Annotated in this window: 50 protein-coding genes and 2 pseudogenes (1 of these 52 running past the window's edge); 26 read left to right on the forward strand and 26 right to left on the reverse strand. The window is 68.6% G+C overall.

What is annotated here, in order from left to right; genetic code table 11:
* Positions 1-133: 133 nt before the first annotated feature.
* Together ACUTAF_RS03400 and ACUTAF_RS03405 are read left to right on the forward strand one after the other, a co-directional pair.
* A complete protein-coding gene (locus tag ACUTAF_RS03400; protein ID WP_445578649.1) occupies positions 134-505 on the forward strand; it encodes a hypothetical protein in 372 nt (123 codons plus the stop codon).
* A gap of 14 nt (positions 506-519) precedes the next feature.
* Positions 520-753: a YMGG-like glycine zipper-containing protein gene (locus tag ACUTAF_RS03405; protein WP_445578650.1), complete on the forward strand. Its 234-nt coding sequence runs from the start codon at positions 520-522 to the stop codon at positions 751-753.
* Positions 754-869: 116 nt separating this feature from the next.
* Here the strand turns inward: ACUTAF_RS03405 and ACUTAF_RS03410 are convergent.
* From ACUTAF_RS03410 to ACUTAF_RS03425, 4 genes and pseudogenes are all read right to left on the reverse strand, one after another.
* Positions 870-1,286: pseudogene (locus ACUTAF_RS03410) on the reverse strand (leucine zipper domain-containing protein); the annotation flags it as partial.
* Positions 1,287-1,434: 148 nt separating this feature from the next.
* On the reverse strand, positions 1,435-1,881 hold the full coding sequence (locus ACUTAF_RS03415) for a carboxymuconolactone decarboxylase family protein (RefSeq protein ID WP_445578651.1): 447 nt from the start codon (positions 1,879-1,881) through the stop codon (positions 1,435-1,437).
* A gap of 206 nt (positions 1,882-2,087) precedes the next feature.
* Positions 2,088-2,504, reverse strand: coding sequence for a cupin domain-containing protein (locus ACUTAF_RS03420; RefSeq protein WP_445578652.1), 417 nt, complete (start codon positions 2,502-2,504; stop codon positions 2,088-2,090).
* Between the two features lie 98 nt (positions 2,505-2,602).
* Positions 2,603-3,364 (reverse strand): SDR family oxidoreductase, encoded by a 762-nt coding sequence (locus ACUTAF_RS03425; RefSeq protein ID WP_445578653.1) that lies wholly within the window; start codon positions 3,362-3,364, stop codon positions 2,603-2,605.
* Positions 3,365-3,605: 241 nt separating this feature from the next.
* Here ACUTAF_RS03425 and ACUTAF_RS03430 point away from each other — a divergent pair, with 241 nt between their 5' ends.
* The gene (locus ACUTAF_RS03430) at positions 3,606-5,204 is read left to right on the forward strand and encodes a winged helix-turn-helix domain-containing tetratricopeptide repeat protein (RefSeq protein ID WP_445578654.1); all 1,599 of its coding nucleotides are present in this window, start codon (positions 3,606-3,608) and stop codon (positions 5,202-5,204) included.
* A gap of 80 nt (positions 5,205-5,284) precedes the next feature.
* Here ACUTAF_RS03430 and phnE read toward each other — a convergent pair whose 3' ends face one another.
* The 4 genes from phnE to ACUTAF_RS03450 are packed head-to-tail and all read right to left on the reverse strand — an operon-like array spanning position 5,285 to position 8,518.
* Positions 5,285-6,049, reverse strand: coding sequence for a phosphonate ABC transporter, permease protein PhnE (gene phnE / locus ACUTAF_RS03435; protein WP_445578655.1), 765 nt, complete (start codon positions 6,047-6,049; stop codon positions 5,285-5,287).
* Entirely contained in the window at positions 6,046-6,873 is an 828-nt protein-coding gene (locus ACUTAF_RS03440) for a PhnE/PtxC family ABC transporter permease (protein WP_445578656.1), read from the reverse strand. The genes phnE and ACUTAF_RS03440 overlap by 4 nt, the downstream gene beginning before the upstream one ends.
* A complete protein-coding gene (locus tag ACUTAF_RS03445; RefSeq protein WP_445578657.1) occupies positions 6,867-7,670 on the reverse strand; it encodes a phosphonate ABC transporter ATP-binding protein in 804 nt (267 codons plus the stop codon). Before ACUTAF_RS03445 ends, ACUTAF_RS03440 begins: the two co-directional genes overlap by 7 nt.
* On the reverse strand, positions 7,667-8,518 hold the full coding sequence (locus tag ACUTAF_RS03450; RefSeq protein ID WP_445578658.1) for a putative selenate ABC transporter substrate-binding protein: 852 nt from the start codon (positions 8,516-8,518) through the stop codon (positions 7,667-7,669). Before ACUTAF_RS03450 ends, ACUTAF_RS03445 begins: the two co-directional genes overlap by 4 nt.
* 134 nt (positions 8,519-8,652) lie before the next feature.
* Between ACUTAF_RS03450 and ACUTAF_RS03455 the strand changes: the two genes are divergently transcribed.
* Both ACUTAF_RS03455 and ACUTAF_RS03460 read left to right on the forward strand, forming a co-directional pair.
* Complete coding sequence (locus tag ACUTAF_RS03455; RefSeq protein WP_445578659.1) at positions 8,653-9,543, forward strand: NAD(P)-dependent oxidoreductase; 891 nt, start codon at positions 8,653-8,655, stop codon at positions 9,541-9,543.
* Positions 9,540-10,322, forward strand: a complete 783-nt coding sequence (locus tag ACUTAF_RS03460) for a hydroxypyruvate isomerase family protein (protein ID WP_445578660.1) — start codon at positions 9,540-9,542, stop codon at positions 10,320-10,322. The genes ACUTAF_RS03455 and ACUTAF_RS03460 overlap by 4 nt, the downstream gene beginning before the upstream one ends.
* Positions 10,323-10,427: 105 nt before the next feature.
* On the opposite strand, the gene ACUTAF_RS03465 is transcribed toward ACUTAF_RS03460, so the two are convergent.
* On the reverse strand, positions 10,428-12,608 hold the full coding sequence (locus ACUTAF_RS03465) for a putative bifunctional diguanylate cyclase/phosphodiesterase (protein ID WP_445578661.1): 2,181 nt from the start codon (positions 12,606-12,608) through the stop codon (positions 10,428-10,430).
* A 338-nt stretch (positions 12,609-12,946) separates the two neighbouring features.
* Here ACUTAF_RS03465 and ACUTAF_RS03470 point away from each other — a divergent pair, with 338 nt between their 5' ends.
* Positions 12,947-14,275: a spinster family MFS transporter gene (locus tag ACUTAF_RS03470; RefSeq protein WP_445578662.1), complete on the forward strand. Its 1,329-nt coding sequence runs from the start codon at positions 12,947-12,949 to the stop codon at positions 14,273-14,275.
* Positions 14,276-14,455: 180 nt separating this feature from the next.
* Positions 14,456-15,448, forward strand: coding sequence for an NAD-dependent epimerase/dehydratase family protein (locus ACUTAF_RS03475; protein WP_445578663.1), 993 nt, complete (start codon positions 14,456-14,458; stop codon positions 15,446-15,448).
* Positions 15,449-15,551: 103 nt separating this feature from the next.
* Here the strand turns inward: ACUTAF_RS03475 and ACUTAF_RS03480 are convergent, their stop codons facing one another.
* Complete coding sequence (locus tag ACUTAF_RS03480; protein WP_445578664.1) at positions 15,552-15,842, reverse strand: hypothetical protein; 291 nt, start codon at positions 15,840-15,842, stop codon at positions 15,552-15,554.
* 506 nt (positions 15,843-16,348) lie between these two features.
* Between ACUTAF_RS03480 and ACUTAF_RS03485 the strand changes: the two genes are divergently transcribed.
* Positions 16,349-17,218 (forward strand): ATPase, encoded by an 870-nt coding sequence (locus ACUTAF_RS03485; protein ID WP_445578665.1) that lies wholly within the window; start codon positions 16,349-16,351, stop codon positions 17,216-17,218.
* A gap of 124 nt (positions 17,219-17,342) precedes the next feature.
* Here ACUTAF_RS03485 and ACUTAF_RS03490 read toward each other — a convergent pair whose 3' ends face one another.
* Positions 17,343-18,392 carry an alkene reductase gene (locus tag ACUTAF_RS03490; protein ID WP_445578666.1) on the reverse strand — a complete coding sequence of 350 codons (1,050 nt, stop codon included), beginning with the start codon at positions 18,390-18,392 and terminating at the stop codon, positions 17,343-17,345.
* Positions 18,393-18,420: 28 nt separating this feature from the next.
* The gene (locus tag ACUTAF_RS03495; protein WP_445578667.1) at positions 18,421-18,723 is read right to left on the reverse strand and encodes an ArsR/SmtB family transcription factor; all 303 of its coding nucleotides are present in this window, start codon (positions 18,721-18,723) and stop codon (positions 18,421-18,423) included.
* Positions 18,724-18,851: 128 nt separating this feature from the next.
* On the opposite strand from ACUTAF_RS03495, the gene ACUTAF_RS03500 reads away from it, so the two are divergent.
* Positions 18,852-19,427 (forward strand): acyl carrier protein phosphodiesterase, encoded by a 576-nt coding sequence (locus ACUTAF_RS03500; RefSeq protein ID WP_445578668.1) that lies wholly within the window; start codon positions 18,852-18,854, stop codon positions 19,425-19,427.
* A gap of 33 nt (positions 19,428-19,460) precedes the next feature.
* Here the strand turns inward: ACUTAF_RS03500 and ACUTAF_RS03505 are convergent, their stop codons facing one another.
* Positions 19,461-22,175, reverse strand: a complete 2,715-nt coding sequence (locus ACUTAF_RS03505; RefSeq protein ID WP_445578669.1) for an HAD-IC family P-type ATPase — start codon at positions 22,173-22,175, stop codon at positions 19,461-19,463.
* Between the two features lie 131 nt (positions 22,176-22,306).
* On the opposite strand from ACUTAF_RS03505, the gene ACUTAF_RS03510 reads away from it, so the two are divergent.
* Positions 22,307-23,155: a universal stress protein gene (locus ACUTAF_RS03510; protein WP_445578670.1), complete on the forward strand. Its 849-nt coding sequence runs from the start codon at positions 22,307-22,309 to the stop codon at positions 23,153-23,155.
* A 62-nt stretch (positions 23,156-23,217) separates the two neighbouring features.
* Here the strand turns inward: ACUTAF_RS03510 and ACUTAF_RS03515 are convergent, their stop codons facing one another.
* Positions 23,218-23,991, reverse strand: a complete 774-nt coding sequence (locus ACUTAF_RS03515; RefSeq protein ID WP_445578671.1) for a lysophospholipid acyltransferase family protein — start codon at positions 23,989-23,991, stop codon at positions 23,218-23,220.
* A gap of 90 nt (positions 23,992-24,081) precedes the next feature.
* Positions 24,082-24,825: an L-ornithine N(alpha)-acyltransferase gene (gene olsB, locus ACUTAF_RS03520; RefSeq protein WP_445578672.1), complete on the reverse strand. Its 744-nt coding sequence runs from the start codon at positions 24,823-24,825 to the stop codon at positions 24,082-24,084.
* A 148-nt stretch (positions 24,826-24,973) separates the two neighbouring features.
* On the opposite strand from olsB, the gene ACUTAF_RS03525 reads away from it, so the two are divergent.
* The 8 genes from ACUTAF_RS03525 (at position 24,974) to ACUTAF_RS03560 (ending at position 35,914) form a co-directional block, all read left to right on the forward strand.
* Positions 24,974-25,864, forward strand: a complete 891-nt coding sequence (locus ACUTAF_RS03525; RefSeq protein WP_445578673.1) for an acyl-CoA dehydrogenase middle domain-containing protein — start codon at positions 24,974-24,976, stop codon at positions 25,862-25,864.
* A gap of 66 nt (positions 25,865-25,930) precedes the next feature.
* Positions 25,931-26,716, forward strand: a complete 786-nt coding sequence (locus tag ACUTAF_RS03530; protein ID WP_445578674.1) for an oxygen-binding di-iron domain-containing protein — start codon at positions 25,931-25,933, stop codon at positions 26,714-26,716.
* A 175-nt stretch (positions 26,717-26,891) separates the two neighbouring features.
* Positions 26,892-28,010 (forward strand): serine hydrolase domain-containing protein, encoded by a 1,119-nt coding sequence (locus ACUTAF_RS03535; RefSeq protein WP_445578675.1) that lies wholly within the window; start codon positions 26,892-26,894, stop codon positions 28,008-28,010.
* Positions 28,007-28,327, forward strand: coding sequence for an amidase (locus tag ACUTAF_RS03540; protein ID WP_445578676.1), 321 nt, complete (start codon positions 28,007-28,009; stop codon positions 28,325-28,327). The genes ACUTAF_RS03535 and ACUTAF_RS03540 overlap by 4 nt, the downstream gene beginning before the upstream one ends.
* A 256-nt stretch (positions 28,328-28,583) precedes the next feature.
* A complete protein-coding gene (locus tag ACUTAF_RS03545; RefSeq protein WP_445578677.1) occupies positions 28,584-29,741 on the forward strand; it encodes a phospholipase D-like domain-containing protein in 1,158 nt (385 codons plus the stop codon).
* 207 nt (positions 29,742-29,948) lie between these two features.
* Positions 29,949-31,742, forward strand: a complete 1,794-nt coding sequence (locus ACUTAF_RS03550) for a DUF1302 domain-containing protein (RefSeq protein ID WP_445578678.1) — start codon at positions 29,949-29,951, stop codon at positions 31,740-31,742.
* Positions 31,743-31,771: 29 nt separating this feature from the next.
* Positions 31,772-33,139 carry a DUF1329 domain-containing protein gene (locus ACUTAF_RS03555; protein WP_445578679.1) on the forward strand — a complete coding sequence of 456 codons (1,368 nt, stop codon included), beginning with the start codon at positions 31,772-31,774 and terminating at the stop codon, positions 33,137-33,139.
* Between the two features lie 165 nt (positions 33,140-33,304).
* Positions 33,305-35,914, forward strand: a complete 2,610-nt coding sequence (locus ACUTAF_RS03560; protein ID WP_445578680.1) for a LuxR C-terminal-related transcriptional regulator — start codon at positions 33,305-33,307, stop codon at positions 35,912-35,914.
* A 120-nt stretch (positions 35,915-36,034) separates the two neighbouring features.
* Here ACUTAF_RS03560 and ACUTAF_RS03565 read toward each other — a convergent pair whose 3' ends face one another.
* The 4 genes from ACUTAF_RS03565 to ACUTAF_RS03580 form a co-directional block, all read right to left on the reverse strand.
* Entirely contained in the window at positions 36,035-37,378 is a 1,344-nt protein-coding gene (locus ACUTAF_RS03565) for a short-chain fatty acid transporter (protein WP_445578681.1), read from the reverse strand.
* Between the two features lie 194 nt (positions 37,379-37,572).
* Complete coding sequence (locus ACUTAF_RS03570) at positions 37,573-38,751, reverse strand: acetyl-CoA C-acetyltransferase (protein ID WP_445578682.1); 1,179 nt, start codon at positions 38,749-38,751, stop codon at positions 37,573-37,575.
* Positions 38,752-38,890: 139 nt separating this feature from the next.
* Positions 38,891-39,547 carry a CoA transferase subunit B gene (locus tag ACUTAF_RS03575; protein WP_445578683.1) on the reverse strand — a complete coding sequence of 219 codons (657 nt, stop codon included), beginning with the start codon at positions 39,545-39,547 and terminating at the stop codon, positions 38,891-38,893.
* A gap of 11 nt (positions 39,548-39,558) precedes the next feature.
* On the reverse strand, positions 39,559-40,257 hold the full coding sequence (locus tag ACUTAF_RS03580; RefSeq protein ID WP_445578684.1) for a CoA transferase subunit A: 699 nt from the start codon (positions 40,255-40,257) through the stop codon (positions 39,559-39,561).
* A gap of 103 nt (positions 40,258-40,360) precedes the next feature.
* Between ACUTAF_RS03580 and ACUTAF_RS03585 the strand changes: the two genes are divergently transcribed.
* A complete protein-coding gene (locus ACUTAF_RS03585; protein ID WP_445578685.1) occupies positions 40,361-41,251 on the forward strand; it encodes a LysR family transcriptional regulator in 891 nt (296 codons plus the stop codon).
* Here the strand turns inward: ACUTAF_RS03585 and ACUTAF_RS03590 are convergent.
* From ACUTAF_RS03590 to ACUTAF_RS03600, 3 genes are all read right to left on the reverse strand, one after another.
* Complete coding sequence (locus ACUTAF_RS03590; protein ID WP_445578686.1) at positions 41,248-41,838, reverse strand: nucleotidyltransferase family protein; 591 nt, start codon at positions 41,836-41,838, stop codon at positions 41,248-41,250. The two genes, ACUTAF_RS03585 and ACUTAF_RS03590, sit on opposite strands and share 4 nt — an antisense overlap.
* 91 nt (positions 41,839-41,929) lie before the next feature.
* Entirely contained in the window at positions 41,930-42,163 is a 234-nt protein-coding gene (locus tag ACUTAF_RS03595) for a DUF2061 domain-containing protein (protein ID WP_445578687.1), read from the reverse strand.
* Positions 42,164-42,200: 37 nt separating this feature from the next.
* Positions 42,201-42,710, reverse strand: coding sequence for a ferritin-like domain-containing protein (locus ACUTAF_RS03600; RefSeq protein ID WP_445578688.1), 510 nt, complete (start codon positions 42,708-42,710; stop codon positions 42,201-42,203).
* Between the two features lie 288 nt (positions 42,711-42,998).
* Here ACUTAF_RS03600 and ACUTAF_RS03605 point away from each other — a divergent pair, with 288 nt between their 5' ends.
* Positions 42,999-44,360, forward strand: a complete 1,362-nt coding sequence (locus ACUTAF_RS03605; protein WP_445578689.1) for a cache domain-containing protein — start codon at positions 42,999-43,001, stop codon at positions 44,358-44,360.
* A 20-nt stretch (positions 44,361-44,380) separates the two neighbouring features.
* The gene (locus ACUTAF_RS03610) at positions 44,381-45,013 is read left to right on the forward strand and encodes a response regulator (RefSeq protein WP_445578690.1); all 633 of its coding nucleotides are present in this window, start codon (positions 44,381-44,383) and stop codon (positions 45,011-45,013) included.
* 13 nt (positions 45,014-45,026) lie between these two features.
* Here ACUTAF_RS03610 and ACUTAF_RS03615 read toward each other — a convergent pair whose 3' ends face one another.
* A complete protein-coding gene (locus tag ACUTAF_RS03615) occupies positions 45,027-45,194 on the reverse strand; it encodes a hypothetical protein (RefSeq protein ID WP_445578691.1) in 168 nt (55 codons plus the stop codon).
* On the opposite strand from ACUTAF_RS03615, the pseudogene ACUTAF_RS03620 reads away from it, so the two are divergent.
* A pseudogene (locus tag ACUTAF_RS03620) lies at positions 45,121-45,573 on the forward strand (thiolase family protein); the annotation flags it as partial. The gene ACUTAF_RS03615 and the pseudogene ACUTAF_RS03620 overlap by 74 nt on opposite strands.
* A gap of 84 nt (positions 45,574-45,657) precedes the next feature.
* On the opposite strand, the gene pobA reads toward ACUTAF_RS03620, so the two are convergent.
* The gene (gene pobA, locus ACUTAF_RS03625; protein ID WP_445578692.1) at positions 45,658-46,842 is read right to left on the reverse strand and encodes a 4-hydroxybenzoate 3-monooxygenase; all 1,185 of its coding nucleotides are present in this window, start codon (positions 46,840-46,842) and stop codon (positions 45,658-45,660) included.
* A 112-nt stretch (positions 46,843-46,954) separates the two neighbouring features.
* Here pobA and ACUTAF_RS03630 point away from each other — a divergent pair, with 112 nt between their 5' ends.
* On the forward strand, positions 46,955-47,818 hold the full coding sequence (locus ACUTAF_RS03630) for a helix-turn-helix domain-containing protein (RefSeq protein WP_445582395.1): 864 nt from the start codon (positions 46,955-46,957) through the stop codon (positions 47,816-47,818).
* Between the two features lie 174 nt (positions 47,819-47,992).
* A complete protein-coding gene (locus tag ACUTAF_RS03635; RefSeq protein WP_445578693.1) occupies positions 47,993-49,696 on the forward strand; it encodes an amidase in 1,704 nt (567 codons plus the stop codon).
* 60 nt (positions 49,697-49,756) lie between these two features.
* Here the strand turns inward: ACUTAF_RS03635 and ACUTAF_RS03640 are convergent, their stop codons facing one another.
* The gene (locus tag ACUTAF_RS03640; protein ID WP_445578694.1) at positions 49,757-50,971 is read right to left on the reverse strand and encodes a DUF3422 domain-containing protein; all 1,215 of its coding nucleotides are present in this window, start codon (positions 50,969-50,971) and stop codon (positions 49,757-49,759) included.
* A gap of 255 nt (positions 50,972-51,226) precedes the next feature.
* Positions 51,227-51,787 carry a nucleoside deaminase gene (locus ACUTAF_RS03645; protein ID WP_445578695.1) on the reverse strand — a complete coding sequence of 187 codons (561 nt, stop codon included), beginning with the start codon at positions 51,785-51,787 and terminating at the stop codon, positions 51,227-51,229.
* Between the two features lie 583 nt (positions 51,788-52,370).
* On the opposite strand from ACUTAF_RS03645, the gene acs reads away from it, so the two are divergent.
* The gene (gene acs, locus ACUTAF_RS03650) at positions 52,371-54,332 is read left to right on the forward strand and encodes an acetate--CoA ligase (RefSeq protein WP_445578696.1); all 1,962 of its coding nucleotides are present in this window, start codon (positions 52,371-52,373) and stop codon (positions 54,330-54,332) included.
* Positions 54,333-54,553: 221 nt separating this feature from the next.
* A protein-coding gene (locus tag ACUTAF_RS03655; protein WP_445578697.1) for an EAL domain-containing protein crosses the window boundary here: on the forward strand, positions 54,554-55,193 show its 5' portion. Its footprint extends 140 nt past the window's final position; the window shows 640 of its 780 coding nt (coding positions 1-640); it begins with the start codon at positions 54,554-54,556; its stop codon lies off the right edge, out of view.

Genomic DNA, 55,193 nt, shown 5'->3' on the forward strand with positions numbered 1-55,193 from the left:
AACAGGCGGCGCGAGCGTCGGTGGGTTACGGCCGCGACGCTTGGAGCGGGCGGCACATCTCGCGAGACGACAGCCGTTCATCCTCCAGGCGGTACCGCGGCCTTCAGGTTCGATCTGGCGAGGAGGGTACGCGATGAGCACACTGCGCACGGGTATGCTGGCATTGATGGTATGCATACCGCTGGCAACGCTATCGAGCATTGTTCGGGCTGACGAGGTGCCCATGGTCACCGGTGAGCAATGGATGCAGTCGTCAGAGCAGCTCAAGAAGGCCTATCTCATCGGCATCGCCAATGCCTACCAAGTCGAGGCGGCCTACCATGCAGCGCAGCCTCCGAGCGATGACCAGAGCCTGATTCCCCGTTTCAGCAAGGGGTTGAAGGGCCATACCCTCGATTCCGTGCGCGAGAGGCTCAACCAGTGGTATGCCGCCAATCCCGACCGCGTGAAACAACCCGTCATCGAAACCATCTGGTTCGAGATGGTCGTGCCCGGCCTTCAGTAGAGCAGGTAGCGCAAATGAACATGAAGCGGCTTCTATCCTCTGTCGCCATCCTCACCGTAGCGGGGGTGATCGGCTGCACCTCGATGACTTCCCAGCAGCAGGGCACCCTCAGCGGCGCGGCCATAGGTGCGGCGGCGGGTGCCGGCATTGCCGCGATATCCGGCGGTAACGGCTGGACCGGAGCGGCGATCGGCGCCGTCGCCGGCGGGGTGGTCGGCAATATCAAGGGCGGCAAGCAGCAGAAGTAGGTGGGGCGGTTCTCGCTACGGGCTTTGCCTAGATCAAGAATATGCCTGCACCCCGGTGCAGGCAGAGTCCATCCTGCATGCCGAGAGGGGAAAAGGGGACGGATTTATTTATAGCTGACATCCAAGTGCAGCAGGTCACCGGGTGTCGGGTACTCATAGCGCACCACTGGTGGTGCCGGCTCCAGCTCCGCCAGTCGATGGAAGCCCGACCGGCGCAGACGGCGGGCAACCGTACTGACAGCCAAGCCCAATGTCTCAGCGATCTGCCGATAGGTATTGCGACTGCGTCGCTGCTCAATCATGTACTCGACCAGGGTATCGGGTGTGGCATACGGGCAGTGCTGCGGGCGAGATGAGCGATCCATCAATCCAGCCTCACCCTCCTCGCGAAAGCGCCGCAGCCATTTGTAGGCAGTTCGAACTCTCACTCCAGCAGCCTGGGCAGCTTCCTCGATCCGCAGGCCATGATTAATTCGCTGAACCAAAAGGGCACGACCGCGAGGGGTAAGACGGGCATGTTTATGCAGGTTCATCCGGGGCTCCTGGAAGGCATGGTTGGTCGCACTTCCAGAATTCCGGGAATGCCCCGGATTAACAACCTACTGAGAGATCACAGCTAGGGCCGAAAAAAGCGTCGGGCGGCCGCGAAACATCATTTGCTAAGTGCGTGTTCGAGCCAGATCACGACTTGGCGGCGACAGGAAGCCGAAATGGCGCGCCCAGTCGGTTGAACGCGTTCATTGCGGCGATCGTGATCGTGAGGTCGACCAGGTCTTTGGACGTGAATTGTGCCGAGGCGGCGGTATACGCCTCATCCGAAGCATGCGTTTCGCTGACACGGGTCACCTCCTCAGCCCAGGCCAGCGCGGCGCGCTCCTGGTCAGAGAATAGGTGGTGCACCTCGTCCCACACTGGTACCAGCGTGATCTTGTCGATCGACATGGTTTTCCTGAGATCGCGGCTATGCATGTCGATGCAGTGGGCGCAGCCGTTGATTTGCGAAACGCGTAGGAACACGAGGTGCACGAGCTCCTCGGGGAGGTTCGTCTTCTTCGTGACGTAGTGGTGGATATCGAAAAGTGCCTTCGCGCCATCCGGTGCGATTTCTTGCCAGTTCAAGCGTGTCATCTCAGTCCTTTCCTGTCGTTGATGGTGAGTAGTGTCGAGGTCGGCGCGCCCCGGGGCCGTCTATCGACTTCGGCTGCGATCCATGCCATAGCGCCACGTTATTCCACCGGGTATTGGAGAAACAGGCCCAAAAACTGCCGACCCGACAGCCCCTAGCGACATAGCCTGCCGCCGGGCTGCCGAGTGTCGCTCCGCTTATTGGCCGCTCAATGCTTGGCAGGGGTGACGAGCTGTTCCTCGTTGCTACTGTCGAGCACGAACACCGCCATCAGGCGTGAAGGTTCCGTGTCGCTCGCGTTCGCACTTACGCCATGAAACGAGCCGGGTTCTTCGATGAAGTGTTCGCCGGCCTGGTAGACCTTTTCCGGCGAGCCGTTGACGCTGCTGCGTACCGCACCTTCGAGGACGGTGGCGTAGATGAAGGCCGACTGCGGATGGGTGTGGGCCGGCGATGCGCCGCCCGGTGCGTACTCGACGAGCACGACCTTCATGCTTTTGCCCGGGGCGTTCGGCAGGGGTTGATCGAATACCACCGTCACCTTGGCCGGCGCCGGTTCGCCGGCCGACGCCGTGGTGATCGAGAGCGCTGCGAAGGCAACGGCTGCGAGAAATCGGCTAAACATGGCAATTCTCCTTGGCGGATATCTGTCGTGAAGGCGCGCCCCGCTTGCGGGGCCACGCTTCGTTGAGTCGTGCACAGGATGCTGGGTCCCAGGCAACCTTAGCTTCCCGCCTGGGCCGTGGACCGGCCGAGCCAGTCCTCGAAGCGGATCGCGCCCAGGCGCGGGTTCTTGCCGGGAGTCAGCGATTGATCGTCGAGGACGTCGCCGAAGTAGCGTGCGTGCACGTCCGGCACGACCTTGCGCGCATCTTGCGTGTCGCGCAGGAGACGCCTGACCAGCTCGTCCAGCGGCATGGCCTCGGGGCCGGCGACTTCCAGCGTGCCATTGAGCGGGGTTGCCAGCGTCACGTCGGTGAGCGCGGCCACCACGTCGTCGGAGGCAATCGGCTGGATCAATGCCGGCGACAGGTGGATCTCCTCGCCGACGGTGGCCGCCTGCGCGATGCCGCCGACGAACTCGAAGAACTGCGTGGCGCGCACGATGCTGTAAGGCAAGCCGGAGGCCTTGATGAGGTTTTCCTGGGCGACCTTGGCGCGGAAGTAGCCGTTGTCGGGCAGCCGTTCGCTACCGACGATCGACAGGGCGACGTGATGGCGGACGCCGGCGGCAGCTTCGGCCGCCAGCAGGTTGCGACTCGAGGTTTCGAAGAACTCGAGCACGGCCTGGTCTTCCCAGGACGGCGCGTTCGCCACGTCGACCACCACCTGCGCGCCATCCATCGCCTGGGCCAGGCCCTCGCGGGTGATGCTGTTGACGCCCGTGCTGGGGGCGGCCGCGATGGCGTCGTGGCCGCGCTCGCGCAGGTCCTTCGCCAGTTTCGATCCGATGAGGCCGGTGCCTCCGATGACGACGATTTTCATGGGCTCTCTCCGCTTGTTTCGACGGCGCCTGATGCCGTCGAGGTAGGTGCAGAGTGCCTGTGCGGGTCAGGCAAGTCCTTGCGCTCGCCTTGAGTTGTCCTTCGGGAAAGCTTGGTTTTTCGTCCAAAGGCGCGGTTGCTCGGCCAGCGGGTCTTGAACGGTGCGGCTGGTGGCGCGCTGCCGTATGATCCAGCGGATTCCTATCGACAGGTTCCTAGGGCGCTCAGCCAGGGTACTGACCTTGCCATTCGTGTTTGAAGACTACGTGCTCGACCAGGAGCGTCGGGAACTGACCCGGCGCGGGCAAACCGTGGCCGTCGGGCCGCAGGTTTTCGACCTGTTGCTGCAGCTGGTCAGCAACCGCGAGCGCGTGGTGAGCAAGGACGACCTGCTGCAGACGGTGTGGGGCGGGCGGATCGTCTCGGAGTCGACCATTACCAGTCACATCAACGCGGCGCGCAGAGCCATAGGCGACAGCGGCGGGGAGCAGCGCCTGCTGCGCACGGTGCCGCGCAAGGGTTACCGCTTCGTCGGCGAGATCAGGCTGAGCGAGAGCGGGCCAGCACAACCGCCCGACCAGCCAAGCCGCGGCGAACGCGCGGCCGATGCGCCGGAGCAGCGGCCGCTACCCGCGCTCGTCCTGCCGGACAAGCCCTCCATCAGCGTGTTGCCGTTCCAGAACCTGAGCGGCGACCCGGAGCAGGACTACTTCGCCGACGGCATGGTCGAGGACATCATCGCCGCCCTGTCGCGCATCCGCTGGCTGTTCGTCATCGCCCGCAATTCGAGCTTCACCTACAAGGGCCGGGCGGTGGACGTCAAGGAAGTCGGCCAGGAGCTCGGCGTGCGCTACGTGCTGGAAGGTAGCGTGCGCAATTCCGGCAGCAAGGTGCGCATCACCGGGCAGCTGATCGACGCGACGACCGGGACGCATATCTGGGCGGAGCGTTTCGAAGGCAGGCTCGACGATATCTTCGAGCTGCAGGATCGGATCGCCGAAAGCGTCGTCGGCTCCATCGCCCCGCAGCTGGAACGGGCGGAAATCGAGCGCGCCAAGCGCAAACCCACGGAAAGCCTGGACGCCTACGACTATTACCTGCGCGGCACGGCGAAACTGCACAGCGGCACCCGCGAAGCCATCGAGGCGGCGCTGCCGTTGTTCGCCAAGGCCATCGAGCTCGATGCGGAGTTCGCCTCGGCCTACGGCATGGCGGCCTGGTGCTACTTCTGGCGCAAGTTGAACGGCTGGATGAGCGATCGGCCTCGGGAGGTCGCCGAGGGCGCGCGGCTCGCGCGTCTGGCGGTGGAGCTGGGTCGCGATGATGCGGTGGCGCTGACCCGTGGCGGACATGCCCTGGCCCATCTCGCCGGCGATCTCGATGCCGGCATCGCGCTGATCGACAGGGCGCGTCTGCTCAACCCCAACCTCGCCCCGGCCTGGTACCTCGGCGGTACCCTGCGCGCGCTGCGCGGCGAAACCGACGCCGCGATCGAGAACCTGACCCACGCCACGCGCTTGAGCCCGCTGGACCCGGAGATGTTCAGGATGCAGGTGGGCATGGCGCTGGCGTACTTCCTCGCCGGGCGCTTCGATACCGCCGCGCAGTGGGCGGAAAAGGCCTCGGGCAACCTGCCCAGCCTGCTGGTTTCGGCTGCGCTGCTGACGGCCTGCCATGCCTATGGCGGGCGCATGGACAAGGCCAGGCAGGCGATGCAGCGGCTGCAGGAGCTGGACCCCACCTTGTGCGTCTCGACGCTGAGGGATTGGCTGCCGATTCAACGGGCGGAGGATTTTGCGCGGCTTGCCGATGGGCTGCGGTTGGCCGGGTTACCCGAGTGATGGCGGCGCGCTTGGCCCGCAGGCGTCTCTCCATCGCCTGCAGCATGAACTGACACCGGGGCCGCCCGCAGCGGATCGGCTCAGGCGCTCACCCAGCGCTGCCGCGCCCAGCCACTCAAGCCATCGACCGCCAGCACCAGCACCAGCATGGCGAGGATCACCGTGGCCGCCTGGGCCTCCTGGAACAGGCTGAGCGACATGTAGAGCATCTGCCCCAGGCCACCGGCGCCGACGAAGCCGAGCACGCTGGCCATGCGGATGTTGTTTTCCCAGCGGTACAGCGAGTAGGCCACCAGCTGCGGCCAGATGCCCGGCAGGGTGCCGTAGCAGAACGCGGCGATGCGCCCGCCGCCGCTCAGGCGGATGGCCTCGGCCGGCCCGCGCGGGGTGTTTTCCAGCGCCTCGGCGAACAGCCGGCCGAGCACGCCGGCGGTGTGCAGGGCCAGGGCCAGGGTGCCGGCGTTGGGGCCGAGGCCGGCAGCCAGCACCATCAGCGCGGCCCACACCAGTTCCGGGATGGCGCGCAGGGCGTTGAGCACGAAGCGCGTGGCGTGCAGCGCCAGCGGGCCGAAACGCCCCGCGGCTGGCAGCGCCAGGGCCAGGCCGAGCAGCGCCGCGAGCAGGGTGCCGATGGCGGACATGGCCAGGGTCTCCAGCGCGCCGCGGCCAATGTCCTGCAGGTGCGCGGCGGAGAAATCCGGCTGGATAAAGCCGCCGGCGTACTTGGCCATCTGCGCCAGGCTGTCGCCGCCGACCAGCCCGGCCAGGTCGATGCCCAGGTAGAGGAAGGAAGCGATCACCGCGGCGATCAGGGCGGCGAGCAGCAGCAGGTTGCCGGCTCTCATAGCAGCCTCGCGCGCAGCAGGCGGCTGAGCTGGTCGGCCAGCAGCACCAGCAGCAGGAAGGTGATCAGCATGCTCGCCACCTCGCCGCCGGCGAACATGCGCAGCGACAGGTCGATCTGCTGGCCGAGGCCGCCGGCACCGACGAAGCCCATCACCACCGAGGCGCGGATCGCGCACTCCCAGCGGTACACGCTGTAGGACAGCATCTCGCCGCTGGCGCCCGGCAGCACGCCGTAGGCGAAGGCGCTCAGGCGGCCGCTGCCGGCCAGCAGCAGCGCGCGGCCGGGGCGCGGGTCGACCGATTCGAAGATTTCCGCGTAGACCTTGCCGAGCATGCCGGCGTAGGTGATGGCGATGGCCAGCACCCCGGCGGTCGGGCCGAGGCCGACGGCGCGCACGAACAGCAGCGCCCAGACGATCTCCGGCACGCTGCGCAGGAAGATCAGCACGCCGCGTACCGGCCAGCGCGCGAGATTCGCCCACCAGGCCGGACGGCCGCCGCGGTGCAGCGCCGACAGCGACAGCGCGCGGCTGGCCAGCAGCGAGGCGGGCAGGGCGATCAGCAGCGCCAGGGCCATGCCGGCGGTGGCGATGGCCAGGGTTTCCAGGGTGGCGCGGCCGAGCAGGGCGAGAAACTCGCCGTCGTGCGCCGGCGGCCAGAAGCCGGCGAGAAAGCTGCCCATGCTGCGCGCGTTGTCGCCGTCGACCAGCACGCGCAGGTCCAGCTCGCTGAGCTGCAGTCCCGGCCACAACAGCAGCAGCGCCAGCAGGGTGATCAGCAGCCGCGGCAGGGCGGCGGGGTCGCGCGGGCGCCGGCTCAGCATCGCGGGATCTGCACCACCAGCGGCTGCACCGGCAGCGAGGCCGGCAGCGGCTGCAGTTGTTCGTTGGCGTACAGCGCCTCCAGCGCCGCCGGTTCGATGGCCGCCGGCGGCAGGTCGAAGACGATGCGCCCGTCGCGCAGGCCGATCACCCGCGGGAAGTGCGCCAGGGCCAGGTCCACCGCATGCAGGCTGGCCAGCAGGGTGATGCCGCGGCTGGCCGCCTCCTGGTTGAGCACCGCCAGGGTGTGGCCGGCCAGCACCGGGTCCATGGCCGACACCGGCTCGTCGGCGAGGATCAGTTGCGGCGCCTGGTACAGCACGCGGGCGATGCCGACGCGCTGCAGCTGGCCGCCGGAGAGCTGGTCGCAGCGCTGGAACAGCTTGTCGGCGATATCCAGGCGCGCCAGGGCGGCCTGGGCGCCGGCGGCGTCGACGGGATGCAGCAGGTTGAGCAGGCCCTTGGCCAGCGGCCACTGGCCGAGCCTGCCGGCCAGCACCGCGGTGATCACGCGCTGGCGCGGCGGCAGCGGCGGGCTCTGGTGGATCAGCCCGATGCGCGCGCGCAGGCGCTGGCGGGCGCTATTGCCGAGGCGCCAGGGATCGCTGCCGAGCAGTTCGAGCTGGCCGCTGCTGGGCGCCAGGCTGCTCGCCAGCAGGCGCAGCAGGCTGGTCTTGCCGGCGCCCGACGGGCCGATGATGGCTACCCGTTCACCGCGGGCCAGGCGCAGATCGATGCCGTCGAGCGCGCGCGTGCCGTCGGCGTGGGCCAGGCCCACGCCGTGCAGGGCGATGCTCACTTGAGCAGGCCGGCGGCGCGGGCGGCTTCCTCGATGCCCTGGTAGTTCTCGGCCTTGGTCTCGATGAAGCGGCTGGCGGCCTGCAGGTCGAGGATCGCCTTGTGCTCGGGCTTGGCCGGGTCGAGGGCGAGGAAGGCGGCCTTGATCTTGCCTTGCAGCTCGGCGTCGAGGTTGCCGCGCACGGTCCAGTTGTAGTCGTAGTAGGGCGGGGTGACGGCGATCACCTTGACCTTGTCGGTGTCGACCTTGCCGGCGGCGACCAGCTTGTCCCACACGCTGGCGTTGAGCACGCCGCCGTCGGCCTTGCCGGCCTGGACCCAGGCTGCGGTGGCGTCGTGGGCGCCGGAGTAGGCCACGCGGCTGAAGAAGTCTTCCGGCTTGATGCCGTCCTGCAGCATGAAGTAGCGCGGCATCAGGCTGCCGGAGGTGGAAGACACGGAGCCGAAGGCGAAGGTCTTGCCCTCGAGGTCCTGCAGCGATTTCACGTCCGGGTCGGCGCTGATGATCTTGCTGGTGAACTCGGCATCCTGCTCGCGCTGTACCAGGGGCACGGCGTTGCCGGTCTTCAGGCGGGTCTGGACGAAGGTGAAGCCGCCCAGCCAGGCCATGTCGATGCGGTCGGCGGCCAGCGCCTCGACCACCGCGGCGTAGTCGGCTACCGGGACGAACTCGACCTTCATGTCCAGCTGCTGTTCGAGGTAGGCGCCCAGCGGCTTGAACTTGCGCAGCAGCTCGGTGGGGGCTTCGTCGGGAATGGCCGAGACCTTGAGGACGTCGGCGGCTTGGGCGATTACGGCGGAAACGGACAGGGCGATGCCGGCGGCGAGCGCCAGGGTGTGCTTGAACATGTGGATTCTCCGGTTCAATAGCGGGGAAGGCGCGCGGAGTATAGTGGCCCGGCGCCGCCGATGCAGCCCCGGCAGCACGCAACTGACTCTGGGGTTAAGATGCTCGCCTGATCTTCCCCGCCTGGAGCCGCTCGATGACCGCAACGCTGCCCGCCCTGGCCTTCGCCGGGATTGGCCTGATGGGCCTGCCGATGACCCGCCGCCTGCTCGCCGCCGGCTACCCGCTGACCCTGTGGAACCGCTCGCCGGACAAGTGCGCGGCGCTGCTGGAGCAGGGCGCGCAGCGCGTGGAAAACCCTGCCGATCTTTGCCGCGAGGCCGATGTGGTGATGCTCTGCCTGGCCAATACCGAGGTGGTGCGCGATGTGGTGTTCGGCCCCGACGGCATCGTCGAGGGCGCGCGGCCCGGCCAGCTGCTGGTGGATTTCTCCAGCCTGGAGCCGGCCGCCACTCGCGAGATGGCGGCGGAACTTGAGGCGCGCAGCGGCATGCGCTGGGTCGATGCGCCGGTCTCCGGCGGCACCCCCGGGGCCGAGGCCGGCAGCCTGGCGATCATGGCCGGCGGCCGCGAGGAGGATGTGGAGCGGGTGCGGCCGATTCTCGCCCACCTGGGCCAGCGCCTGACGCGCATGGGCGAGGTGGGCGCCGGTCAGGTGACCAAGGTGTGCAACCAGATGATCGTCGCCTGCAATGCCCTGGTGATCGCCGAGGTGGTGGCTCTGGCGGAGAAGGCCGGGGTCGATGCCAGCCTGATCGCGCCGGCGCTTGCTGGTGGCTTCGCCGACTCCAAGCCGCTGCAGATCCTAGCCCCGCAGATGGCCGCCAGTCAGTTCGAGCCGGTGAAATGGCATGTGCGCACCCTGCTCAAGGACCTCGACACCGCGGTGAAGCTCGCGCGCGAGCAGGGCAGCGCCACGCCGATGAGCGGCCTGGCCGCGCAGCTGATGCGCCTGCACGGCAGCCAGGGCAATCTGGAGCGTGACCCGGCCACGCTGGTCGAGCTGCTGCGCGAGGGCCAGGCATGAAGATCGCCGCCAACCTGTCGCTGCTGTTCACCGAACTGCCGCTGCGCGAACGTATCCAGGCCGCTGCCGCGGCCGGCTTCGACGGCGTGGAGATCCAGTTTCCCTACGAATTGCCGGCCATCGCCCTGCAGGAGGCGCTGGCGCGCGCCGGCCTGCCGCTGGTGCTGATCAATGTGCCGGCCGGCGATCTGATGAGCGGTGGCCCGGGCCTGGCCGGCGTGCCGGCGCGCCAGGCGCAGTTCGACGCGGCCCTGCAGGAGGCGCTGACCTACGCCGCCATGGCGCGCCCGGCCTGCGTCAACGTGCTGCCCGGGCGCCTGGCCGAGGGCGTGAGCCGCGCGCAGGCGCTGGACTGTCTGGTCGCCAACCTGCGCCGCAGCGCCGAGGCCTTCGCCCTGCTCGGCATCCGCGTGCTGGTGGAGGCGATCAACCCCATCGACATGCCGGGCTTTCTGATCAACACGCCGCAGCATCTCGACGAGCTGCTGTGCGCGGTGGATCACCCCAATCTGGCGGCGCAGTACGACCTCTACCATATGGCCCGCCAGGAACTGGACGTGGCGGCCGGCCTGCGCCTGCTGGCCGGGCGCATCGGCCACGTGCAATTCGCCGATTGCCCCGGCCGCGGCGCCCCGGGCAGTGGCGGGCTGGATTTTGCGGCCTTGTTCGAGGCCCTGGGCGAGACGGGCTACGGCGGCTGGCTGGGGGCCGAGTACAAGCCGGGCGAGGCGGGCACGGGCGCCAGCCTGGGCTGGTTGGCGCAGTGGCAACGCAGGTAGGGTGCGCACCAATGAGCCCGCGGATTCCCGGTGCGCACGGCGCACCCTACGCTTGGCTAGCGGTATTAGAACGATCCCGCATGTTCGAGCGATCGGTCCGCCGCGCTAGAAGCGCATCCCCACGCGCTCCAGCGGGCGATGGTGCGGCGGAAACAGGGCGACGACTTCGTCCAGCGGCAGCGGCTTGCTGAACAGATAACCCTGCACCTGGTCGCAGCCGCGTTCCTGCAGGAAGTCCAGCTGTTCGGCAGATTCCACACCCTCGGCGACCACCTGCAGATGCAGCGCATGGGCCATGGCGATGATGGCGTGGACGATCTCGCGATCCTGATCGGAGGTGGCCAGGTCGTGGATGAAGGAACGGTCGATCTTGAGGGTGTCCAGCGGCAGGCGGCGCAGGTAGGCCAGCGACGAATAGCCGGTGCCGAAGTCGTCGATCGACAGGCTCGCGCCCAAAGCGCGAATGTCCTCCAGCAGGCCGATGGCGCGGTTGACGTTGCTCAGCAGCGCGCTTTCGGTGACTTCCAGCTCCAGGCTGTGCGCCGGGCAACGGCTACTCTGCAGGGCCTGTGCGATGCGCCCGGGCAGTTGATCGTTGGCCAGGTTCAGCGCCGAGCAGTTGACCGCCACCTTGAGCCTTGCATAGCCCCTCTCGCTCAGAATGCGCAGGTCCTCGCAGGCGCGGCGCAGCACCCAGTCGTCGAGCAGGTCGATGAAGCCGTTGGCCTCGGCGATGGCGATGAAGCGCTCCGGGGTGAGCAGGCCGTGCTGCGGATGATGCCAGCGTACCAGCGCCTCCAGCTTGCTCAGGCTGCCGCTGCGCAGGTCGATGATCGGCTGGTAGAACAGGGCCAGCCCGCCGTCGTCCTGCAGCGCCTGGCGCAGGTCCTCCTCCAGTTGCAGTTCGAGCGAGGCCTTCTGCTTGAGATGCGGGTTGAAGAAATGCACCACGTTGCGCCCGCTGCCCTTGGACTGGTACAGGGCCAGGTCGGCGTGCCTGAGCAGTTCCTCGGTGTTGCCGCCATCGCGCGGGTACAGGCTGATGCCGATGCTGGTGGTCATCACGATCCTGCGGCCGTTCAGCTCGACCGGCTCTTTCAGCTGGTCCGCCAGGCGCTGGGCCAGCGTGCGGGGCTCAGCGCTGCTGTCCAGGCTGACGACCACGCAGAACTCGTCGCCACCGAAGCGGGCGATCAGGTCGCGCTCGCGCAGGGCGCCACGGATGCGCTGGGCGAGTATGCGCAGCAACTCGTCGCCGGCGGCATGGCCGAGGGTGTCGTTGATGCGCTTGAAATGGTCGAGGTCGAGGAACATCACCGCCAGGGCGCGGCCGGTGACGGCATGCTCCTCCAGGGTGGCGGCGAACACCCGGGTGAAACCGCGGCGGTTGAGCAGCTCGGTCAGCGGATCGAAATGCGCCACCTGTTCCAGCGAGGCCTTGGCCTGGTCGAGTTGCGCCAGCAGGTGGTTGACCCGCTGCAGGTCGCGTTCCTTGTCGTCCAGCTTGCGGTCGGCCCAGGCTGCCAGCAGGCTGAGGGCGACGATCAGCAGGGTGACGCCGGCCACGCCCAGGCCCAGTTGCAGGCTGTTGCCGGCTCCTTGCAGTTCGAGGATCTCGCCCGGCGCTACCACCAGGCGCAGCGCGGCCATGGCGGTGAAATGCATGGCGGTGATGGCGGCGCCCATCACCAGCGCGGCCGAGTATTTCAGCCAGTGACGCTGGCGCGCCTCGCGGTTGCGGCGCAGGTGGGCGAGCAACTGGGCGGCGAGGCTGGCGCCGATGGCGATCAGGATCGACAGGGCGAACAGCCCGCCGTGGTAGAAGCTCTGCGCCGCCGAGCGCATCGCCGCCATGCCGCTGTAATGCATGGCGGCGATGCCCAGGCCTATGATCACCGCGGCCAGCAGGCGGCGGCCGAGTCCGGCGTCGCGCTGGGCCATGCAGTACAGTGCCAGCAGGGCGGCGGCCAGGGCCACCAGCAGCGACAGCAGGGTGGGGGCCGGTTCGTAGTGGATGACCAGCGGCGCGCGGAAGGCGAGCATGCCGAGAAAGTGCATCGACCAGATGCCGCCGGCCAGGCACAGCCCGCCGATCGCGCCCCAGGCCAGACGCATGCCGCGCCGCTGCACCCGGTCCAGGTGCTCGACTATGGTCAGCGCTGCCAGGCTGCCGGCCGTGGCGACCAGGTAGGCCAGTAGCGTCAGCCAGGGATCGTGACTGCAATCGAGCAGCACGTGCCCCTGTTCCGGCAGTTGTCCGAGAAAGCGAATCTGCGGCCAGTCCATAGGTACCCCGTCGCGCTGCTCCATGAGCTCGGGCTTGCCTGCCCGATCTGCCGCCCGGCGCCGTGCTCGACTGGGTTCGCCACAGTCGCTGCAGTGGGCGATTGGTCACGATCGCTGTCGCCATCAGTGGTTCTAGCACGAAACTCGGCGCCGCGCTCGCGGCGGCCAGCTGTGAGGCGTGCGAAGCAGCCCGATCTTTACGCATAAAGCCGGCGAATAGTCGCAGACAAGCCGCGGCAAAGGCTCTAGATTGCCCCTCACCCATCGTTCGGTCGGTGTTGCCAAGGTAGGCGCCATCGTGTCAGGCCGCGCGTGGACAACAAAAAAGAGACTTTGCCATGCAGCCCAATCAGCAAGCGCCGAATGCCTGGCGCATCCTCTTCCTGCTGTTTCTCGCCAACCTGTTCAACTTCTTCGACCGCACCATCCCGGCCATCATCATCGAGCCGATTCGCCTGGAATGGAGCCTCAGCGACCTGCAACTGGGCCTGATCGGCACCGCCTTCACCATCGTCTACGCCCTCGCCGGAGTGCCGCTGGGACGCATGGCCGACACCGGCGCGCGGCGCAAGATCATGGGCTGGGGCCTGGCGGCCTGGAGCGGCCTGACCGCGCTCAACGGCATGGCCTGGAACTTCTGGAGCTTCCTGCTGATCCGCATGGGCGTCGGCATCGGCGAGGCCAGCTACGCGCCGGCGGCCAACTCGCTGATCGGCGACCTGTTCCCGCCGCACAAGCGGGCGCGGGCCATGGGTATCTTCATGCTCGGCTTGCCCCTGGGCCTGCTGCTGGCGTTCTTCACCATCGGCGCCATGGTGCAGGCCTTCGACAGCTGGCGCGCACCCTTTCTGATCGCCGCGCTGCCGGGGCTGATACTCGCCGCGGCGCTGTTCTTCATCCGCGAGCCGGCGCGTGGGGCGGCCGAGAGCGTGCGGGTCAGCGCCGCGCCGGTGGACCGGCCGCTGCGCCGGGTGCTGGCGATCCGCACCTTCTGGTGGCTGGTGCTGGCCGGGCTGGCCTTCAACTTCGCCTCCTACGCCTGCAACTCGTTCATGGTGCCGATGCTGCAGCGCTATTTCGGTCTGGGCCTGCAGAATGCGGCGATGGCCACCGGGCTGATAGTCGGGCTGACCGGGCTGCTCGGCCTGACCCTGGGCGGCTGGCTGGCGGACAGGGTGCACCAGCGCTGGGCCAATGGTCGCCTGCTGTTCGCAGCGTTCAGCATGCTGGTGGCCTGCCTCTGCACCGCCTGGGCGCTGAGTGCCGGGCGCATCGACACGGCGCTGTTCGTCGGCGTGTTCAGCCTCGGCTGGCTGTTCTCCTACAACTTCTATACCTGCGTCTACACGGCGATCCAGGACGTGGTCGAGCCGCGCCTGCGTGCTACCGCCATGGCGCTGTTCTTCGCCGGTCTGTACCTGCTCGGCGGCGGACTCGGGCCATTGGCGGTGGGCTGGCTGTCGGATCATTACGCCCAGGCGGCCATGCAGGCGGCCGGCGCATCCGAGATGAACGAGGCGTTCAAGGCGGTGGGGCTGCACGACGCCATGCTGCTGATTCCGGTGGCGCTGCTGCTCACCCTGCTGGCGCTGCTGCAGGCCGCGCGTTGCTTCCAGCAGGACGCGCTGCGCATGCGCGAGGGGCTGGCAGAGGCCGTGCCGGCATAGGGACGGAGCCGGTGCGCCGCCCCGGCCGGGGGGAGATAAAGCGCGATATCCCTGCATAGATGCGCGCGGCGCAGCCGATGGACTGGCGTGCCGGGTCGCCGTTCTGGCCGCAGCCGATAGGGCGCAGACGGCGCGGCGCTGCTAGAGTGCGGCGAACATGACAACGACGGGGGAGCGGCGATGAAGATTCTGGTCACCGGCGCGAGCGGCTTCATCGGCGGGCGCTTCGCCCGCTTCGCCCTCGAGCAGGGCCTGGCGGTGCGGGTCAACGGTCGCCGTGCCGAGGGCGTGCAGCATCTGCTCAAGCGCGGTGCCGAGTTCGTCCAGGGCGATCTCGGCGATGCCGAGCTGGCCCTGGCGCTGTGCCGGGACGTCGAGGCCGTGGTGCATTGCGCCGGCGCGGTGGGGGTGTGGGGCGATTACGCGCATTTCCACCAGGCCAACGTGACGCTCACCGAGAACGTCGTCGAGGCCTGCCTCAAGCGCAAGGTACGGCGCCTGGTGCATCTGTCGTCGCCGTCGATCTACTTCGACGGCCACGCCCACCTCGATATCCGCGAGCAGCAGGTACCGCGGCGCTTCTTCAATCACTACGGCAAGACCAAGTACCTGGCCGAGCAGCAGGCGCTCGGCGCCGCGGAGTTCGGCCTCGAGGTCATCGCCCTGCGTCCGCGTTTCGTCACCGGCGCCGGCGATACCAGCATCTTCCCGCGGCTGATCGAACTGCAGCGCAAGGGGCGCCTGGCGATCATCGGCAACGGCCTGAACAGGGTCGACTTCACCAGCGTGCACAACCTCAACGACGCGCTGCTCGCCGCGCTGCTGGCCGCCGGCCCGGCTTTGGGGCAGGCCTACAACATCAGCAACGGCGCGCCGGTGCCGCTGTGGGACGTGGTCAACTACGTGCTGCGCCGCCTGGAACTGCCGCCGGTGACCCGCCACGTGCCTTATCCCTTGGCCTATGCCGCGGCCTGCCTCAACGAGGGGCTGTGCCGGCTGCTGCCGGGGCGCCCCGAGCCGAGCCTGCTGCGCCTGCAGGTGGCGGTGATGGGCAAGGACTTCTCGCTGAACATCGACCGCGCCCGCGAGTTGCTCGGCTACCAGCCGCGGGCCAGCCTGTGGGACGCGCTGGACGAGTTCTGCACCTGGTGGCGGGTGCAGTCGTGCGCCTGATCAAGCGCGGTCGCAGGTCGTCCTGTAGCAGCGGCTTCAGCCGCGAACAGCCTTGAGCCCGGCAGATACGGCGCGGCCAGGCGGAGTGTCGCCTGCCAGCCACTCAGGCATAGACGCGCTGGCCGCGATAGATGCGCACCGAGCCGCTGGGCGCCGCCTGCGGCAGCGCTACGTTGGCCACCGGCTTGGCGGCGGGCGTCGGCGGGCGTTGATCGGTGAGTTCGGCCAGGCGCTGGCCGAGCCGCCGGGTTTCTTCGTCGCTCGACTGCAGGCAGCCGCCGAGCAGCGCGACTACCGCGTCGCTCTGGCTCAGGCGGATATCCACGGCCAGCTCGTCGCGCAGCCGGCGACGCAGGGCCTGCATGCAATCCAGTAGCGCCTTGTTCAGTTCCATGTCGCTTCCCCCAGGGTTGGTCGAAGGGTCACGCGCTGGGTCGTCCTGACCTCTGCGCGACCGAACCGGGCGCCATCCGTCGCCTGGCTAGCCATCGCCCGCGGCACCATGCTGCGGGGTGCAAGCGCTCTGGCGAGCGCTCTGCGCTGAACTCCAGGGATGCCCAGCAAGGTGCGTACCAGTTCGATCAGCGAGGAACTGCGCGGCTCGCGGCTGGTCGATGGCCCTGTCGCGCTCTTCATCGGTGCGCCATGCACCTGCTCGGCGCGGCGCTGATCGCCTGGCGGCGAACCGGTATACTGCGCGGCATTTCGCCCGCCGGGCTGTTGAACAACTACCTGCGGTGGCAATGCGGCATTGAATGGGTGTGCACAATGCTCGTTTGCAGCATCTAGGGTCGCCTGCGACCCCTGCCGTTTATTGCGGGGCCGCCGTCGCTAATGTGGTGTCGGCCTCGCCGACGTTTTCCAACTGCCTGTTACTCCGTGCCAAACGAAGGTCCGACCATGCGCAACGATTCCCACGACGAGCTCGATCACCTGCCCAGCCTGACGCCCGGCCTGCGCGACGAGTTTTCCGAGCCGCACGATGAACCGGCTCCGCGCCCCGCCCGCCCCGCCCGCCCCGCCCGCGCGCCCGCCGCCGGCCCGGCGGTGGCGGCCAAGGGCCCCAGCACCGGCCCGCTGTGGGCGCTGGTGGGCGCGCTGAGCATCGCCCTGGCCGGCCTCGGCTGGTGGAGCCTGCAGCAGATCGGCCTGATGGAGCAGCGCCTGGTGGCGACCCAGGAGAGCTTCGCGCGCATCAGCGAGGAGGCGGCCGGGCGTATCCAGGACATCTCCGGCAAGGTGGTGGCGACCGAGTCGAACGTCACCAGCGGCAGCGAGGCGCTCAAGCTGCAGGTCAAGCAGCTGGAAAATCGCCTCGCCGAGCTGGGCAAGCAGCAGCAACAGAGCGCCGGCGCCCAGGCCGCGCTGGACAAGCGCATCGAACAGCTGGGCGGCGAGCTGAAAGGCGCACTGAGCGCCAGTGCCGGCTTCGACAAGCGCCTGCAGGCGCTCTCTGCCGAGCAGGCCGCGCTGAAGAATGCGCAAGCCGATGCCAAGGCGGCGCAGGCCGAACTGGCCAAGCTCGACGGTCGTATCAATGGCCTGGGCAGCGAAATCGAGGCGTTGAGGAAGCAGGGCGATCCGACTCAGGCCATTGGCCGGCTGGAGCAGGACCTGCTGGTGCTGCGCAGCGAGCTGGACAACCGCCCGGTCCCCAGCAGCGGGCCGAATACCGCCGAGTTCGACGCCTTCCGCGCGCAGATGACGCGCAACATCAATGCCCTGCAGGGGCAGATGATCAATCTGCAGCAGCAGATCGACGCACGCTGAGACGCCGGTAAAAACACAAGCCCCGCAATGCGGGGCTTGTGTTTTTACGGTCGCGGCTAAGGCCCCTCCCACAGGGCTGCGGGTGTCGTGGGAGACGCTTCAGCGGCGAGCTTGCAGAGCGGCATTACAACCGCGGATAGTCGATATAGCCGACCGCCCCCGAGCCGTAGAAGCTCTGCGGCTGCGGCTCGTTCAGCGGCGCATCCTGCTGCAGGCGGGCCGGCAGGTCGGGGTTGGCGATGAAGGGAATGCCGAAGGCCACCGCATCGGCCTTGCCCTCGCTCAACCAGGCGTTGGCCTGATCCTTGGTGAAGCGCTCGTTGGCGATGAACACGCCGCCGAAGGCTTCCTTCAGGCTCGGCGCCAGGCTGTCCGCGCCCTCCTGCTCGCGGGCGCAGATAAAGGCGATGCCGCGCTTGCCCAGTTCGCGGGCGACATAGGTGAAGGTCTCGGCGCGGTCGGCGTCGCCCATGTCGTGGGAGTCGGCGCGCGGTGCCAGGTGCACGCCGACGCGGCCGGCGCCCCACACCTCGATTGCCGCATCGGTGACTTCCAGCAGCAGGCGCGCACGGTTCTCCAGGCTGCCGCCGTAGCGGTCGGTGCGCCGGTTGGTGCTGCTCTGCAGGAACTGGTCGAGCAGGTAGCCATTGGCGCCGTGGATCTCCACGCCGTCGAAGCCGGCGGCCTTGGCGTTCTCCGCGCCCTGGCGGTAGGCCTCGACGATATCGGCGACCTCCTCGGTGGCCAGCGCGCGCGGGGTGACGAACTCCTTGAGCGGGCGCACCAGGCTGACGTGGCCGGCCGGCTTGATCGCGCTCGGCGCCACCGGCAGCTCGCCGTTCAGGTAGATCGGGTCGGAGATGCGCCCGACGTGCCACAGTTGCAGGACGATCTTGCCGCCATTGGCATGTACCGCCTTGGTCACGTTGCTCCAGCCGCGGATCTGCGCGTCCGACCAGATGCCGGGGGTGTTCGGGTAGCCGACGCCCATCGGCGTGACGGCGGTGGCCTCGCTGATGATCAGCCCGGCCGAGGCGCGCTGCACGTAGTACTCGGCCATCAGCGCGTTGGGCACGCGGCCTTCGTCGGCGCGGGTGCGGGTCAGCGGCGCCATGATGATGCGGTTGTTTAGTTGCAGGTCACCGATCTGGATCGGGTCGAAGAGCGTAGGCATGGTGAATCCTCCGGTGGGGACTGTGGGTTCAGAGTCGCTGGCCGAGCCGCGCGACGAAGGCTTGGATCCGCTCGTCGTCGCGCTTGAAGAAGTGCCACTGGCCGACCTTGCGGCTGTGCACCAGGCCGGCACGCTGCAGGGTGGTCAGGTGGGCGGAGACGGTGGATTGCGAGAGCCCGCTGCGCAGGCAGATCTTGCCGGCGCAGACGCCGATCTCCAGCGGATGCTCCTGGTCGGCGAAGTGCCGTTGTGGCTGCTTCAGCCAGTCGAGAATGTCGCGCCGTAGTGGGTGGGCGATGGCCTTGATGATGGCGTCGAGGTCGAGGTCCATGGCGTGTCGGTCTGCTGTATCGGAATGGGGCGAACCTTATATCGGTCCGCGGCGATATACAGATCGTTTGTGCCGATAGCCCTTATCAGCGCTTTCGATTCTGCCGCTCGGCCGGCTAAGCTCGCTGCATGAACTACCTCGCCCATCTGCACCTGGGCGGCGCCGCGCCGCCGCAACTGCTCGGCAGCCTCTACGGCGATTTCGTCAAGGGGCCGCTGGCCGGGCAATGGCCGGCCGAGATCGAGGCGGCCATCCGCCTGCACCGGCGCATCGACGCCTTCACCGACAGCCACCCGCTGCAGGCCCGCGCACGGGCACGTTTTCCCGCCGCGCGGCGGCGCATGGCCGGCATGCTGCTGGACCTGTTCTTCGATCACTGCCTGGCGCGCGACTGGGCCGACTACGCCGAGCAGCCGCTGGAGGCCTTTACCGCGCGGGTGTACCGGGTACTGGCCGACGAGCCCCAACTGCCCGGGCGCCTGGCGCTGATCGCGCCGCGCATGGCGGCGCAGGACTGGCTCGGCAGCTACCGCGAGTTCGCGGTGCTGGAGCAGGTGATCGCCGGCATGCAGCGACGGCTGTCGCGGCCGCAGCTGCTCGACGGCAGCCTGGCCGAGCTGGAGCGCCTGTACCAGCCGCTGAGCGAGGACTTCCGCGCCTTCTACCCCGAGCTGATGGCCTTTGCCCGCGGCGAGCGGGGTTGAGGCGATTGCCCCGGTGCGCCACGCGCACCGAGGTTACCCCGTCGGCTGCAGGCGCAGGCGGCGGATCAGCCATTTCTCCAGCTCGGCGACGAGAAACAGCGCCAGGCCGGCCAGCAGCACCCGCGCCCACTGCGCCGCATCCAGCGCGGTGGAGTGGAACAGCCGCTGCAGCGGCGGGGCATAGGTGTACAGCGCCTGCAGCAGCAGGCAGGCGGCGATGGCCAGCAGCACCGCGCGGCTGCCGAACAGGCCGTCGAGGCTGAGCACCGAGGCGAAGATGCGCCGGCTGTTGATCAGGTAGAACACCTCGCACATCACCACCGCGTTCAGCGCCATGGTCCGCGCGCTGTCCAGCCCGGTGCCGTTGTCCAGCTCCCAGAGGAACAGGCCGATGCCGGCGCCAGCCATCAGCAGCGACACCAGCAGCACGCGCCAGACGAAGAAGGCCGACAGCAGCGGCTCGTTCGGCGCCCGTGGCGGGCGGTCCATCAGCCCGGCCTCGGCCGGCTCGAAGGCCAGCGCCAGGCCCAGGGTCACCGAGGTGACCATGTTGATCCACAGCACCTGCGCCGGGGTCAGCGGCAGGGTCAGCTGGAACAGGATGGCGGCGATCACGATCAGCGCCTGGCCGCCGTTGGTGGGCAGGGCGAAGAGGATGAACTTCTTCAGATTGTCGTAGATCGCCCGGCCCTCGCGCACGGCACCGGCGATGGTGGCGAAGTTGTCGTCGGCCAGCACCACCTCGGCCGCCTCCTTGGCCGCCTCGGTGCCCTTGTCGCCCATGGCCACGCCGACGTCGGCGCGTTTCAGCGCCGGGGCGTCGTTGACCCCGTCGCCGGTCATCGCCACCACCTCGCCGCTGGCCTGCATGGCCTGCACCAGGCGCAGCTTGTGCTCGGGGCTGGCGCGGGCGAACACCTCGACGCCGGGCAGCACCTGGCGCAGCTGGCGCTCGTCGAGCAGCTCCAGTTCGGCGCCGGTCAGCGCCGGCAGGCCGACGCCGATGCCCAGCTGGGCGCCGATGGCGCGGGCGGTCTCGGCGTGGTCGCCGGTGATCATCTTGACCCGGATGCCGGCGCGCTGGCATTCGGCGACGGCGGCGATGGCTTCCTCGCGCGGCGGGTCGATGATGCCGACCAGCGCCAGCAGGCACATGTCCTGCTCCACGTCGGCGAAACTCAGGCTGCGCTGGGAGGCGTCGGCCGGGCGGCTGGCGATGGCCAGCAGGCGCAGGCCGCGGGCGGCCAGGTCGGTGGCCTGGCGCCGCCAGTAGTCGGCGTCCAGCGGCTGGCTGCCGCCGTCGGCGCCGCGCTGCTCGCGGCACATCTCCAGCACCCGCTCCGGCGCGCCCTTGAGGTAGATCAGGCCATGGCCCTGGTGGTCATGGTGCAGGCTGGCCATAAAGCGGTGTTCGGACTCGAAGGGTATGGCGTCGCTGCGCGGCAACTGGGCGTGCAGGGTGGCGGCGTCCAGGCCGGCCTTGAGCGCCAGGGTGTGCAGCGCACCCTCGGTGGGGTCGCCCTGCAGGCGCCAGGTGCCGCCGGCGTCCTGCTGCAGCTGGGCGTCGTTGCACAGCGCGGCGGCGCGGGCGATTTCCAGCAGCGCGGCATCCGGTTCCATCAACGCGCCGTCCAGGTGGAAGGCGCCTTGCGGGGCGTAGCCGACGCCGCTGACGTCGAGGATGCGGCTGGCGCTGACCACGCGCTGCACGGTCATCTCGTTGCGCGTCAGGGTGCCGGTCTTGTCCGAGCAGATCAGCGTCACCGAACCCAGGGTCTCCACCGCCGGCAGGCGGCGGACGATGGCATTGCGCCCGGCCATGCGCTGCACGCCGAGGGCGAGAATCACCGTCATCAGCGCCGGCAGCCCCTCGGGGATGGCCGCGGCGGTCAGCGCCACCACCATCATGAACATCTCGGCCGGGTCCTGGCCGTGCCAGAAGGTGCCGAGGGCGAAGGTGGCCAGGGCGAAGATGAGGATGGCCAGGGCCAGCCAGCGGCTGAACTGCTCGATCTGCCGCAGCAGCGGGGTGGTCATCGCCTGCACCTGCTGCAGCATGGCGCCGATGCGGCCCAGTTCGGTGGCGGCGCCGGTGGCCACCACCAGGCCGCTGGCCTGACCGCTGGCCACCAGGGTGCCGGAATAGACCATGCAGCGGCGGTCGCCGAGGGCGGCATCGGCCTGGCAACGGGCCAGGGATTTCTCCACCGGCAGCGATTCGCCGGTCAGCGCGGCCTCTTCCACCAGCAGGTTCTTCACGCTGAGCAGGCGCAGGTCGGCCGGCACCTTGTCGCCGGAGGCGAGCAGGACGATATCGCCGGGCACCAGCTGCTCGGCGTCGATCTCGCGGCGTTCGCCGCCGCGCAGCACCAGGGCGTGCGGCGACAGCAGGCTGCGAATGGCGTCGAGGGCGTGCTCGGCCTTGCCCTCCTGGATGAAGCCGATCACCACGTTGATCAGCACCGCGGCAAGGATCACCGCGGCGTCGACCCAGTGGCCGAGCAGGGCGGCGACCAGCGCGGCGGCCAGCATCATGTACAGCAGCACGTTGTGCAGCTGCAGCAGCAGGCGCGACAGCGGTCCGCGCCGTCTGGGCGGTGGCAGGCGGTTGGGGCCGTGGCGCTGCAGGCGTGCGGCGGCCTCGCGTTCGTCAAGACCGCGCGGGCTGCTGTGCTGGGCGTCCAGGGCTTGTTGCGGAGTCAGGTCGTGCCAGGCGTTGTCAGAATGTTCAGGGAGCCGAGTGTCCATTCGGATGCCTCTGTCGATACCTGCTTCGGACCATAGTCGGTTTCCACGCGCCAGGCCTGATCTGCATCAAGGATCGCAGGGCCGTCCGGGCGCTCAATGAAGTGGGGCAAGCGTGTATCGAGGAGAACGAGATGATCAAGATATTGGTGGCAACGGATCTTTCCGAGCGGTCGGCGCATGCCGTGCAGCGCGCCGTGCAGCTGGTGCGGCGCCAGGGCGGCGGCGACTGGCGCCTGGTGCACGTGGTCGATGCCGATGCGCCGGCGGTCTACGTGCAGAGCCAGATGCGCCAGGCCGAGACGCTGCTGCAGGCCCAGGCCGAGCGCCTGGCCGAACAGGCCGGGAGCCGGCCGCGAGTGGTGGTCAACAGCGGCGAGCCGGCGTCGACCCTGGTCGAGTGCGCCCAGGGCCTGGCCGCCGACCTGCTGGTGGTCGGCGCACACCGCAAGTCGGCGCTGCGCGACTTCTTCTCCGGCACCACCCTGCAGCGGCTGGTGCGCAGCAGCCAGCTGCCGGTGCTGCGGGTCAACGGGCCGGTGGTGCGCGAGTACCGCCGTGCGCTGCTGGCGACGGATCAGTCGAAACTCTCGTTGCAGACCCTGGCCCGGGCGCGCGAACTGGGGCTGCTGGAGACGGACGACTTCGCCGTCGCGCACGCGGTCGAACCGATGTCGAGCGGCGCGATGATGGAGGCGGGGCTCAGCCCGGCGATGCTGGATAACCAGTGCGAGACGGCCCGCGACGAGATCCTCGCGCAGTTGCGTGAGGAAGGCGTGACGCTGGCGCCGGAGCGGTTGCATGTCGCCCTCGGCTCGCCCGAGCGAGTGATCGCCGCGGCCCTGTCGCAAAGCGGTGCCGACCTGTTGGTGCTCGGCACCCACGCGCGCCAGGGACTCACCCGCTTCGTCCTCGGCAGCGTGGCGGGTCGTCTGCTGGCCGAGCTCGAGTGCGATGCGCTGGTCGTACCGCCTGCGGCTTGAGTCGGGCGGTGGGCGTGGCGCAGCGGTTGCAGCGGCGTCATGCACAGCACCGACGGTGCCGTTCAGGCCGCTTCGGCCTGCTCCGGCGGCGTGTCGAGGCGCAGCGCGCTGGCGATGATCGCCTGGCTGTGGCGGGCCAGTTCGTTGCGGCTGTACGTCGCGCTGGGGATGGGTTGCAGCAGGCGGATCTCGACCTCGCCGGGCGGGCTGGAAAGCAGGCGCAGCAGGTGCGAGAGCATGTCGTCGTCGCCGACGAAGGGCGCCACCGAACAAGGCTGGCCGGCGCGCAGGTAGCGGATGGCCACCGGCTGCACGGCCACGCCGCTGTCGATGGCGCTCGCCAGCAGGCGGCCGTGGAAGGTGCGCAGGCGCTGGCCGTCGGTGGTGGTGCCTTCTGGGAAGATCAGCAGGTGGCGGCCGCGCTGCAGATGACGGTTAAGCTGCTGGCCGACCAGGTTGCTGTCGCCCGAGCCGCGGCGGATGAACAGGGTGCCGGCCTTGTGCGCCAACCAGCCGGCCAGCGGCCAGCTGCGCACCTCGGCCTTGGACAGGAAGGACAGCGGGGTAAGCATGCCGAGCAGCGGGATATCGGTCCACGACACGTGGTTGGCGACCCACAGCATCGGCTGCGCCGGCAGCTCGCCTTCGACGCGCACGCGAAACGGCAGGGCACCGCTGAGGCGGGCGAGGAACCAGCGGGTCAGGCGTTGGCGCAGGGCCATCAGGTCGTGGCGCACCAGGCGTTCGCACAGGCTGACCACCCCGGCCAGCAGCGCGCCGCAGGCGATCACCAGCAGCAGGTGGGTCAGGCGCAGAAACAGACGCAGTCGGGCCATCGGGGGTCTCCGGTTGAGCTTGGGTGGCGGCATTATCCACGGATCGCACGAGCCGTCAGGCGCCAATTCGCTCGCGCCCGCCCGACGGCCTCAGACCGCCGCCTTGAAGTGGCGGGCATAGCGCGGGCACAGCTCGTCGCGCTTGAGCAGGATGAAGACGTCGGCGACCTGGAAGTCGCGGTCCCAGCAGGGCTCGCCGCAGATCTTCGCGCCCAGGCGCATGTAGGCCTTGAGCAGTGGCGGCATCTCGGCGATGACGTTGCCCGGCACGTCCAGCGGTGGCAGCGGGTGCCTGGGTTCGGCGCGCAGGTGTTCGGTGCACAGATGGCGTTCGCGCAGGCGCTGCATGATCGCCTGGGCCTGGATGCCACCGTCCTGCATGGAGATGCTGGCGCAGCCCATCAGGTAGCGGTAGCCGCCCTCGTTGAGCACCTCGGCCAGCTCGCTCCAGAGCACGGCGATGGTGGCGCCGTTGCGGTAGGCGGCATCGACGCAGGTGCGGCCGATCTCCAGCACCGGGCCCTGCAGCCCGGCCAGGCCGTGCAGGCTGAATTCCTCTTCGCTGTAGTAGCGGCCGAGGCCGGCGGCGGCCTGGTGGTCGAGCAGACGGGTGGTGGCCACCAGCTCGCCGCTGTTGAGGTCGCGCACACCGATATGCCGGCAGTGAATGTCGTAGTCGTCCATGTCCAGGCCCAGTTCGGCGCCGTTGAGCTTGGCGTCGAATTCGGCGCTGAACACCCGGTAGCGCAGGGCCTGGGCCTCGCGCAGGGCGGCCGGGCCCACCAGGCGTTCGGCCTGCAGGCGGCGTGCGGTGTTGGGTGCAGTCTGGGTCATGCCTGAGCCTCCTTAAAGCCGGCTTTCGGGGCTTGCAGCCGGTCGATCTTGTTGGGCAAAGTCAGGCTAGGTAGCCGCGGTGTCACCGCCGTGAAGCTTTTTTGATGCTTGTGTGACGGCCGCCGCCGTCCGTGCCGAGGAATCCGTCATGCCCTGGACCAACCTGCTGCAACCCGCCGGACGCCTGAGTGCCGAGCAGGGCCTGGAGGACTGGTACGGCCGCCTGCTGCAGAATCTCGGCGGTGCGCCGCAGCCTTTCGAACTGGCGGTGGGTGGCGGGCACCTGGCGGCGACCCCGGGGCTGGCCTTTCTCGCCGGCTACCAGGCGGCGCTACGCGTGCTGTGGCCGGCGGCGCCCTGGACGGCCGGGGCATTGTGCGTCACCGAAGGGCGCAGCACGCGGCCGGCGGATATGCACACGCGCATCGCCGGCCTGCAACTCGACGGGCGCAAGGATTTCGTCACCGCCGCCGAGTGCGCCGACTGGCTGCTGGTGGCGGCGCGCGAGGACGGCCCGGGCGAGGCGCCGCGCCTGGTGCTCGGCGTGGTGCGCCAGGGCGCGCCGGGCGTGCGCATCGAGGCGCTGCCGGCCTTGCCGCTGATGCCGGATATCGGCCATGCCCGCCTGCATCTCGAACAGGCGCAGTGCGAGCGCCTGGCCGGCGACGGCTGGAGCGACTACGTCAAACCCTTTCGCAGCATCGAGGACCTGTACGTGCTCGCCGCCGTATGTGCCTGGCTGCACGGCATCGGCCAAGAGTGCGCCTGGCCCGAGCCTCTGCAGCTGCGCCTGCTGGCCTTGCTGGCTGGCTGCGCCGAGGTGGCGCGGCAGTGCCCGAACGCCGCCGCCACCCATCTGCTGCTGGCCGGCCTGTTCGCCCAGCAGCAGGCGCTGGCCGCCGAGCTGGACGCCGCCTTCGCCGCCGGTCCGGCGCATTGGGCGACGTTGTGGCTGCGCGACCAGGGCCTGCTGCGGATCGCCGAGAGTGCGCGGGCCAAGCGCCTGGCGAAGGCGCGGCAGATTGTCGCTCGGCCTTGATCCATATCAGTACGCCGCACCAGGCTCGGCCCTAAGGTTGCCTCGCGTTTTGTCTACGAGGTTTCCATGCGCCGCGAGCCCATCGTGCTGTTCGATAACGGCAGCCACCAATGCCTGATGTTCGATGACTTGGTCAGCGGCGAGGGCGTGCAGTCCAACCAGTTCCTGATCACCGATCACGAGCAGTACCTGTTGCTCGACCCGGGCGGCGACCTGACCTACACGCCGCTGTCGCTGGAGCTGTCCAAGCACATCCCGGTGCAGGACCTGACCTACATCTTCGCCTCGCACCAGGACCCGGACATCATCGCCTCGCTGGACAAATGGCTGCTGCACACCCGCGCGCGGGTGATCTGCTCCAAGTTGTGGGCGCGCTTCTTGCCGCACCTGACCGCCAGCTACCTGGCGCTGAGCCGCGGCATCAACACCTACGATCGGATCATCGCGCTGCCCGACCGCGGCCAGAGCATCCCGCTGGGCAAGTGCTCGCTGAAGGCGGTGCCGGCGCATTTCCTCCATTCGGTGGGCAACTTCCAGTTGTACGACCCGGTGAGCAAGATCCTCTTCTCCGGCGACATGGGCGCCTCGCTGGTCGACGATGCCAGCCCGGTGCGCGACTTCACCAACCACGTGCCGAACATGGAAGGCTTCCACCGCCGCTACATGGCCGGCAACAAGGCCTGCCGGCTGTGGGCGGCGATGGTGCGCGAGATGGACGTGGCGATGATCGTGCCGCAGCACGGCCGGCCCTTCGTTGGCGCGGAGATGATCAGCGCCTTCCTCTACTGGGTCGAGAATCTCGAATGCGGCCTCGACCTGATGGGGCCGGAGGACTATCGCCTGCCCAACTGAGGCGAGCTCGGTGGCTTGGCTGCGATCTGTCGGGCGGAGCGCGGCGCGCTCCCCGTTGGGCTTCGCTGCGCTCAGCGCCAACCTACGTTTGCCCGCATGCATGGGGCGGTGCGGCGCTTCAAGCGGTCACCGGCTCCGTGCTAGGGTGCGCCTCGATTCCCTGTCGAGGCCCGTCATGCCCATCTTTTCCCTGACTCGGCCGAGCCTGGCGCTCGGTCTCCTGCTGCTGGCCGGCGTCGTCCAGGCCGAGCCCTGGCCGCAGCCGGACTGGCAAACCGTCCCCCATGGCGCCAGCCCGGCCATCGCCGCCCTGGAGGATTACGCCTTCGCCCCGCGCGACGACGCCACCCGCCAGGGCGTGCGCAGCGACGCGCTGCTGGTGGTGCGTGATGGCCGGATCGTCTACGAACGCTACGCCGCGCCGACCACGGCAGACAGCGCGCACCTGACCTGGTCGATGGCCAAGAGTCTGCTCGCCACCACCCTCGGCGTGGCCTACGGCGAGGGCCGCTTCAAGCTGGACGCGCCGGTGGCCAGGTACTACCCGGCGATGGCCGGGCACCCGCAGGTCAAGGTCGGCCACCTGCTCAACTGGGCCTCGGGCCTGGCCTGGGAGGAGGACTACGAATACGCGCCGCTGAAGTCCTCGGTGATCGCCATGCTCTACACCCGCGGTCGCGACGATATGGCCGCGTTCACCGCCGCGCATCCGGCCGATGCCGCGCCGGGCGTGCGCTTTCGCTACTCCAGCGGCGACAGCAACCTGCTGGCCGCCGCGCTCAAGGGCATGGTCGGCGCCGACGCCTACCCGGACTACCCCTGGACCGCGCTGTTCGAGCCGCTGGGCATCGCCAGCGCGGTGTGGGAGCGCGACGGCGCCGGCACCTTCGTCGCCTCGTCCTACGCCTACATGAGCGCTCGCGACCTGGCCCGCGTCGGCCTGCTGCTGCAGCGCGGCGGCCGTTGGGGCGAGCGCCAGCTGCTGCCGCCGGCCTGGCTCGCCTTCGTCGCCACGCCGTTCGCCGGCTACCAGCCGCAGCTGGCCAAGACCGGCGACGCGGTGCCCGGCGGGCACTGGTGGCTCAACGCCGAACTGCCAGGCAGCCAGCGGCCCTGGCCCGATGCGCCGGCCGATACCCTGGCCGCGCTCGGCCATTGGGGACAGGGCCTCTACGTGCTGCCCGAGGACAAGCTGGTGGTGGTGCGCTACGCCGACGACCGCGACGGCAGCTACAGTCATAACGAACTGCTCAAGCGCGTGCGTGCGGCCTTCGCCGCTGAGGTGCAGCCATGATCCGTCGCCGTCCGATCCTCACTCTGCTGCTGGTGCTCGCCATTCTGCTGATCGCCCTGGCCTGGCCGAACCGTGCGCACCTGGCCGCCTTTCCCGACATCATCGGCGCCTACACCGCCAAGGAGTACTGCTCCTGCCGTTACGTCAGCGGCAACCCGGCGGCCTACTGCGAAGGCTACGTCGCGCAGTACGTGCCGATCAGCAGCCTGCTCGACGACGAGGCCGGCAAGCGGGTGACCGCCGTTGGCCTGGGCCGCAGCCACAGCGCGGCCTGGCTTGGCGAGCGGCAGGGCTGCCGGTTGTTGCCGGGCGAGTAGGGCGGGTGAAACCCGCCACCCCGAACCGGCGGGTTGCACCCGCCCTCCGGCTCGGCGGTCGCCGGGCTTTGCAAGCCGGGCCGCGGCGACTATCGTTGCCGCCTGGTCCTGCCATCTGCCGAGCCTTCATGCGTCTTTCGCCGTTCGTTTTGCTGCCCGCCGCCGCTCCCGCCCATGTCGATGGGATTTATCCGTCGTTACCGCTGTCCCTCCGCGCCCCGATGCCTGTTGCGGCGCCGACCTATAGCGTGCGCTGATGCGCGGCGCGATCTTCCCCTGGCGTGGCGGCAACCGCTTCGCCCTGCTGCTCGACGGGCCGCAGTTCTTTCCGCGCATGCTGGCGGCGATCGATGCCGCACGCCAGCAGGTGGAGCTGGAGCTGTACCTGATCGAGGACGGCCAGTGCAGCGAGCAACTGGTCGCCGCGCTGTGCCGGGCCGCGGCGCGCGGCGTGGCGGTGCGCGGGTTGTTCGACGCCTTCGGCGCGGCCGGGCTGGGAGCGGCGTTGCGCCGGCGCCTGGAGCAGGCCGGGGTGCAGTTGCGCTGGTACAACCCGCTGCGCTGGCGCCGCGGCCTGCGCAACTTTCACCGTGACCATCGCAAGCTGCTGCTGGTCGATCGGCGCCTGGCCTATGTCGGCGGTACCGGCTCGAGCGACGAGTTCTGGTCGCCTGGTCAGACCGAAAGCGCCTGGCACGAGGCGATGGTGGAGATCGAAGGGCCGCTGGTGGACGACTGGCAGCAGCTGTTCGAGCACCAGTGGCAGGCCTGCCTGCTGCGTTTCGCCTGGCGCCCGCCGCGCCTGCCGGGGCTGCGCAAGCTGCCGGCCAACCCGCCGGCCGGCCTCGGCCTGGGGCGGGTGGCCTACGCCGATGCGACGCAGCACCGCGACATCCTGCAGTCGTTGGTGCGCGTGCTGCGCCTGAGCAAGCGCCGGGTGTGGCTGGCCACGCCCTATTTCCTGCCGACCTGGAAGGTGCGCCGCGCCCTGCGCCGAGCCGCCGCCCGGGGTGTCGAGGTGCGCCTGCTGCTGACCGGGCGGCACACCGATCATCCGCCGGTGCGCTTCGCCGGCCAGCGCTACTACCCCAGGCTGCTCAAGGCCGGCGTGCGCATCTTCGAATACCAGCCGCGCTTCCTGCACCTGAAGATGGTGCTGGTGGACGACTGGGTCAGCGTCGGCTCGTGCAACTTCGACCACTGGAACCTGCGCTTCAACCTCGACGCCAACCTCGAGGCGCTCGATCCCGAGCTGACCGCGGCGGTGGCCGCCAGCTTCGCCGAGGACTTCGCCGCCAGCGCCGAGATCACCCTGGCCGACTGGCGCGCGCGGCCCTGGTGGGGGCGTCTGCAGCAGCGCCTGTGGGGCTGGCTGGATCGCCTGGCGGTGAACCTGCTCGATCGCTGGCGCTGAGCCCGCGTCCGGCGTGCGGCAAGGCGGAAAGTTCCCGCTGCGCCTGATACCCCGTCATTCAGCAAGCTGAGGAGGGCCGCGCACCCCCGCGCCAGGGCGCCGTTCATACTTTCGGGCGACAGGCGAAATCCCTCCTTGGTGCGCTTAACCGGCTCCTGACCGCTGCGTAGGGTGGCGAACAGCTGTACCCACCCTCAGGAGACCCGCATGACAAGAACAACAGGGCCCGGACTATTCCAGCCGCACACCTTGGCCTTGGCCATTGCCGTCGGCTGCGCCGCCCCGGCGCAGGCCGTCACCTTCAACATCGGCGAGATCGAGGGCCAGCTCGACAGCAGCCTGTCGATCGGCGCCAGCTGGTCGATGCGCAGCCCCGACCGCGACCTGATCGGGCCGAACAATGGCGGCCAGGGCCAGTCGCAGACCGGCGACGACGGCCGCCTGAACTTCAAGAAGGGCGAGACGTTCTCGAAGATCTTCAAGGGCATCCACGACCTCGAACTGCGCTACGGCGATACCGGCGTGTTCGTGCGCGGCAAGTACTGGTACGACTTCGAGCTCAAGGACGAGAGCCGCCTGTTCAAGGACATCGACGACCACAACCGCAAGGAGGGCGCGCAGTCCTCCGGTGCGGAGATCCTCGACGCCTTCCTCTACCACAACTATGCCATCGGCGACCTGCCCGGCACCGTGCGGGTCGGCAAGCAGGTGGTCAGCTGGGGCGAGAGCACCTTCATCGGCAACAGCATCAACTCGATCAACCCGATCGACGCCGCCGCCTTCCGCCGCCCGGGGGCGGAGATCAAGGAAGGCCTGATCCCGGTCAACATGCTCTACGTCTCGCAGAGCCTGACCGACCAGCTGAGCATGGAGGCCTTCTACCAGCTGGAGTGGGACCAGACCATCATCGACAACTGCGGCACCTTCTTCTCCACCGCCGACGTCGCCGCCGACGGCTGCGACCGCGGCTACCACGTCGGCTCGCCGGCCATCGCGCCGCTCGAGCCGGTGGCGGCGGCCTTCGGCCAGGGCTTCGAGGTCGACGCCGAGGGCGTGATCCTGCCGCGGGGCGGCGACCGCGACGCGCGCGACAGCGGCCAGTGGGGCCTGGCCCTGCGCTGGCTGGGCGACGAGACCGAGTACGGCGCCTACTTCCTCAACTACCACAGCCGCACGCCGATCGTCAGCACGCAGAACGTCGGCCTGGCCACCCTGGCCGCGCTGCCCGGCATCATCGGCACCGCCGAGGGCATCGTCCCGGGCAGCGGCGGCGGCCTGGCGCAGAGCGTGCTGCTGGGCAACGGCAACTACTACCTGGAATACCCGGAGGACATCCGCCTCTACGGCCTGAGCTTCGCCACCAGCCTGCCCACCGGCACCGCCTGGAGCGGCGAGGTCAGCTATCGACCGAACCTGCCGCTGCAGATCAACACCACCGACATCACCCGCAGCCTGCTCAACCCCATCGCCCCGGGCATCTCGCCGGTCGCGGCCGGGCCGGGCGAGGACAACGTCGGCTACAAGCGCAAGGAAGTCACCCAGCTGCAGACCACCTTCACCCACTTCTTCGACCAGGTCATGGGCGCCGGCCGCTTCACCCTGGTCGGCGAGATCGGCCTGGCCCACGTCGGTGGCCTGGAGAGCCGCGACGAGCTGCGCTACGGCCGCGACTCGCTGTACGGCGCCTACGGCTTCGACGGCGATACCCATGGCTTCACCACCAGCACCTCCTGGGGCTACCGCGTGCGCGGCATCTGGGAATACAGCAACGCCTTCGCCGGAGTGAACCTCAAGCCGAACGTCTCCTGGTCGCACGACGTCGAGGGTTACGGCCCCAACGGCCTGTTCAACGAGGGCGCCAAGGCGGTGAGCCTCGGCATCGACGCCGACTACCGCAACACCTACAGCGCCAGCCTGTCGTACACCGACTTCTTCGGCGGCGACTACAACACCGCGGTCGACCGCGACTTCCTCGCGCTCAGCTTCGGCGTGAGCTTCTAGGACCCACCAGGATCAGTTGAGGAATGCAGATGAACACCACCCTGAAACTCTTCGGCGCGCTGTCCCTGAGCCTGTTGGCCGGCAGCGTGCTGGCCGCGGTGAGTCCCGAGGAAGCGGCCAAGCTGGGCAGCAGCCTGACCCCGCTGGGCGCGCAGATGGAAGGCAACGCCGCCGGCAGCATCCCGGCCTGGACCGGTGGCCTGGCCACCAATGCGGCCAAGGTCGACGAGCGCGGCTTCCTCGGCGACCCCTTCGCCGGCGAGCAACCGCTGTTCACCATCACCGCGCAGAACCTGGAACAGTACAAGGACCAGCTGTCCGCCGGGCAGCTGGCGATGTTCCAGCGCTACCCGCAGAGCTACCGCATGCCGGTCTATCCGACCCATCGCACGGCTGCGGTGCCGGCGTCGATCTACGCGGCGGCCAAGACCAGCGCGCTCAACACCGGCCTGGTCGACGGCGGTAACGGCCTGACCAACTTCACCGACAGCCGCTACTACGCCTTCCCGATTCCGCAAAGCGGCCTGGAAGTAGTGTGGAACCACATCACCCGCTACCGCGGCGGTAACCTCAAGCGCAGCATCGTGCAGGCCTCGCCGCAGACCAACGGCAGCTACACCCTGGTGCATTTCGAGGACGAGGTGGCCTTTCCCGACAACATCCCGGACGTCGACCCTGCCAAGGCGGAGAACGCCCTGCTGTTCTTCAAGCAGCGGGTCACCGCGCCGTCGCGCCTGGCCGGCAACGTGCTGCTGGTCCACGACTCGCTCGACCAGGTCGCGGAGCCGCGCATGGCCTGGCTCTACAACGCCGGCCAGCGCCGCGTGCGCCGCGCCCCGCAGGTGGCCTACGACGGCCCGGGCACGGCGTCCGACGGCCTGCGCACCTCGGACAACTTCGACATGTACAACGGCGCGCCGGACCGCTACGACTGGAAGCTGGTGGGCAAGCGCGAGCTGTTCATCCCCTACAACAACTACCGCCTGGCCTCGCCCGAGGTGAAGTACGCCGACATCCTCAAGGCCGGCCATATCAACCAGGACCTGGCCCGCTACGAGCTGCACCGCGTCTGGGAGGTGGAGGCGACGCTGAAGTCCGGCGAGCGCAACATCTACGCCAAGCGCCGCTTCTATATCGACGAAGACTCCTGGCAGATCGCCCTGTCCGAGCACTACGACGGCCGCGGCCAGCTGTGGCGGGTCGGCGAGGCCATGCTGCTGCAGCAGTACGCCGAGCAGGTGCCGGTGTACGCCCTGGAGGCGCTGTACGACATCGTCGCCGGGCGCTATCTGGCCATCGGCATGGCCAACGAAGAGAAGCGCTCGATCCAGTACGGCACCCAGGCCTCGGCCAAGGACTTCACCCCGGCCGCGCTGCGTAACGCCGGGGTGCGCTGAGGCGTACTCGCAACAACGGCGCCGCCTATCGGGGCGGCGTCGTGCTTTCTACCCGCCATGTTCCCGTGAATCTCTCGGCATAAGCCCGATGGGGTGCAGTCGGCGCCGCGGCGGGCGTACCATCGGCGCGTGGTTCCACAATTACAAGCAGAGAGAACCGCTGCCATGCCGACCCTCGCCATCGCGCGGCACACCGCGCCGCAGGTGCAGCCTGCCGATTTGCCACGGCTGCCGCCCGCCGTCATTCCCCGTATCGCCCTGAGCCAGCGCCTGCTCGCCAGCGAGGCGCGCCTGCGCCTGTTGTGCGCGCCGGCAGGCTCCGGCAAGAGCGTACTGCTCGGCCAGTGCGCGCGCCTGATGCCGCCGGGCACCCGCCGCATCTGGCTCGACCTCGGTGGCCGCCGCCTGAGTCCGGCGCAGCTGCTGGCGCGCCTGGCCGCCGCGTTGCAGTGTGCGGCGCCGCACGGCGGGGTGGAAGACGCCTTGCTGGCGTTGCTGCACGAGCAGGGCGGACGGCTGTGGATCTTTCTCGACGATTACCCGCGCCAGAGCGACACCGAGCTGGACGCCTGCTTCGATCGGCTGTTCGCCGCCGCCCCGGCGCAGGTCACCTGGTGGGTCGCCAGCCGCCGTGCGCCGGCCTGGAACCTGCCGCGCCTGCTGCTGCAGGGCGATCTGCTGGAATTGCAGGGCGAGGACCTGGCGCTGGACGCCGAGGGGCTCGACGCGTTGCTCGCCGCCTTGCAACTCGAGCTGGCCGGCGATTGCCGCGAGGATCTGCTGCTGCACAGCGAGGGCTGGCTGGCGGCGATTCGCCTGCTGCTGCTCGATGCCGACGAGGCCGCCGTGCGCCAGCGCCTGCAGGCCGGCTGCGCGCTGCTGCGCGACTATGTCGAGCGCGAGGTGCTGGACACCCTGGACGCCGAGCAGCGCGACGATTTCTGCGCCCTGGCGCTGCTGCCGCGTTTCTCCGCCGAACTCTGTGGCCACCTGCTGGAAGGTCGCGGCGACGAGCTGCTGGACGAGCTGCGGCGGCGCCAGCTGTTCGTCCGCAGCCTGGACAGCAGCGGCACCTGGTTCCGCCTGTGGCGTCCGCTGGCCGGGGTGCTGCGGCGCCTGCCAGGTGGCCCGGCCCAGGCGCCGGTGCATGTGCGCGCCTGTCAGTGGTTCGCCCGCCACGGCGATATCCGCGAGGCGGTGGAGCATGCCCTGCACGCCGGCCAGGTCGAGGTGGCGGTCAACTACCTGCAGCGCTTCAGCCAGGAACAGCTGTTGCAGGGGCAGTCGGTCGCGCAGTTCCTGCAGTGGCGCGAGGAGCTGCCGGCCTGGCTGTTCGCCAGCTCGCCCAGGCTGATCGTGCTGCAGGCCTGGGCGCTTATCATCTGTGCGCGTTTCGACGAGGCCAGCGCCAGCATGCAGGCGCTGGCGCATTTCCTGCCGCAGCCCGATGCGCGTCGGCAGCGCAAGCTGCTCGCCCACTGGCAGGCGCTGGCCGGGGTGCTGGCGCGCCAGTGCGGCAGGCGCGACGCCCGCCAGCACTGTCTGGAAGCCCTGCAGGCGCTGGACGAGAGCGCTTGGTCGCAGCGCATCCTCTGCTACCAGGCGCTGGCCCAGCAGAGCCTGGCCGAGAATGCCCTGGATCAGGCGCACCTGCATCTCGATCAGGGCCTGCGCCTGGCGCGCCTGCACGGCAGCCTGATCTACGAGGCGCTGCTCAACACCGACCACGGCCTGTTGCTGGAGATGCAGGGCGAGGCCGGGCGCGCCGCCGAGCTGGTCGAGCAGTCGCTGCAGTTGCTGCGCGGCCAGCTCAGCCACAGCCCGGTGGTCGGCCGCCTGTTGCTGCTGCGCGCCGGCCTGCTGGCCCGCCAGGGACTCGACGAGCCGGCGCAGTGCGCCTATCGACAGGGCCTGCAGGAGGCCGAGGGTTGCGAGGATGCCTACACCATCAGCGGCTACCTCGGGCTGATGGAGCTGGCCGAGGGACGCAGCGAATTCGACGAGGCCTACCAGTGGTTGCAGAAGGCCGAGCGGGCGATGCAGTGGAGCCACGTACCCGAGGTGCGCTATCGCGGCGTGCTGCAGCTTGGCGCGGGGCGCCTGTTGCTGCGCCAGGGCCAGGCCGCACGGGCGCGCGAGGTGCTGGCGCAGACCCTGCAGCAGTTGCAGCAACGCCAGCAGCTGGCACCCTCGGGTTTCTACGACCTGCTGCCGCGCCTGCGTCGCTACCTGGCGATCAGCGACCTGCTGCTCGGCCATTGCGCCGCCGCCGAGCATGCCCTGCGTTTGCTGCTCGACGAGTGCGACTCGGCCGGCCATCGCAGCCTGGCCTGCGAGTGCCGCGTCAGCCTGGCGGAAAGCCTGCTGGTGCAGGGGCGCGAGGAGGAGGGCGAGGCGCTGCTGATGGCGGCGCTGGAGGAGGCTCGCCGTCTGCGCCTGCTGCGTCCGCTGCAGGAGTTGCAACAGCGCCAGGGCGCCTGGCTCGAACCTCTGCTGCCGGGCGAAGCGGGACACAGCCTGCACCGGCGGCTGCTCGAGCCGGTGCAAGCGGCGGATCGGCCGGCCAGCGCCGGGAGCGCCCTGCTCAGCTCACGCGAGCTGGCGGTGCTGGAGCTGATCGCCCAGGGCTGTTCCAACCAGGAGATCGCCGACCGCCTGTTCATCTCCCTGCACACGGTCAAAACCCATGCGCGGCGGATCAACGTCAAGCTCGGCGTGCAGCGCCGCACCCAGGCCGTGGCGATGGCCAAGGCCTGGGGCTTGATGGGGGATTGAGGGCGAGATGTCCGCGTGGGGAATGCCCGCTCTTTCAGGGTGGGCTAGCTCTTGTCGGCCGTCGCTGGTGGGCTGAAGCGGATCGCCGCCCGGCCCATCCTACAAGGCTTCGCTGCCTGCTCAGCCGAGCAGGTAGAAGGCGCCGCAGATCACCACGCCCGAATACAGCAGCATGATCAGGCAGTAGCCCATGATGTCGCGCGCGCCGAGGCCGACGATGCCCAGCAGCGGCAGGGCCCAGAACGGCTGGACCATGTTGGTCCAGGCGTCGCCCCAGGCGATCGCCATGGCGGTGACGGTGGGCGACACGCCGAGGGCCTGCGCCGCCGGCAGCATGATCGGCCCCTGCACCGCCCACTGGCCGCCGCCGGACGGCACGAAGACGTTGACCACGCCGGCGCTGAGGAAGGCCAGCAGCGGGAAGGTGTCGGCCGACGACCAGGAGATGAAGGCCTCGGTGATCTGCCGGCCGAGCGAGATGCCGTCGGCGTTGGCGCCCATCATCATGCCCATGATCCCGGCGTAGAAGGGAAACAGCAGGACGATGCCGCCGATGCCGCGCACGCTCTCGTCCACCGCGCGCATGTAGCGCTCCGGGGTGCCGTGCAGCAGCAGACCGCAGAACAGGAAGATGGCGATCACCACGTCGAGGCCGAGGACGAAGCCCTTGCTGGCGAAGTGGTTGAACAGGTAGATCGCCGCCATGGCCACCAGCGCCAGGCCGAGGATGCGGCTGTCGTCCAGGCGCTGCGCCGGAGTCTCGCGCGCCGGCAATTCGGCGTGGGATTCCACCAGCTTGGCGGCATCGGCCACCTTGGCGTCCTGGCGCGGGTGCATGGCGCGGTTGAGCAGCGGCAGGCCGATCACCAGCAGCGCGACTATGGTCAGGTTCAGCGGGCTGAACAGGGTCTCGCTGATGCTCACCGGCTCGCTCAGCACGCCGGCGGTGATGCGCGCCAGGTCGGCGCCGCCGCTGGCCATCGACAGCGGGATGGAGCCGGCCAGGCCGCCGTGCCAGACCAGGAAGCCCGAATAGGCCGAGGCCACCAGCAGCGGGTAGTCGACGCCCTTGACCTGGCGCGCCAGGGCGCGGGCGAACACGGCGCCGATCACCAGGCCGAAGCCCCAGTTGAGCCAGCAGCCGAGCAGCGCCACCAGGGTGACCATGACGATCGCCTGGCCCGGTGTGCGGGCCAGGCCGGCCAGGCGGTCGAGCTGGCGGTTGACGATCGGCGCGCTGGCCAGGGCGTGGCCGGTGACGAAGATCAGCGCCATCTGCATGGCGAAGGCGAGCAGGGTCCAGAAACCGCCGCTCCAGTGCTGGACCATGGCTGGCAGCGACTGGCCGGTGGAAGTCATCCCGGCGACCAGCACGGCCAGGGTCAGTAGGGCGGAAAACACGAAAGGCGAGGGCAGGTAGCGCTGTACCAGGCTCACGCTCAGGCGGGTGAGGGTGTTGAACATGGATGACGCCTCTTTCTTATGGTTGTGAACGGGGCTTGCGACCAGGCATTGGCGGTTGGCTGAGCCTGGGGGTGGAAATGACAAAGCCCGGCACGAGGCCGAGCTGGTTGGCGTAGCCAGTAGGGTGGATGTCGCTTCTTACATCCACCGCAGCGGTGGATCGGTAAAGCGCGATCCACCCTGGGCGATCGTCGTCAGCGCTCGATGGCCAGCGCCACGCCCTGGCCGCCGCCGATGCACAGGGTAGCCAGGCCCTTCCTGGTGTCGCGCCTGATCATCTCGTGCAGCAGGCTGACCAGCACACGGCAGCCCGAGGCGCCGATTGGGTGGCCGAGGGCGATGGCGCCACCGTTGACGTTGACCTTGGCCGCGTCCCACTCCAGCTCCTGGCCGACCGCCAGGGCCTGGGCGGCGAAGGCCTCGTTGGCTTCGATCAGGTCCAGCTCGGCGAGGTTCCAGCCGGCCTTGTCCAGGCAGCGGCGGGTGGCCGAGACCGGGGCGATGCCCATGATCGCTGGGTCGACGCCGGCATTGGCGTAGGCTGCGATCCTGGCCAGCACCGGCAGGCCCAGCGCTTGCGCCTTGGCCGCGCTCATCAGCAGCACTGCGGCGGCGCCGTCGTTAAGGCTGGAGGCGTTGCCGGCGGTGACGCTGCCGTCCTTCTTGAACGCGGCTTTAAGCTTGCCCAGCGACTCGGCCGTGGTACCGGCGCGCGGCTGCTCGTCGCGGGCGAAGGCCAGCGGCTCGCCCTTGCGCTGCGGGATCATCACCGGAACGATCTCGCTGTCGAAGCGGCCGGCCTCGATGGCGGCGCAGGCCTTCAACTGCGAGGCGGCGGCGAAGGCGTCCTGGGCTTCGCGGGAAATCCCGTACTTGTCCACCAGGTTCTCGGCGGTGATGCCCATATGGAAGTCGTTGAAGGCATCCCACAGGCCATCGAGGATCATGCTGTCCTGCAGCTGCGCATGGCCCATGCGCAGGCCGGTACGGGCTTTCGGTAAGACATAGGGCGCCAGGCTCATATTCTCCATGCCGCCGGCGATCACCACCTCGGCGTCGCCGCAGCGAATCGCCTGGGTGGCCAGGTGCAGGGCCTTGAGGCCCGAGCCGCAAACCTTGTTCAGGGTCATGGCCGGCACGGCATGCGGCAGGCCGGCTTTGATCGCCGCCTGACGCGCGGGGTTTTGCCCGGAGCCTGCGGTGAGCACCTGGCCGAGGATCACTTCATCGACCTGGGCGGCGTCGAGGCCGGTCTGCTCGAGCAGGCGCTTGATCACGATGGCGCCGAGTTCGGGCGCGGGAATCTCGGCCAGGCTGCCCTGGAAGCTGCCGATGGCGGTGCGGGTGGCGGCAACTATGACGACATCTTGCATATGGGGAATTCCTCTTGGCTCGATAGGGCGGAAGCAGCTTCGCGAAAAAATTCGCTCCTACAGGCGGCAAGCGACATTGCCAAATAAAAACGCCCCGAAGGCGCCGTGCGTGGTGGCGCCTTCGAGACGGTAGACAACTTTAGAAGCTCATTTCCGGCACGTGCTCGGGGACGATCAGCTTGCCGGCGGTCTTGGCGACTATCTCCTCGACGCTCACCCCCGGCGCACGCTCGCGCAAGACGAAGGCGTTGTTCTCGATCTCCAGGTAGGCCAGGTCGGTCAGCACCTTGCGGATGCAGCCGCAGCCGGTCAGCGGCAGGCTGCAGTGCTCCAGCAGCTTGGACTCGCCGTCCTTGGAGGCATGGGTCATGGTGACGATGATGTTGTCGGCGCCGGCCACCAGGTCCATGGCGCCGCCCATGCCCTTGACCAGCTTGCCGGGGATCATCCACGAGGCGATGTTGCCGCGTACGTCCACCTCGAAGGCGCCGAGCACGGTGAGGTCGACGTGGCCGCCACGGATCATGGCGAAGGATTCGGCCGAGTTGAAGATCGATGCACCCTTGATCGCGGTGACGGTCTGCTTGCCGGCGTTGATCATGTCGGCGTCCACCTCGGCCTCGGTGGGGAAGGCGCCCATGCCGAGCAGGCCGTTCTCCGACTGCAGCATCACGGCCATGCCTTCGGGCACGTAGTTGGCCACCAGGGTGGGGATGCCGATGCCGAGGTTGACGTAGTAGCCGTCTTTCAGTTCGCGGGCGACGCGCTGGGCCATCTGTTCACGGGTCAAAGCCATGGTCGTTCTCCTCAGGCGCGCAGGGTGCGTTTTTCGATGCGTTTCTCGAAGCTGCCGCAGATCAGTCGGTCGACGTAGATGCCGGGGGTGTGGATCTGCGTCGGGTCCAGTTCGCCAGGCTCGACGATTTCCTCCACCTCGACCACGGTGATGCGCCCGGCGCTGGCCACCATCGGGTTGAAATTCTGCGCGGTGTGGCGGTAGACCACGTTGCCGAAGTGGTCGGCCTTCCAGCCTTTGACGATGGCGAAGTCGCCGGTGATGGCCGGCTCGAGGATGTAGTGGCGGCCGTTGATCTCGCGCGCCTCCTTGCCCTCGGCGACCGGGGTGCCGTAGCCGGTGGCGGTGAAGAAAGCGGGGATGCCGGCGCCGCCGGCGCGCAGCTTCTCGGCCAGGGTGCCCTGCGGGGTCAGCTCGACTTCCAGCTCGCCGGACAGCAGCTGCTGTTCGAACAGCGCGTTCTCGCCGACGTAGGAGGCGATCATCTTGCGGATCTGCCGGTCTTCCAGCAGCACGCCGAGGCCGAAGCCGTCGACGCCGCAGTTGTTGGAGACCACGGTGAGGTCGCGCACGCCGCGGCGGCGGATCTCCTCGATCAGGTTCTCGGGGATGCCGCACAGGCCGAAGCCGCCGGCCAGCACGGTCATGCCGTCCTGGAGGCCGTCCAGGGCTTCTTCATAGCTGCCGACGCGCTTGTCGAGTCCGCTCATCTTGGGTGCCTCTTGTTGTTATCCGGGGTGAGGCCAAGCTTCTGCTCTGGGGAGTGATTTGTTAAGTTTGTTTTTCCTCGCATTTGATCTGGAAAACAAATCAATGACCGTCAAGCAGCTGCGCGCCTTCCTCGCCGTGGCGCAGAGCCTGAGCTTCGCCCAGGCCTGCGAACGTCTGCACCTGTCGCAGCCGGCGCTGAGCCTGGCGATCAAGAACCTGGAGCAGTCGCTCGGCGGCCAGTTGCTGGTGCGCACCACCCGCAGCGTGGCGCTGACCCCCGAGGGCGAGACGCTGCTGCCGATCGCCGTGCGCCTTTTGGCCGACTGGGACAACGCGGAGGACCTGCTGCGCCAGCACTTCACCCTGCAGCTGGGCAAGGTGGCGGTGGCGGCCATGCCCTCGTTCGCCGGCAACCGCCTGCCGGCGGCGCTGCGCGCGTTTCGCGACGCCTATCCGCGGGTCGGCGTGGCGGTGCACGACGTGATCAACGAACAGGTGATGGAGATGGTGCGCGACGGCCGCGTCGAACTGGGCATCGCCTTCGAGCCGGCGACCCTCGACGGCCTGCAGTTCACGCCGCTGTACGACGACCGCTTCGTCGCCGTGGTGCCGGCGGCCAGCGCCCTGGCCGAGCAACCCGCGCTGAGCTGGGCGCAGTTGCTCGAGCAGCCTTTCATCACCCTGCAGCGGCCCTCGGCGGTGCGCCTGCTGCTGGAGGACAGCGTGACGGCCAGCCACGGCAAGCTGCCGGTGGCCTTCGAGAGCCACCAGTTGGTCACGGTGGGGCGCATGGTCGCCGAAGGCCTCGGCGTCAGCGCGGTGCCGCAGCTGTGCCGGCGACAGATGGAGGAGCTGGGCGCGCGCTGCCTGCCGCTGAGTGAGCCGCAGGTCACCCGCCGCGTCGGCCTGCTGCACCAGGCCGGGCACCAGCTGTCCAGCGCGGCGCAGGCGCTGAGCGAGGTGCTGCTGCGCCAGGCACGGGCGGAGGTTTAAAGCCGGCGCCAATCCTCGACGGTATCGATGTCCTGCAGCACGCCGGGGTCGTCCAGCTCGATGATCTGCACGGCGTCGGGGTTGCCCTGGATGACCGGCCTGGCACCGCCGTCGCCGCTCAGCGCGGCGAGCTGTGGCCAGAAGCGGCGGCCGAACAGCACCGGATGGCCGCGGCGGCCGCCATGGCTGGGCAGCAGGATGCGCTCGGCATCGGCGCGGGCCAGCAGTGCGTCGAGGCTGTCGCGGCGAATCGACGGCATATCGGCGAGAAAGATCGCCAGCGCCTGCGCCGGCGATTCGGCCAGCAGGCGCCGCGCCCCGGCGGCCAGGCTATGGCCCATGCCTTGCACGCTGGCCGCATCCTGCACGATGCGCACGCCAGTCGGCAGATCCAGCCCGGCGGGCGTCTCGTCCGGGCGCAGCACCAGCCACACCTCCGCCAGCGCCGCGCAGGGCAGGGCCAGGCTGGCGGCCAGCAGCGAGCGGCCGTCGGCCAGGGTCGCGCGGCGCTTGTCGGCGCCGAAGCGGCGGCTGTAGCCGGCGGCGAGCATCAGGGCGGCGACGGGGCAGGGGGCGGGCGCAGGCATGGGGCGGGTTCGTGGTACAGGGAGCTCAAGCATAGGCGGGAAGCCGCGGCGGCGGGAACGTTCGTGCCTCGGTTTGTTTGCCGCCGACCGCTCAGTCCCGTTTGAGAAAACGCAGCTGGCCGCCATGGCCGCAGCCGTCGTGCCCGGGTGGGGCGCCTTTGCCAAAGCGTTGCCAGGCTCTTTCGTGGAAGTAGAAGGCCAGCGTGTTGCAGGTGGGTTCCAGCAGCGCTATCAGCCCACCGGTGAGCAGGTCGCCGGTGAGCAGATAGGCCACGCTGAAGGCGATGGAGAAGTGCAGGACGGCAAAGCTCAGGGTCTTCAGCATCTGCAATGGCCGCGGATCGCTACGCTGCCCGCCTCGCTCAGCGCTTGGCCTGGGTATCCGGTGCGGCGGAACGGGCCAGAAACGCCTCGGTGATCTCCGGCAGATGCTGCTGGAGCCATTCGGCCATGGCCACCTCCTGCGGCAGGATCTGCTCGCAGGCACGCTGCGTCTGCAGGTCTCCGACCGCTTTGGCCGCGGCGATGAGGATGGTGTAGGAGGCGATTTCCATATGCTCGAAGACGTAGCCGGCCATGGCGCCCTTGACCACTTCGTCGCTCACCGTCATGCCTGCCATCCCCTGGCCGAAGGCCACCAGCTTGGCGGACAGGTCCTTGATCGTCGACGGGCTGCTGCCCAGCCGCTCCAGGCAGGATGCGAGCAGCTGCTGTTGGCCGCGGGTTTCTTCGATGTGCTGCGCGATGCGCGCGCGCAGCTGGGGATAGTGCTGCAGGCGCTCGGCCTGGGCCTCGAGCATCTTCTCCGCTTGTTGCTCCATCGCGTGCGCGTCGCGCAGCCAGTCCAGCAGGTTGTCTTGAGGGGTGGCCATGGGCGTTTCTCCTTTCTCGGTAGATGACACTGGTTGTGAAGCGAGAAAGGCGATGCGAGTTCAGGGAGTTGGATGGGCGGTCCGCTCAGCGAGGCGGCGCGGGGCCGGCATCCAGCCCGAGGTGGCGGCCGCCAGCAACTCCCACCGCTTAACGCAGGCATCCGCTTCTGCAGGCCCGGGCGACCGAGGTGTGTGCGAGCCCGTTGGCCGGCGAGCGAATCGGTGCACGGTTCGCCGCGGCGAAGGTGTAAAGTTCCGGCTTTCAGGCGCCGGATCGGGCGGGCGACGATGCAACTCAAGTACAAGATTCTGACCCTCAGCGTGCTGCCGCTCATCGTCTCGGTGCTGTTCATCTGCGTCCTGGTGTTCGCCCAGAGCCGGACGCTGGAAGAAGAGCAGGCCAGGCTGGTGGAAAGCAGCATCATGGCGGCCAAGAAGGCCGAGCTGAAGAACTACCTGGCGCTGGCCGTGAGCCTGATCGCGCCGCTCTACGACAGCGGTCGCGATGACGACGAGGCGCGCCGGCAAGCCCTGCACATCCTGTCGCGGGCGAATTTCGGCCTGGACGGCTACTTCTTCGTCTACGACCGCCAGGGCAAGAACCTGATGCATCCGCGCCAGGCCGAACTGGTGGGGCGCGAGCTGATCGGCATGCGCGACAGGAACGGCCTGCCGGTGATCCAGGCGCTGCTTGACAGCGCCGAGAATGGCGACGGCTTTCAGCTCTACAGCTGGGAAAAGCCTTCCACGGGGCAGGCGACCGACAAGCTGTCGTACGTGGTGATGCTCGATCGCTGGGGCTGGATGCTGGGTACCGGCATCTACATCGAGGATGTCGAGGTCGCCACCTCCAAGTCCCGTCAGGAGGTGGCCAAGGGCGTGCTGACCACCATGCTGGCCATCGCCTCCTTCTCGCTGATCGCCGTGCTGGTGGTGTTTACCGGTGGGCTCACGCTGAACGTCACCGAGCATCGCCTGGCCGACCGCAAGCTGTCGGCGCTCAACCGGCGCATCGTTCATCTGCAGGAAGAGGAGCGCTCGCGGGTCTCGCGCGAGCTGCACGACGGCATCAGCCAGCAACTGGTGTCCATCAAGTTCCAGTTCGAACTCGCCGGGGTGGAGCTGGAGCACGGGCGCAGCGCGGGATTGGATAACCTGCGCACGGGTACCGCGCGCCTGGGCGAGGCCATCGGCGAGATTCGCCGTATCTCCCATGACCTGCGCCCGTCGCTGCTCGATACCCTCGGTCTGTCGCCCGCCATCGAGCAACTGGTGCGCGAGTTCGAACAGCGCACCGCCATTCGCACGCAATACCAATGCGGGCTGGACGTCGCCCAACTGGATCAGGACCTCTCCGTTACCCTGTTTCGCATCATCCAGGAGGCGCTGGGCAACATAGAGCGCCATTCGCAGGCCAGCGCCGTTTTCATCTCGATTTCAAAGATCAGGCGGCGCATCGCCCTGCGTGTGCAGGACAACGGCACCGGCTTCGACCCCGGCCTGCTGGAACGCAGCGCCGGCATCGGCCTGCGCAACATCCGCGAGCGGGTCGAGCATCACGGCGGGAGCTTCGCCATCGTCTCCCGGCCGGGGCATACGGAACTCCAGGTCGAGATACCCGCGCCAAGAGCCCGGACGGGCCGCGCATAGAAAAACAACAAGAGGCTGCGATGAGCGTTCCCCGATCCATTCGAATCGCCTTGATCGATGACCACGTGCTAGTGCGCGACGGCGTGAGGTCCCTGTTGTCGGCCTGGCCGCATTTTCAGGTGGTGGCCCAGGCCGAATCCGGCGCCGAGGCGCTCGAGCTGGTGGCCAGCACCGAACTGGATCTGCTGCTGGTGGATATCGGGCTCAAGGACATCAACGGCCTGGAGCTGACCCGCCGGCTGTGCGACCTGTATCCAGGGATCAAGATCCTCATCCTGAGCATGTACGACAATCAGGAATACGTGCGCACCTCGATCAAGGCCGGTGCGCTGGGCTACGTGCTGAAGAACGCGCCGTCCACCGAGCTGGTCGCCGCCATCGAGGCGATAGTCGCCGGCGGCAGCTTCTACAGCCCCGAACTCGCCCGCAAGCTGGCCGTCGGCAGCCGCGAGGAGATCGAACTGACCCCGCGCGAGCTGCAGGTGCTGGCGATGCTCGCCAGGGGGCTGAACAACAAGGAAGTGGCCCGTGAGCTGGACATCAGCGTGCGCACGGTCGAAACCTACCGTCTCAGCATCCGCCGCAAGCTCAACATCGACACCTCGGCGGCGCTGGTCAAATACGCGCTGGAGCAGGGGCTGATCTCGATCTGAGCAGCGGCGACCTTCAAGCGCTTTCCCGATACAGCTTGCGCAGCAGCGTCAGCGGTTGCGCGCGTTCCTCGGCGTCGAACGAGTCGGTCGAGTCGAGGTCGCTCTGCGCGGCCAGTTGCTTGAAGCAGGGCGCCGAACTGGCGCTGTGCGTGGCCGCCGAATCGATGTCGCGCAACCCCATCGCCGCCTACACCCATCTCGGCGGTTTCCGTCTGGGCGCTGGCGTGGAGTTCAAGGACTTTCTCTGGGAGGCGCTGCACGACCCGGCACCGGGCATCGACATGATCGCCACCGCGGAGAACCTGGCGCGGCGCTATGGCGTGTCGCTCGAGGATGCCGACCGCTACGCCCTGCGCAGCTTCGAACGGGTGGCGGCTGTGCAGCGCGAACTGGAGCTGGCCGATGAGGTGCTCAACGTCGACGGCAGTTCGATCGCCCTGGGCCTCCCGCAGGCGGCCACGGGACTGCGCCTGTGCCTGTCGCTGGCGCGACAGCTGCGTCAGTCCGGCTCGCGCTACGGCGTGGCGGCGGCTTGCATCAGCGGCGGCCAGGGCATGGCGCCCCCTGCGACTGACTGCAAGACAGCACACGTCTCTCCTGTGGGCAAGCCGGCCTCCGCGCATCGCTGCGCAGGGGCTACACCCTTATTCAATCGCCTCGTAAGGCAGGCCGACGTAGTTCTCGGCGATGGTGCGGCGCCCGGCCTCGGAGCCGACGTAGTAGTCCAGCTCGGTCTGCTGCATGCGCTGGCTGAAGGCATCGGTGCCGGGGAAGCGGTGCAGCATCGAGGTCATCCACCAGGAGAAGCGCTCGGCCTTCCAGATACGGCGCAGGCAGATTTCCGAGTATTTCTCCAGCAGCTCCGTGCGGCCTTCGCCATGCACCTTGCGCAGGATCCGATACAGCGTGCTGACGTCGCTGGCCGCCAGATTCAGGCCCTTGGCACCGGTCGGCGGGACGATATGCGCGGCGTCGCCGACCAGGAACAGGTGGCCGTATTGCATCGGCTCGACCACGAAGCTGCGCAGCGGCGCGATGCTCTTCTCGATCGACGGTCCGGTCACCAGCCTGGCGGCGGTCTGCTCGGGCAGACGGCGCTTGAGTTCGTCCCAGAAACGCTCGTCCGACCAGTCCTCGACCTTCTCCTCGGCCCCGACCTGCACGTAATAGCGGGTGCGCGTCGGCGAGCGCATGCTGCACAGGGCGAAGCCGCGCTCGTGGTTGGCGTAGATCAGCTCGTCGTGGACCGGCGGCGTATCGGCCAGCACGCCGAGCCAGCCGAACGGGTAGACCCGCTCGAACTCGCTGAGCACGCCGGCCGGGATGGACTTGCGCGACACGCCATGGAAGCCGTCGCAGCCGGCGATCTGCTGGCAGTCCAGGCGAATGCGTTGGCCTTCGTGGGTGAAGGTGACATACGGCCGCTCGCCCTTGAGTTCGTGCAGCTCGACCTCGCTGGCCTCGTAGAAACAGGGCGCGCCGCTGGCCGCGCGGGCGTCCATCAGGTCGCGGGTGACCTCGGTCTGTCCATAGACCATGACGGTCTTGCCGCCGGTCAGCGCGCGCAGGTCGATGCGTTCCAGGCGGCCGTCGAAGGCCAGCTCGAAGCCGTCGTGGACCAGCCCTTCGCGGTCCATCCGCTGGGCGACACCGGCCTCGCGCAGCAGGTCGACCATGCCCTGTTCGAGCACGCCGGCGCGGATGCGGCCGAGCACGTAGTCCGGGCTCTGGCGTTCGATGATCACGTTGTCGATACCGGCCTTGTGCAGCAGCTGGCCGAGCAGCAGGCCGGAAGGGCCGGCGCCGATGATGGCGACTTGGGTTTTCATTGTTGTTGTCCTGGTTGTGGCTGCCCCGTGCAAGGCGGCTGAACCTGTATTTTTTATGTACCTGCGCGCTGCTTGAAGGCAATATCTGCTGCATTAGTTGGACTTTTCGAGGATTTCCATGCCTGGCCAGATTCCGGTGTTCAAACTCTACGGCGAGGAGCGGGCATGGCCGACGCCGGACCTGATCCATTGCGAATCGATCGCCGAGCGCAGCCGCCTGCACGGCTGGGAAATCCGCGCCCATCTGCACAGCGATCTGCTGCAGGTGCTGTATATCCAGAGCGGCCACGCCGAGGTGGAGATCGACGGCCAACGGCGGGTGCTCGAGCGCTCGGCGGTGCAACTGGTGCCGGCGCTGTGCGTGCACGCCTTTCGCTTTTCCGAGGATATCCAGGGCCATGTGCTGACCCTGGCGCAGCCGCTGGTCGAGCACCTCGGTGCGGCGCTGGAGCAGCAGCCGTTGAGCCGCGCCGCCTGCTATCCGGCCGACGATCATCGCGGGCGCCTGGACGTATTGTTCGAGACCCTGGCGCGCGAGTACGGCCGGCACGAGCCGGGGCGCGAGCTGATGCTGCAGTCGCTGATCAGCGCGCTGCTGGTTTGGCTGGCGCGCCAGGCGCTGGCCGACGAGCGGGCCCAGGCGCAGCTCAGCGATCGCGGTCGTACTCATCTGCGGCGCTTCCAGGCGCTGGTCGAGCAGCACTACCGCGAGCATCGCCCGCTGGACTGGTACGCCTCGCAACTGGGGCTGAGCGTGGCGCACCTCAACAGCCTGTGCCGGCGCCTGGCCGGGCAGTCGGGCTTGCAGCTGCTCCACCAGCGCCTGCTGCTCGAGGCCAAGCGCAACCTGGTCTACACCTCGATGACCATCGCCCAGGTCGCCGACAGCCTCGGCTTCTCCGAGGCGGCTTATTTCTCCCGCGCCTTCAGGCGCTGGACGGGTATCTCGCCCAAGGACTTTCGCAGCCAGCGTTGAACGGCGCTGGACGCGGTGTCTCGTCACGACTGCAGTGGCTGGCCGGCGGGATGTATCATCGAGCGCAGATCTTCGCGGCATAAGCCGCTCCCTGCGGAGCGCGCCGCCGACGAGGTACCGTTCCACCGGGGCGCCGGCAGCCGGCGCGCCCCGCCATCAGCGAGTGACGACAGCATGATCGAGGTAACCGAAGTTTCCATTGCCGAACTGCGCGCCGCGCTGGAGTCCGGCCGCACCACGGCGGTCGAGCTGGTGCAGGCCTACCTGGCGCGCATCGATGCCTACGATGGCCCGAACACCGCCACCCGGCTCAATGCCGTGGTGGTGCGCAATCCCGATGCCCTCAAGGAAGCTGAGGCTTCCGACGCCCGCCGCGCCCGTGGCGAGACCCTCGGCCCGCTCGACGGCATTCCCTACACGGCCAAGGACAGCTACCTGGTCAAGGGCCTCACCGCCGCCTCCGGCAGCCCGGCGTTCAAGGACCTGGTGGCGCAGCGCGACGCCTTCACCGTCGAGCGCCTGCGCGCCGCCGGCGCCATCTGCCTGGGCAAGACCAATATGCCGCCGATGGCCAATGGTGGCATGCAGCGCGGTGTCTACGGCCGTGCCGAGAGCCCGTACAACGCCGCCTACCTGACCGCGCCGTTCGCCTCCGGCTCGTCCAACGGCGCCGGCACCGCCACCGCCGCCAGTTTCGCCGCCTTCGGCCTGGCCGAGGAGACCTGGTCCAGCGGCCGCGGCCCGGCCTCGAACAACGGCCTGTGCGCCTATACGCCGTCGCGCGGAGTGATCTCGGTGCGCGGCAACTGGCCGCTGACCCCGACCATGGACGTGGTGGTGCCCTATGCGCGGAGCATGGCCGACCTGCTCGAGGTGCTCGATGTGGTGGTGGCCGACGATGCCGACACCCGCGGCGACCTCTGGCGTCTGCAGCCCTGGGTGCCGATCCCCAAGGCCTCCGCGGTGCGCCCTGTGTCCTACCTGGAGCTGGCCGCGAAGGCCGACGCCCTCAAGGGCAAGCGCCTCGGCGTGCCGCGCATGTTTATCAACAAAGACGAAGCCGCTGGCACCAGCGAAAGGCCCGGCATCGGCGGCCCGACCGGCCAGCGCATCCACACCCGCGCCTCGGTGATCGCCCTGTGGGAAGCCGCACGCCAGGCACTGGAAGCGGCGGGCGCCGAGGTGGTGGAAGTGGACTTCCCGCTGGTGTCCAACTGCGAGGGCGACCGCCCGGGCGCGCCGACCGTGTTCAACCGCGGCATCGTCACCCCGGAGTTTCTCCATGACGAGCTGTGGGAGCTGTCGGGCTGGGCTTTCGACGACTTCCTGCGTGCCAACGGCGATCCCAGGCTGAACAGGCTGGCGGACGTCGACGGCCCGCAGATCTTCCCCCACGACCCCGGCACGCTGCCGAACCGCGAGGGCGACCTGGCCGCCGGCATGGACGAGTACGTCAACATGGCCAAGCGCGGCCTGAAGAACTGGGACCAGATCGCGACCCTGCCCGATGGCCTGCGTGGCCTGGAGCAGACCCGCAAGCTGGATCTGGAGGACTGGATGGACGGGCTCGGCCTGGACGCCGTGCTGTTCCCCACCGTGGCCGACGTGGGCCCGGCCGACGCCGATGTGAATCCCGCCTCCGCGGACATCGCCTGGAGCAACGGCGTGTGGGTGGCCAACGGCAATCTGGCGATCCGTCACCTGGGCGTGCCGACCGTCACCGTGCCGATGGGCGTGATGGCGGATATCGGCATGCCGGTGGGCCTGACCTTCGCCGGCCGCGCCTACGACGACTCCAGCCTGCTGCGCCTGGCCTCGGCTTATGAGTCCACCGGCAGCAAGCGCCTGGTGCCGCCGCGCACGCCGCCGCTGGGATGAACCGGCGCCGGGGCCGGCACCGGCATTGCCCCTGCCGGAGCATTCAAGGCCTGATCTGCGCTACTCGCGGCGCGCCTTGCTGATGCGGCGGATGATGGTGGCGAGGATCAGCGCCACCAGCGGCGCGGCGTAGAGACTCGCCTCGCGCGGCGAGAGCTCCAGCCCCATGCTGCGCGCGCCCTCGTAGAGCAGCTTGAACAGGCTCAGCAGGTAGTAGCTGATGGCGATGATCGACAGCCCCTCGACCGCCTTCTGGATCTTGATCTGGGTGCTGGCGCGTTCTTCGAGGCTGTGCAGGATGGCGCCGTTCTGCTCCTCGACCTCGACCTGCACGCGGGTCTGCAGCAGCTCGCCGAGGTTGGCCACGCTCTCGTTGACCCGCTCCAGGCGCTGCTGGGTGGCCGAGCAGTAGCGCACCGTCGGGCGGAAGCGCCGTTCGATGAACACGCCCAGGCGCTGGTGTCCCTGCACGTGGCTCTCGCGCAGCTCGGCGATGCGCTCGAAGACGATCTGCGCATAGGCCTCGGTGGCGCTGAAGCGCTGGCGGGTCCGGGCGGCCTGGCGGACGATGCGCGCCGAGAGGTCGGAGATGCTCTTCAGCAACTGGCGGGCGTCGCTGCTGGAGTGGGCGTTCTGGTCGGACAGCTCGGTCAGCTCGCGCTCGTAGTCCTTCAGCACCCGGGCCAGGTCCTTGGCCACCGGCAGGGTGAGCGAGGCCATCATGCGGTAGGTCTCGATCTCCAGCAGGCGGCGGACCATGCGCCCCAGGCGGTAGGCGTTGAGGTTGTGGTTGACCAGCAGGATGCGGTTGACCCCGTCGGTGCTCAGGCGAAAGTCGCTCCAGATCACCGCGTCACCGGCGCCGACCTGCGAGCCGCTGGGGTCCTTGAAACCGTAGCGGGCGGTGCTGCCTTCCCATTCCTCGGCCGATTCCACCAGCATCTGCGAGCACTCGATCAACAGGTCCTCGTGCCCCTCGATCAGCGCGGCGAGGCTCTCCGGCAGCGGCGGCCAGAACTCCGCATGGGCGCGCTTGGGCACCACCATGGTGATGGTCAGGAATTCCGTGTGCCGCTCCCACTTGGTCGAACAACCGTCCAGGCTGATCAGCCCCTGCAGGGCTGCGGGGCTGCGCTGGTCGAGCGCCTCGACGAGCCGGTCCAGCGCCTCGCCGTGCTCGAGCAGCGTCAGGTGATAGACGTGGGCCGGCTCGTTGAAATAGATCGAGGGGCGCGCATGCAGTTCGTCGTGCAGCTCGCTGCGCAGGGGATGCATCGTCTGGCTGGTTTTCACTGAACTTGGACCCGGGACAGGTTGGAGGAGTCGCTGGAGGCCGATGCCCCGGGCGGTGGCGCCGGGCGTCGGCGGTGCGTGCGGCGCGCCCGGCGCAGGCCGGCCGCCGCTATCTGGACGGACGCTGGATCATCGCGCGACGGCACACCGCTGGCGCCTCCGGGTGTCGGCGGCGCATCGGCGCTCGCGGCGAGCCGAGGGCAGGGCGGCTGGGTCGCAGGCGCATGAGCGCCCGCGTCAGTCGCCCTGGTCGCCGCGCCAGGCCGCGACGACCCGATCGCGCAATGCGCCTCGATCCTGCAGGCGGTCGACCGCCTGCTCGGCCAGCTCGATCCAGTAGCGATCGGCCTCGGCCTGGGCCACCGCCAGGCGCGTCGCCAGGTTCGCCCAGGCCGGCGGCAGGCGAGGCGGGTGTGCGGCGAAGCCGCCGTCGCGGTCGCGCGCCAGGTAGCGCACGCGGCGGATGCCGGCGAGCAGGATGCGGCCATGGCACATCAGGCAGGGCTCGAGGCTGACATAGAGGGTCAGACCGCCGCGATCGAGCTGCGCATGCTCGGCCTCCAGGCGATCGAGCAGCTGCATCTCGGCGTGCGCGGCGCTGTCGTAGCGCCCGGCGAACACCTGGTTGCGGGCGCTGCACAGCAGCTCCCCGGCCGCGTCGACCAGCAGCGCGCCGACGGCGTAACAGCCTTCCTCCAGCGCCAGCAGCGCTTGCTCGCAGCACAGCCTGGCCCAGGTGTCGTCGGCGCGGCGGCGCGCTGGCGCCTGTTGCAGCAGGGCGAGGTGCTCGGGCTTCATCGCGGCCCTCCTTGGTGGGTCGAGAGACAGTATGGCTTCTCGCGCCGCCGGCGCCGCCCTACGACCATGGTGCAATAGGCGCATGGGGCGAGGACGGCGAAACTGCACCCGTCCCGATCCTGCGTGGTCTGGGTGCAAGCGTTTCCACATTCCGCTCGCGGAATGTCTTGAATGGGCGGGCGACCTGATGGTCGCCCTTTTTTTTGCCTGGCAGCCCTGGCGGCCACCCGGCGGGCCGTCGCGGAGCGTGGTCAGAAATCGCTCCCGGCGATTCTTTGCCTGCGGGCCAATCCAGCTGCTCGGGTGGCGGCGCCGAGGATGCCGGGGCCGTCGTCCGCCAAGGCGGGTAGCCCGTCATTGCACTTCGTCGGCCGGTCGCCAGGCTGGGGCAGGGCTGCCCCGGCTCGCGCCCGAGCCGTTCCAGCTGGCTCTGCGGCGCGGGTTCGCAGCCACCTCTGCAGCTCCCGGAGCCGTGCTCGAGACCATGGTCTAACAGCGGTAAGACCATGGTCGAATGGCCACACGAAGGGTCGGGGGATACAAAAGGCAGCATAAAAAAACAACTCGCCATCGAGGTATATCCATGAGTGCTGCGTCTATTTATCCCGTGAGTCCGGAAGCGGCCGCCAGGACCCTGACCGATGAGGCCACCTACAAGGCCATGTACCAACAGTCGGTGGTCAACCCGGAGGGTTTCTGGCGCGAACAGGGCAAGCGCATCGACTGGATCAAGCCCTACACCAAGGTCAAGCAGACCTCCTTCGACGACCACCATGTCGACATCAAGTGGTATGCCGATGGCACCCTGAACGTCTCCTACAACTGCCTGGACCGCCACCTGGAAGAGCGCGGCGAGCAGATCGCGATCATCTGGGAAGGCGACGATCCGTCCGAGCATCGCGAGATCACCTATCGCGAGCTGCACGAACAGGTGTGCAAGTTCGCCAATGCCCTGCGCGGCCAGGACGTGCATCGCGGCGACGTGGTGACTATCTACATGCCGATGATCCCCGAAGCCGTGGTGGCCATGCTGGCCTGTGCGCGCATCGGCGCGATCCACTCGGTGGTGTTCGGCGGCTTCTCTCCCGAGGCGCTGGCCGGACGCATCATCGACTGCCAGTCGAAGGTGGTGATCACCGCCGACGAAGGCGTGCGCGCTGGCAAGAAGGTGCCGCTGAAGAGCAACGTCGACGATGCGCTGACCAATCCGGAAACCCACAGCGTGCAGAAGGTCATCGTGGTTCAGCGCACCGGGGCCGAGATCAAGTGGAACCAGCATCGCGACATCTGGTACGAGGACCTGATGAAGGTCGCCGGCAGCGTCTGCGCACCGAAGGAGATGGGCGCCGAGGAAGCGCTGTTCATCCTCTACACCTCCGGCAGCACCGGCAAGCCCAAGGGCGTGCTGCACACCACCGGCGGTTACCTGGTGTATGCCTCGCTGACTCACGAGCGGGTGTTCGACTACCGTCCGGGCGAGGTGTTCTGGTGCACCGCCGACATCGGCTGGGTCACCGGCCACAGCTACCTGGTCTACGGGCCGCTGGCCAACGGCGCCACCACCCTGATGTTCGAAGGCGTGCCGAACTACCCGGACGTCACCCGCGTGGCCAAGATCGTCGACAAGCACAAGGTCAACATCCTCTACACCGCACCGACCGCCATCCGCGCCATGATGGCCGAGGGCAAGGCCGCGGTCGAAGGCGCCGATGGCTCCAGCCTGCGTCTGCTCGGTTCGGTCGGTGAGCCGATCAACCCGGAAGCCTGGCAGTGGTACTACGAGAACGTCGGCCAGAGTCGTTGCCCGATCGTCGACACCTGGTGGCAGACCGAGACCGGCGCCTGCCTGATGACCCCGCTGCCGGGCGCCCACGCGATGAAGCCGGGCTCCGCCGCGCGGCCGTTCTTCGGCGTGCAGCCGGCGCTGGTGGACAACCTCGGCAACATCATCGAAGGGCCGGCCGAAGGCAACCTGGTGATCATCGATTCCTGGCCGGGCCAGGCGCGCACCCTGTTCGGCGACCACGACCGCTTCGTCGACACCTACTTCAAGACCTTCAAGGGCATGTACTTCACCGGCGACGGCGCACGCCGCGATGAGGACGGCTACTGGTGGATCACCGGCCGCGTCGATGACGTGCTTAACGTCTCCGGGCACCGCATGGGTACCGCCGAGGTGGAAAGTGCCATGGTCGCCCATCCGAAAGTGGCCGAGGCCGCGGTGGTCGGTGTGCCGCACGACATCAAGGGCCAGGGCATCTACGTCTACGTCACCCTCAACGCCGGCGAGGAGGCCAGCGAACAACTGCGCCAGGAACTGCGTAACTGGGTGCGCAAGGAAATCGGCCCGATCGCCACGCCGGACGTGATCCAGTGGGCGCCGGGCCTGCCGAAGACTCGCTCGGGCAAGATCATGCGCCGTATCCTGCGCAAGATCGCCACCGCCGAATACGATTCCCTCGGCGACATCTCCACGCTGGCCGATCCTGGCGTGGTGCAGCACCTCATCGACACGCATCGGCAGATGCAAGCCGCCTGCGCCTGACCGGCAACGGTAAACGCGAAGCCCCGCCCGGCCACAAGCCCGGCGGGGCTTTTTGCTTGGGCGACGCCTGCCGCCAGCCGGCGTGCCTGGTGTTTTCCCCGCGCCGCGGCTTGCGCCTCCGGGACTAAGCTGACACCGTTTCGCCCTGACCGGCACGCCAGATGGGCCAGCCGGCAAGTGCGGCAGCTATACCGTTGTCATCGTCCTACCAGGATCTGCCTATGAATGATTCCAGCCAAAGCATCTTCCCCCAGCCATTTCGCTCGGTCGGCTGTGCCGAGTGCCGCAACCCCGAGGCGCTTGGGTTCGATTTCACCATGGCCTTCCAGTTGATTGTCGATGTCGAGCAGCGCCGGCCCTTCGCCTACGAGGCGCTGGTGCGTGGCTGCAACGGCGAATCGGCCGGGGAAATCCTCGGGCGGGTCAACGACAGCAATCGCTATCGTTTCGACCAGGCGTGCCGAGTCAAGGCCATCGAGCAGGCCGCCGCTCTCGGTTTGCACGAGATTCCCGACTGCCTGCTGAGCATCAACTTCCTGCCCAACGCGGTATACCGCCCGGAGACCTGCATCCGCGCCACCCTCGAGGCGGCCGAGCGCTTCGACTTTCCCCGCGAGCGGCTGATGTTCGAGGTGACGGAGGGCGAGCAGATCCACGATACCGCGCACCTCAAGCGGATCTTCGCCGAGTACGGGCGGCAGGGTTTCACCACGGCCATCGACGATTTTGGCGCCGGCTACTCCGGGCTCAATCTGCTGGCCGAATTTCAGCCGCACGTGCTCAAGCTGGATATGGCGCTGACCCGGGGCATCGATCAGGACCCGGTGCGCCAGGCGATAGTCGCCGGCATCGTGCTGGTCG

Source organism: Pseudomonas sp. SP16.1, assembly GCF_052682975.1.

Bases quoted from the DNA above. Each gene is read 5' to 3' on its own strand.
- ACUTAF_RS03400 (WP_445578649.1), top strand. From the start codon at position 134: ATGAGCACACTGCGCACGGGTATGCTGGCATTGATGGTATGCATACCG.
- ACUTAF_RS03405 (WP_445578650.1), top strand. From the start codon at position 520: ATGAACATGAAGCGGCTTCTATCCTCTGTCGCCATCCTCACCGTAGCG.
- ACUTAF_RS03415 (WP_445578651.1), bottom strand. From the start codon at position 1,881: ATGACACGCTTGAACTGGCAAGAAATCGCACCGGATGGCGCGAAGGCA.
- ACUTAF_RS03420 (WP_445578652.1), bottom strand. From the start codon at position 2,504: ATGTTTAGCCGATTTCTCGCAGCCGTTGCCTTCGCAGCGCTCTCGATC.
- ACUTAF_RS03425 (WP_445578653.1), bottom strand. From the start codon at position 3,364: ATGAAAATCGTCGTCATCGGAGGCACCGGCCTCATCGGATCGAAACTG.
- phnE (WP_445578655.1), bottom strand. From the start codon at position 6,049: ATGAGAGCCGGCAACCTGCTGCTGCTCGCCGCCCTGATCGCCGCGGTG.
- ACUTAF_RS03440 (WP_445578656.1), bottom strand. From the start codon at position 6,873: ATGCTGAGCCGGCGCCCGCGCGACCCCGCCGCCCTGCCGCGGCTGCTG.
- ACUTAF_RS03450 (WP_445578658.1), bottom strand. From the start codon at position 8,518: ATGTTCAAGCACACCCTGGCGCTCGCCGCCGGCATCGCCCTGTCCGTT.
- ACUTAF_RS03455 (WP_445578659.1), top strand. From the start codon at position 8,653: ATGACCGCAACGCTGCCCGCCCTGGCCTTCGCCGGGATTGGCCTGATG.
- ACUTAF_RS03460 (WP_445578660.1), top strand. From the start codon at position 9,540: ATGAAGATCGCCGCCAACCTGTCGCTGCTGTTCACCGAACTGCCGCTG.
- ACUTAF_RS03465 (WP_445578661.1), bottom strand. From the start codon at position 12,608: ATGGACTGGCCGCAGATTCGCTTTCTCGGACAACTGCCGGAACAGGGG.
- ACUTAF_RS03470 (WP_445578662.1), top strand. From the start codon at position 12,947: ATGCAGCCCAATCAGCAAGCGCCGAATGCCTGGCGCATCCTCTTCCTG.
- ACUTAF_RS03475 (WP_445578663.1), top strand. From the start codon at position 14,456: ATGAAGATTCTGGTCACCGGCGCGAGCGGCTTCATCGGCGGGCGCTTC.
- ACUTAF_RS03480 (WP_445578664.1), bottom strand. From the start codon at position 15,842: ATGGAACTGAACAAGGCGCTACTGGATTGCATGCAGGCCCTGCGTCGC.
- ACUTAF_RS03485 (WP_445578665.1), top strand. From the start codon at position 16,349: ATGCGCAACGATTCCCACGACGAGCTCGATCACCTGCCCAGCCTGACG.
- ACUTAF_RS03490 (WP_445578666.1), bottom strand. From the start codon at position 18,392: ATGCCTACGCTCTTCGACCCGATCCAGATCGGTGACCTGCAACTAAAC.
- ACUTAF_RS03495 (WP_445578667.1), bottom strand. From the start codon at position 18,723: ATGGACCTCGACCTCGACGCCATCATCAAGGCCATCGCCCACCCACTA.
- ACUTAF_RS03500 (WP_445578668.1), top strand. From the start codon at position 18,852: ATGAACTACCTCGCCCATCTGCACCTGGGCGGCGCCGCGCCGCCGCAA.
- ACUTAF_RS03505 (WP_445578669.1), bottom strand. From the start codon at position 22,175: ATGGACACTCGGCTCCCTGAACATTCTGACAACGCCTGGCACGACCTG.
- ACUTAF_RS03510 (WP_445578670.1), top strand. From the start codon at position 22,307: ATGATCAAGATATTGGTGGCAACGGATCTTTCCGAGCGGTCGGCGCAT.
- ACUTAF_RS03515 (WP_445578671.1), bottom strand. From the start codon at position 23,991: ATGGCCCGACTGCGTCTGTTTCTGCGCCTGACCCACCTGCTGCTGGTG.
- olsB (WP_445578672.1), bottom strand. From the start codon at position 24,825: ATGACCCAGACTGCACCCAACACCGCACGCCGCCTGCAGGCCGAACGC.
- ACUTAF_RS03525 (WP_445578673.1), top strand. From the start codon at position 24,974: ATGCCCTGGACCAACCTGCTGCAACCCGCCGGACGCCTGAGTGCCGAG.
- ACUTAF_RS03530 (WP_445578674.1), top strand. From the start codon at position 25,931: ATGCGCCGCGAGCCCATCGTGCTGTTCGATAACGGCAGCCACCAATGC.
- ACUTAF_RS03535 (WP_445578675.1), top strand. From the start codon at position 26,892: ATGCCCATCTTTTCCCTGACTCGGCCGAGCCTGGCGCTCGGTCTCCTG.
- ACUTAF_RS03540 (WP_445578676.1), top strand. From the start codon at position 28,007: ATGATCCGTCGCCGTCCGATCCTCACTCTGCTGCTGGTGCTCGCCATT.
- ACUTAF_RS03545 (WP_445578677.1), top strand. From the start codon at position 28,584: ATGCGCGGCGCGATCTTCCCCTGGCGTGGCGGCAACCGCTTCGCCCTG.
- ACUTAF_RS03550 (WP_445578678.1), top strand. From the start codon at position 29,949: ATGACAAGAACAACAGGGCCCGGACTATTCCAGCCGCACACCTTGGCC.
- ACUTAF_RS03555 (WP_445578679.1), top strand. From the start codon at position 31,772: ATGAACACCACCCTGAAACTCTTCGGCGCGCTGTCCCTGAGCCTGTTG.
- ACUTAF_RS03560 (WP_445578680.1), top strand. From the start codon at position 33,305: ATGCCGACCCTCGCCATCGCGCGGCACACCGCGCCGCAGGTGCAGCCT.
- ACUTAF_RS03565 (WP_445578681.1), bottom strand. From the start codon at position 37,378: ATGTTCAACACCCTCACCCGCCTGAGCGTGAGCCTGGTACAGCGCTAC.
- ACUTAF_RS03570 (WP_445578682.1), bottom strand. From the start codon at position 38,751: ATGCAAGATGTCGTCATAGTTGCCGCCACCCGCACCGCCATCGGCAGC.
- ACUTAF_RS03575 (WP_445578683.1), bottom strand. From the start codon at position 39,547: ATGGCTTTGACCCGTGAACAGATGGCCCAGCGCGTCGCCCGCGAACTG.
- ACUTAF_RS03580 (WP_445578684.1), bottom strand. From the start codon at position 40,257: ATGAGCGGACTCGACAAGCGCGTCGGCAGCTATGAAGAAGCCCTGGAC.
- ACUTAF_RS03585 (WP_445578685.1), top strand. From the start codon at position 40,361: ATGACCGTCAAGCAGCTGCGCGCCTTCCTCGCCGTGGCGCAGAGCCTG.
- ACUTAF_RS03590 (WP_445578686.1), bottom strand. From the start codon at position 41,838: ATGCCTGCGCCCGCCCCCTGCCCCGTCGCCGCCCTGATGCTCGCCGCC.
- ACUTAF_RS03595 (WP_445578687.1), bottom strand. From the start codon at position 42,163: ATGCTGAAGACCCTGAGCTTTGCCGTCCTGCACTTCTCCATCGCCTTC.
- ACUTAF_RS03600 (WP_445578688.1), bottom strand. From the start codon at position 42,710: ATGGCCACCCCTCAAGACAACCTGCTGGACTGGCTGCGCGACGCGCAC.
- ACUTAF_RS03605 (WP_445578689.1), top strand. From the start codon at position 42,999: ATGCAACTCAAGTACAAGATTCTGACCCTCAGCGTGCTGCCGCTCATC.
- ACUTAF_RS03610 (WP_445578690.1), top strand. From the start codon at position 44,381: ATGAGCGTTCCCCGATCCATTCGAATCGCCTTGATCGATGACCACGTG.
- ACUTAF_RS03615 (WP_445578691.1), bottom strand. From the start codon at position 45,194: ATGGGGTTGCGCGACATCGATTCGGCGGCCACGCACAGCGCCAGTTCG.
- pobA (WP_445578692.1), bottom strand. From the start codon at position 46,842: ATGAAAACCCAAGTCGCCATCATCGGCGCCGGCCCTTCCGGCCTGCTG.
- ACUTAF_RS03635 (WP_445578693.1), top strand. From the start codon at position 47,993: ATGATCGAGGTAACCGAAGTTTCCATTGCCGAACTGCGCGCCGCGCTG.
- ACUTAF_RS03640 (WP_445578694.1), bottom strand. From the start codon at position 50,971: ATGCATCCCCTGCGCAGCGAGCTGCACGACGAACTGCATGCGCGCCCC.
- ACUTAF_RS03645 (WP_445578695.1), bottom strand. From the start codon at position 51,787: ATGAAGCCCGAGCACCTCGCCCTGCTGCAACAGGCGCCAGCGCGCCGC.
- acs (WP_445578696.1), top strand. From the start codon at position 52,371: ATGAGTGCTGCGTCTATTTATCCCGTGAGTCCGGAAGCGGCCGCCAGG.